The organism is Bartonella sp. AP4SXKL (assembly GCF_042195845.1).
Taxonomy (GTDB): Bacteria; Pseudomonadota; Alphaproteobacteria; order Rhizobiales; family Rhizobiaceae; genus Bartonella.
On the sequence record NZ_JBHIPA010000003.1, the window covers coordinates 1 to 57,671 of the forward strand.

At 36.2% G+C, this 57,671-nt stretch carries 47 protein-coding genes, 5 tRNA genes and 2 pseudogenes (1 of these 54 running past the window's edge); 25 read left to right on the top strand and 29 right to left on the bottom strand.

The window, feature by feature from the left end; translation table 11 throughout:
• Nucleotides 1-727 precede the first annotated feature (727 nt).
• The 3 genes and pseudogenes from ACFIMI_RS02380 to ACFIMI_RS02390 all read left to right on the top strand — a co-directional run.
• Nucleotides 728-1,021: pseudogene (locus ACFIMI_RS02380) on the top strand (hypothetical protein); the annotation flags it as partial.
• Between the two features lie 113 nt (nt 1,022-1,134).
• Nucleotides 1,135-1,410, top strand: a pseudogene (locus ACFIMI_RS02385) (hypothetical protein); the annotation flags it as partial.
• Between the two features lie 378 nt (nt 1,411-1,788).
• Entirely contained in the window at nt 1,789-2,811 is a 1,023-nt protein-coding gene (locus ACFIMI_RS02390; protein ID WP_375692212.1) for a tyrosine-type recombinase/integrase, read from the top strand.
• 353 nt (nt 2,812-3,164) lie between these two features.
• Here the strand turns inward: ACFIMI_RS02390 and ACFIMI_RS02395 are convergent, their stop codons facing one another.
• From ACFIMI_RS02395 to folE, 4 genes are all read right to left on the bottom strand, one after another.
• Nucleotides 3,165-3,671: a hypothetical protein gene (locus ACFIMI_RS02395; protein WP_015856440.1), complete on the bottom strand. Its 507-nt coding sequence runs from the start codon at nt 3,669-3,671 to the stop codon at nt 3,165-3,167.
• Between the two features lie 137 nt (nt 3,672-3,808).
• A complete protein-coding gene (locus ACFIMI_RS02400; protein WP_375613054.1) occupies nt 3,809-4,981 on the bottom strand; it encodes an alpha/beta hydrolase in 1,173 nt (390 codons plus the stop codon).
• 193 nt (nt 4,982-5,174) lie between these two features.
• A tRNA-Leu gene (locus tag ACFIMI_RS02405) sits at nt 5,175-5,259 on the bottom strand.
• Between the two features lie 137 nt (nt 5,260-5,396).
• Complete coding sequence (gene folE, locus ACFIMI_RS02410) at nt 5,397-6,008, bottom strand: GTP cyclohydrolase I FolE (RefSeq protein WP_375613055.1); 612 nt, start codon at nt 6,006-6,008, stop codon at nt 5,397-5,399.
• Between the two features lie 125 nt (nt 6,009-6,133).
• Between folE and ACFIMI_RS02415 the strand changes: the two genes are divergently transcribed.
• From ACFIMI_RS02415 to thrS, 3 genes are all read left to right on the top strand, one after another.
• On the top strand, nt 6,134-6,562 hold the full coding sequence (locus ACFIMI_RS02415) for an iron-sulfur cluster assembly scaffold protein (RefSeq protein ID WP_375611578.1): 429 nt from the start codon (nt 6,134-6,136) through the stop codon (nt 6,560-6,562).
• On the top strand, nt 6,563-6,913 hold the full coding sequence (yidD, locus tag ACFIMI_RS02420; protein ID WP_375607118.1) for a membrane protein insertion efficiency factor YidD: 351 nt from the start codon (nt 6,563-6,565) through the stop codon (nt 6,911-6,913).
• Between the two features lie 111 nt (nt 6,914-7,024).
• Entirely contained in the window at nt 7,025-9,001 is a 1,977-nt protein-coding gene (thrS, locus tag ACFIMI_RS02425; RefSeq protein ID WP_375613056.1) for a threonine--tRNA ligase, read from the top strand.
• A gap of 1,049 nt (nt 9,002-10,050) precedes the next feature.
• Here the strand turns inward: thrS and ACFIMI_RS02430 are convergent.
• The 5 genes from ACFIMI_RS02430 to ACFIMI_RS02450 all read right to left on the bottom strand — a co-directional run bounded on the left by ACFIMI_RS02430 (nt 10,051) and on the right by ACFIMI_RS02450 (nt 13,944).
• Complete coding sequence (locus tag ACFIMI_RS02430; RefSeq protein ID WP_375613057.1) at nt 10,051-10,554, bottom strand: MerR family transcriptional regulator; 504 nt, start codon at nt 10,552-10,554, stop codon at nt 10,051-10,053.
• 196 nt (nt 10,555-10,750) lie between these two features.
• Nucleotides 10,751-11,065 carry an integration host factor subunit alpha gene (locus ACFIMI_RS02435; protein WP_273791377.1) on the bottom strand — a complete coding sequence of 105 codons (315 nt, stop codon included), beginning with the start codon at nt 11,063-11,065 and terminating at the stop codon, nt 10,751-10,753.
• A 77-nt stretch (nt 11,066-11,142) separates the two neighbouring features.
• Nucleotides 11,143-12,117 carry a beta-ketoacyl-ACP synthase III gene (locus tag ACFIMI_RS02440; RefSeq protein WP_375613058.1) on the bottom strand — a complete coding sequence of 325 codons (975 nt, stop codon included), beginning with the start codon at nt 12,115-12,117 and terminating at the stop codon, nt 11,143-11,145.
• 49 nt (nt 12,118-12,166) lie between these two features.
• Complete coding sequence (gene plsX, locus ACFIMI_RS02445) at nt 12,167-13,237, bottom strand: phosphate acyltransferase PlsX (protein WP_375692213.1); 1,071 nt, start codon at nt 13,235-13,237, stop codon at nt 12,167-12,169.
• A gap of 149 nt (nt 13,238-13,386) precedes the next feature.
• Nucleotides 13,387-13,944: a DUF177 domain-containing protein gene (locus ACFIMI_RS02450; RefSeq protein WP_375618504.1), complete on the bottom strand. Its 558-nt coding sequence runs from the start codon at nt 13,942-13,944 to the stop codon at nt 13,387-13,389.
• Nucleotides 13,945-14,165: 221 nt separating this feature from the next.
• Here ACFIMI_RS02450 and ACFIMI_RS02455 point away from each other — a divergent pair, with 221 nt between their 5' ends.
• The gene (locus ACFIMI_RS02455) at nt 14,166-14,645 is read left to right on the top strand and encodes an outer membrane protein assembly factor BamE (protein ID WP_375613146.1); all 480 of its coding nucleotides are present in this window, start codon (nt 14,166-14,168) and stop codon (nt 14,643-14,645) included.
• A gap of 75 nt (nt 14,646-14,720) precedes the next feature.
• Here ACFIMI_RS02455 and nusB read toward each other — a convergent pair whose 3' ends face one another.
• From nusB to glyA, 6 genes are all read right to left on the bottom strand, one after another.
• Nucleotides 14,721-15,191 (bottom strand): transcription antitermination factor NusB, encoded by a 471-nt coding sequence (gene nusB / locus ACFIMI_RS02460; protein WP_015856452.1) that lies wholly within the window; start codon nt 15,189-15,191, stop codon nt 14,721-14,723.
• A 2-nt stretch (nt 15,192-15,193) separates the two neighbouring features.
• Entirely contained in the window at nt 15,194-15,649 is a 456-nt protein-coding gene (locus tag ACFIMI_RS02465) for a 6,7-dimethyl-8-ribityllumazine synthase (protein WP_375611572.1), read from the bottom strand.
• An 81-nt stretch (nt 15,650-15,730) separates the two neighbouring features.
• Nucleotides 15,731-16,348, bottom strand: coding sequence for a riboflavin synthase (locus ACFIMI_RS02470; protein WP_375613061.1), 618 nt, complete (start codon nt 16,346-16,348; stop codon nt 15,731-15,733).
• Nucleotides 16,330-17,460, bottom strand: coding sequence for a bifunctional diaminohydroxyphosphoribosylaminopyrimidine deaminase/5-amino-6-(5-phosphoribosylamino)uracil reductase RibD (ribD, locus tag ACFIMI_RS02475; protein WP_375611590.1), 1,131 nt, complete (start codon nt 17,458-17,460; stop codon nt 16,330-16,332). The genes ACFIMI_RS02470 and ribD overlap by 19 nt, the downstream gene beginning before the upstream one ends.
• A complete protein-coding gene (gene nrdR / locus ACFIMI_RS02480) occupies nt 17,453-17,935 on the bottom strand; it encodes a transcriptional regulator NrdR (protein WP_375611570.1) in 483 nt (160 codons plus the stop codon). Before nrdR ends, ribD begins: the two co-directional genes overlap by 8 nt.
• A gap of 11 nt (nt 17,936-17,946) precedes the next feature.
• The gene (gene glyA, locus ACFIMI_RS02485; protein WP_375611569.1) at nt 17,947-19,260 is read right to left on the bottom strand and encodes a serine hydroxymethyltransferase; all 1,314 of its coding nucleotides are present in this window, start codon (nt 19,258-19,260) and stop codon (nt 17,947-17,949) included.
• Nucleotides 19,261-19,583: 323 nt separating this feature from the next.
• On the opposite strand from glyA, the gene argC reads away from it, so the two are divergent.
• Nucleotides 19,584-20,516, top strand: a complete 933-nt coding sequence (gene argC, locus ACFIMI_RS02490) for an N-acetyl-gamma-glutamyl-phosphate reductase (RefSeq protein ID WP_375692214.1) — start codon at nt 19,584-19,586, stop codon at nt 20,514-20,516.
• A gap of 20 nt (nt 20,517-20,536) precedes the next feature.
• Here argC and ACFIMI_RS02495 read toward each other — a convergent pair whose 3' ends face one another.
• The 4 genes from ACFIMI_RS02495 to hfq all read right to left on the bottom strand — a co-directional run bounded on the left by ACFIMI_RS02495 (nt 20,537) and on the right by hfq (nt 25,367).
• Nucleotides 20,537-21,613 (bottom strand): COX15/CtaA family protein, encoded by a 1,077-nt coding sequence (locus ACFIMI_RS02495; protein ID WP_375692231.1) that lies wholly within the window; start codon nt 21,611-21,613, stop codon nt 20,537-20,539.
• A 146-nt stretch (nt 21,614-21,759) separates the two neighbouring features.
• A complete protein-coding gene (locus tag ACFIMI_RS02500; protein WP_375638201.1) occupies nt 21,760-23,586 on the bottom strand; it encodes a hypothetical protein in 1,827 nt (608 codons plus the stop codon).
• A 144-nt stretch (nt 23,587-23,730) separates the two neighbouring features.
• Nucleotides 23,731-25,074 carry a GTPase HflX gene (gene hflX, locus ACFIMI_RS02505; RefSeq protein ID WP_375688943.1) on the bottom strand — a complete coding sequence of 448 codons (1,344 nt, stop codon included), beginning with the start codon at nt 25,072-25,074 and terminating at the stop codon, nt 23,731-23,733.
• A gap of 53 nt (nt 25,075-25,127) precedes the next feature.
• Nucleotides 25,128-25,367, bottom strand: coding sequence for an RNA chaperone Hfq (gene hfq / locus ACFIMI_RS02510; protein WP_005773461.1), 240 nt, complete (start codon nt 25,365-25,367; stop codon nt 25,128-25,130).
• A gap of 654 nt (nt 25,368-26,021) precedes the next feature.
• On the opposite strand from hfq, the gene ACFIMI_RS02515 reads away from it, so the two are divergent.
• The 8 genes from ACFIMI_RS02515 (at nt 26,022) to mazG (ending at nt 39,724) form a co-directional block, all read left to right on the top strand.
• On the top strand, nt 26,022-30,581 hold the full coding sequence (locus tag ACFIMI_RS02515) for a hypothetical protein (RefSeq protein WP_375629398.1): 4,560 nt from the start codon (nt 26,022-26,024) through the stop codon (nt 30,579-30,581).
• Nucleotides 30,582-31,584: 1,003 nt separating this feature from the next.
• Nucleotides 31,585-33,903, top strand: coding sequence for an NADP-dependent malic enzyme (locus ACFIMI_RS02520; RefSeq protein ID WP_375611563.1), 2,319 nt, complete (start codon nt 31,585-31,587; stop codon nt 33,901-33,903).
• A 189-nt stretch (nt 33,904-34,092) separates the two neighbouring features.
• Nucleotides 34,093-34,377, top strand: coding sequence for an acyl carrier protein (locus ACFIMI_RS02525; protein WP_005773457.1), 285 nt, complete (start codon nt 34,093-34,095; stop codon nt 34,375-34,377).
• Nucleotides 34,378-34,387: 10 nt separating this feature from the next.
• Nucleotides 34,388-35,563 carry a beta-ketoacyl-ACP synthase gene (locus ACFIMI_RS02530; protein ID WP_375613070.1) on the top strand — a complete coding sequence of 392 codons (1,176 nt, stop codon included), beginning with the start codon at nt 34,388-34,390 and terminating at the stop codon, nt 35,561-35,563.
• Nucleotides 35,564-35,578: 15 nt separating this feature from the next.
• Complete coding sequence (locus tag ACFIMI_RS02535) at nt 35,579-36,853, top strand: beta-ketoacyl-ACP synthase (RefSeq protein ID WP_375613071.1); 1,275 nt, start codon at nt 35,579-35,581, stop codon at nt 36,851-36,853.
• Between the two features lie 57 nt (nt 36,854-36,910).
• Complete coding sequence (locus tag ACFIMI_RS02540) at nt 36,911-37,939, top strand: zinc-binding dehydrogenase (RefSeq protein WP_375613072.1); 1,029 nt, start codon at nt 36,911-36,913, stop codon at nt 37,937-37,939.
• Nucleotides 37,940-37,945: 6 nt separating this feature from the next.
• Nucleotides 37,946-38,875, top strand: coding sequence for a lipid A biosynthesis lauroyl acyltransferase (locus ACFIMI_RS02545; protein WP_375692232.1), 930 nt, complete (start codon nt 37,946-37,948; stop codon nt 38,873-38,875).
• Between the two features lie 33 nt (nt 38,876-38,908).
• The gene (mazG, locus tag ACFIMI_RS02550) at nt 38,909-39,724 is read left to right on the top strand and encodes a nucleoside triphosphate pyrophosphohydrolase (protein WP_375692215.1); all 816 of its coding nucleotides are present in this window, start codon (nt 38,909-38,911) and stop codon (nt 39,722-39,724) included.
• A 70-nt stretch (nt 39,725-39,794) separates the two neighbouring features.
• Here mazG and ACFIMI_RS02555 read toward each other — a convergent pair whose 3' ends face one another.
• Nucleotides 39,795-40,160 (bottom strand): iron-sulfur cluster assembly accessory protein, encoded by a 366-nt coding sequence (locus ACFIMI_RS02555; protein WP_375613074.1) that lies wholly within the window; start codon nt 40,158-40,160, stop codon nt 39,795-39,797.
• Between the two features lie 604 nt (nt 40,161-40,764).
• Here ACFIMI_RS02555 and ACFIMI_RS02560 point away from each other — a divergent pair.
• A tRNA-Pro gene (locus ACFIMI_RS02560) sits at nt 40,765-40,841 on the top strand.
• A 251-nt stretch (nt 40,842-41,092) separates the two neighbouring features.
• On the opposite strand, the gene ACFIMI_RS02565 is transcribed toward ACFIMI_RS02560, so the two are convergent.
• The gene (locus ACFIMI_RS02565) at nt 41,093-41,560 is read right to left on the bottom strand and encodes an Hsp20 family protein (protein WP_375613075.1); all 468 of its coding nucleotides are present in this window, start codon (nt 41,558-41,560) and stop codon (nt 41,093-41,095) included.
• A 258-nt stretch (nt 41,561-41,818) separates the two neighbouring features.
• Here ACFIMI_RS02565 and ACFIMI_RS02570 point away from each other — a divergent pair, with 258 nt between their 5' ends.
• The 3 genes from ACFIMI_RS02570 (at nt 41,819) to ACFIMI_RS02580 (ending at nt 44,114) form a co-directional block, all read left to right on the top strand.
• Entirely contained in the window at nt 41,819-42,736 is a 918-nt protein-coding gene (locus ACFIMI_RS02570) for a serine aminopeptidase domain-containing protein (RefSeq protein ID WP_375613076.1), read from the top strand.
• A gap of 843 nt (nt 42,737-43,579) precedes the next feature.
• Complete coding sequence (gene cpdR / locus ACFIMI_RS02575) at nt 43,580-43,942, top strand: cell cycle two-component system response regulator CpdR (RefSeq protein ID WP_375613077.1); 363 nt, start codon at nt 43,580-43,582, stop codon at nt 43,940-43,942.
• Between the two features lie 97 nt (nt 43,943-44,039).
• A tRNA-Val gene (locus tag ACFIMI_RS02580) sits at nt 44,040-44,114 on the top strand.
• A gap of 1,873 nt (nt 44,115-45,987) precedes the next feature.
• On the opposite strand, the gene ACFIMI_RS02585 is transcribed toward ACFIMI_RS02580, so the two are convergent.
• The 5 genes from ACFIMI_RS02585 to ACFIMI_RS02605 all read right to left on the bottom strand — a co-directional run bounded on the left by ACFIMI_RS02585 (nt 45,988) and on the right by ACFIMI_RS02605 (nt 49,183).
• Nucleotides 45,988-46,064, bottom strand: a tRNA-Arg gene (locus tag ACFIMI_RS02585).
• Nucleotides 46,065-46,103: 39 nt separating this feature from the next.
• Nucleotides 46,104-46,409, bottom strand: a complete 306-nt coding sequence (locus ACFIMI_RS02590; protein ID WP_375671875.1) for an ETC complex I subunit — start codon at nt 46,407-46,409, stop codon at nt 46,104-46,106.
• Between the two features lie 89 nt (nt 46,410-46,498).
• Nucleotides 46,499-46,575, bottom strand: a tRNA-Pro gene (locus ACFIMI_RS02595).
• 710 nt (nt 46,576-47,285) lie between these two features.
• The gene (hdaA, locus tag ACFIMI_RS02600; protein ID WP_375692216.1) at nt 47,286-47,975 is read right to left on the bottom strand and encodes a DnaA regulatory inactivator HdaA; all 690 of its coding nucleotides are present in this window, start codon (nt 47,973-47,975) and stop codon (nt 47,286-47,288) included.
• Nucleotides 47,972-49,183 (bottom strand): AI-2E family transporter, encoded by a 1,212-nt coding sequence (locus ACFIMI_RS02605; RefSeq protein WP_375630182.1) that lies wholly within the window; start codon nt 49,181-49,183, stop codon nt 47,972-47,974. The genes hdaA and ACFIMI_RS02605 overlap by 4 nt, the downstream gene beginning before the upstream one ends.
• A gap of 158 nt (nt 49,184-49,341) precedes the next feature.
• On the opposite strand from ACFIMI_RS02605, the gene purM reads away from it, so the two are divergent.
• Both purM and purN read left to right on the top strand, forming a co-directional pair.
• Nucleotides 49,342-50,451 carry a phosphoribosylformylglycinamidine cyclo-ligase gene (gene purM, locus ACFIMI_RS02610; RefSeq protein ID WP_375613081.1) on the top strand — a complete coding sequence of 370 codons (1,110 nt, stop codon included), beginning with the start codon at nt 49,342-49,344 and terminating at the stop codon, nt 50,449-50,451.
• On the top strand, nt 50,448-51,059 hold the full coding sequence (gene purN, locus ACFIMI_RS02615; RefSeq protein WP_375613082.1) for a phosphoribosylglycinamide formyltransferase: 612 nt from the start codon (nt 50,448-50,450) through the stop codon (nt 51,057-51,059). The genes purM and purN overlap by 4 nt, the downstream gene beginning before the upstream one ends.
• Before the next feature lie 281 nt (nt 51,060-51,340).
• On the opposite strand, the gene ACFIMI_RS02620 is transcribed toward purN, so the two are convergent.
• Nucleotides 51,341-53,875, bottom strand: coding sequence for a response regulator (locus ACFIMI_RS02620; protein ID WP_375638208.1), 2,535 nt, complete (start codon nt 53,873-53,875; stop codon nt 51,341-51,343).
• Between the two features lie 218 nt (nt 53,876-54,093).
• On the opposite strand from ACFIMI_RS02620, the gene ACFIMI_RS02625 reads away from it, so the two are divergent.
• On the top strand, nt 54,094-54,570 hold the full coding sequence (locus ACFIMI_RS02625; RefSeq protein ID WP_375611550.1) for a hypothetical protein: 477 nt from the start codon (nt 54,094-54,096) through the stop codon (nt 54,568-54,570).
• A 52-nt stretch (nt 54,571-54,622) separates the two neighbouring features.
• On the opposite strand, the gene dksA is transcribed toward ACFIMI_RS02625, so the two are convergent.
• Both dksA and ACFIMI_RS02635 read right to left on the bottom strand, forming a co-directional pair.
• Entirely contained in the window at nt 54,623-55,039 is a 417-nt protein-coding gene (gene dksA / locus ACFIMI_RS02630; RefSeq protein ID WP_015856486.1) for an RNA polymerase-binding protein DksA, read from the bottom strand.
• A 315-nt stretch (nt 55,040-55,354) separates the two neighbouring features.
• Nucleotides 55,355-55,894 carry a flavin reductase gene (locus ACFIMI_RS02635; protein ID WP_375611549.1) on the bottom strand — a complete coding sequence of 180 codons (540 nt, stop codon included), beginning with the start codon at nt 55,892-55,894 and terminating at the stop codon, nt 55,355-55,357.
• A 146-nt stretch (nt 55,895-56,040) separates the two neighbouring features.
• On the opposite strand from ACFIMI_RS02635, the gene rpe reads away from it, so the two are divergent.
• Nucleotides 56,041-56,727 (top strand): ribulose-phosphate 3-epimerase, encoded by a 687-nt coding sequence (gene rpe, locus ACFIMI_RS02640; protein WP_375613084.1) that lies wholly within the window; start codon nt 56,041-56,043, stop codon nt 56,725-56,727.
• A protein-coding gene (purB, locus tag ACFIMI_RS02645; RefSeq protein ID WP_375613148.1) for an adenylosuccinate lyase crosses the window boundary here: on the top strand, nt 56,727-57,671 show its 5' portion. It continues 363 nt past the right edge of the window; 945 of the gene's 1,308 nt are visible here — the first part of the coding sequence; it begins with the start codon at nt 56,727-56,729; the stop codon falls past the right edge of the window. Before rpe ends, purB begins: the two co-directional genes overlap by 1 nt.

Below are 57,671 nucleotides of genomic sequence, written 5' to 3' on the forward strand. Positions count from 1 at the left end.
ATTTACACCTGTAAACAAGCCAAAGAAAACAACAATGGCACGAAAAATTCTCAAAAGAGAACTTTGGCGTAAAAATATCAATAACAATACAGATTGCCCCCGCTTTGCATTATTCATGAAGCACTCTTTAAAAGAACTTCATGAAACCTCTAACAAGTCCACTCAAAACAGCCACTGCCCTATGACGCTTTTAACAAAAGCACATGCCTCTGTAACCAAAGAAAAGTGACACCCAAAAACTGCTTTATTTTACAAATAACCACTTTATTTTAACTGCTGAAGATCTCTCCCCCACATTTCTATGGAAAAACCTCTAAACAAAACTGTTTAGCCCGTCAATGGTTAATACATTAATATCCCCATAAATATAAAGGATAAATTTGCTCAACCATATCCCCTTGCATTCATAGAGTGAACCTTCAAAAGACGCCTCATCTATAAGTTTTGAAGGTTTTGAGTATTTTGAGAAACCTTCAAAACCTATCTATAAAATGCGTGGTAAAATGTATCAAAACACTCATTCTGATATCTTAAAGCACATAGTGCATTTGTCTTTTTTCCATAAAATAAACAGCAAATTTCACTATTTTTCTGATCTGACCCCGTGTCATGGGCTTTGGATAAACCGCATTTAAAAAACTTTTTGAAAAAAATTTATCCGCTTTTAAATGACTTTACCTCACCTGATACTCGCTATTTATCCTAAATAGATTTAATTGACTTCATTATTAAAGCATTAAAAGATTTTGCTGATATCAAAGCAGGTACCTTAGGCGGCTTTATTGAAAAGGAAGATAACCTCTCTCATGAGGGCAATTGCTGGGACTATGATGAGGCTCTTGTGTTTAAAAATGGTCACGTTTATGAAAATGCAAGGGTTTATGGCAATGCTAGGGTTTATGAAAATGCCAATATTCATGGCATTGCTGTTATTCGTGAAAATGTCGGCGAGTCTACTAAAATAAAAACCTATACTGAACGTCTCTCTCCTTATGGTGAATTAGAGATTGTCTGGGTCTAATCAATAAAGCGGTGTAAATGAAAGTACAGGCGTGGCGGGGGCGCTCCTCTTTCAAATTTTCCTATTCCAAATTTTAGCAAACGTTTATCATATTAGATTGTGAGGGTATCTTTATGTGCAAAAAATACCAATTAACAAATGAAATCAAACAAATTAAAGATAGAATTACTAAGAAAATTACAAACCTTTATCGCATTAAAGCTTTAAAAGACTTTGATGATGTCAAAGTAGGTGATCTGGGAGGCTATATCGAAAAGGAAAGTAACTTATCCCATGATGGCAATTTTTGGGTGTATGATAATGCGTGGGTTTATGGCAATGCCAAGATTTCCTATCATGACAAGGTCTGGGGTAAAGCCTATGGCAATGCAAAATTAAACAGTCAAAGTAAGTGTCGTTCCAAAAAAATGTAAGGTTTATGAAAACGATAATGTTGTCAATATAACTGATAAAACAGAATAAAAATAGATATGGGGGGCGTGCCTTTTTATGGTGTATAAACGCATATAAAATGCATTGCTATAAACATATCATAAAAGAGAGAGTAAAATAAAAGAAAGCCGTGCCAAGTGATATGACGCGGCTTTCAAATAGCGTTTCTTATTGATTAAAATGAATCATCCACAATGGAGTAATGAGTGCATATATACAAAACGTATCATATTGCAAGTGCTCTATGAGAGATATGAAAACTTATCAAAAGGAATGTAAATGGTGCGTATGATCTTTAATCACTCATTTGAATGAGAGAGCCTATAACGCTTGTTATGGCTATCAAACAAATTACTCAACATGGCAAAATTGTATGGTATGTACGTATTGGTCACGGCAAACGCATTAGAATACGCGGTACCTATGGAACGCAAGAGTTTGTTGATAACTACAAAAGCGCACTTGCCGAGTTACAAGGGCTTATACTTCCTAAATCCAAAACCGGTAAACTTGTTGAAGGTTCATTTGCATGGCTGCTTAAACAATACTTTAACAGCTCTAATTGGCATAGCTACTCTAATACTACAAAGAAACAAAAAGAATACATTCTTATGAAGATATGCGACTCCATAGGAAATATTCCATACCAAGCAATTGAAAAGAAACATATTATAGCCGGTGTTGAACGGCGTAAAGAAACACCAGCAATGGCTAGAAACTTTCTGAAAGCCCTTAATGGACTTTTTAATTGGGCAATTGATCAAGGTCTTTTGGAAAATAATCCAACTTTAGGCGTCAAAAAAACTCCTCTTAAAAATAAAAGCGGCTTTGCTGTTTGGACAGAAGAAGATGTTGAGAAATATTATCAAAGATGGTCCCATGGTCCCCATGAACGCGTTTGGATTGATATTCTTCTGTATACGGGCTTACGTCGTGGTGATGCGGTTCGCATTGGCTGGAAAGATGTCAAAGACAATATTATTCATCTCAAAACAGAGAAAAGTAAATTCCAAACAGATGTCTTTCTACCTATTTTACCGGAATTAGCCAAAACGCTTGAAGCTGGTCCTATTGGAGAAGAAACATTCATTTGTGGTAAAGAAGGTAAAAAACTAGTTAAAGAAAGTTTTGGCAACCTTTTTCGTGAGGCTTGTAACGTAGCAGAAATCAAAAAATCAGCACATGGCTTAAAAAAATTAGCAGCAACACGCGCAGCTAATTCTGGTGCAACAGTATCACAACTCAAAGCAATTTTTGGCTGGACAAATGATGCTATGGCATCTCTTTACACAAAGAGCGCAGACCGTAAAAAACTCGCTCTTGAAGCCATAAAAAAGCTTCAAAAAGATGAGGAATAGAGGCAAAAAAACTCAATAGAATCAAGATTCACCTATTCCCTTATATTAGACATAACTATTTTATTTTACTTGCTTTTTATTTGCCTAATGAATACACTAACAACTTTATGACATTGGTAAAATTATCCGGCGGGCTATTATTAAAAGAATCAGAAAGTTTTTTGTAAAATTCTTTCCACAAACATTTTTTTCAATAAAGCCACCTAATTCATCAGCCTTAACTTTAGCAAAGATATAAGGCATGTGTTTCATTTATTAAAGAAAAGAATTTGCTTTAAAAAGGTTATAGCCTTCTATCTAACAGCGTTTTTGCTGTAAAATTCAAATTATCTATCTGCTCAACTAAAGAACTTTTATTGTTTAGCTTTTGTGCTTTTTTCAAAGAGATGTGGGCTTTCAAGAATAAGCTTTTCTCGTGCTTTTTGTAACTGTTTAATGACTTCATCAATCTTTGACGGAGAACAAAAAGATTCTTGGCTATTCAACAAATGCAGCCTCTCCTTTCCCTCATATAAACATTGCATCTGAGATTGAAGTATTCTAACTTCTTGAAAAAAAAGACGTCCTGTTTCCTTAAAACCATTATTAAGTGCAAAAAGTTGATCAGAAATGGATAGCAGAATTTGTTTTAAAAAACGCTCATTTTCTTGGCGTTTACGATATTCTAAAATAAGAGCATGGCTTATCTCATCTAACTGTTTTTTTGTAGAATCAATTTGACGCAATAAATTTGGTTTTTCCCCCATATCACCTTTTCTCACCTTCACAAGCATAGCATGAATGTCTAATAACTTAATTGCGGAATGAGACAAATAATCAACAACTGTAGGCGTATTAACATAGCGTTTCCGTGCAATCATCACAAACTCACCTAATGACTGTTTTTTACATTCATCCCGCTATTTATTTTTCATTTTACAAGACCATTCTAAAGAAAGTGCTAAAAAATATTACCTCCAATACATTATTCGATGGAGCCCCTTCTCTCTTTTCACGATCAACGTGGAATCCGTGGAGAGAGAAAACGTACAGGTGTATAAAGGATAAGATGTGTTGTTTTTTCCAACACACTACTACCATCAGCAAGAAGGGCTTGACTAGGTGACAATTCTGTACCTTGCATAATTGTGGAAGCCAAAGAACCTTCTCGAGAAAGAGCCATCAACGTTGGCGAAGATGCAAAGACATTGTGTGCTCCCCCATCCACATGAGAAAAATCAAGAACAGCTATTCCATTTTTACGCAACATTTCAATATCTGAGCCATCGCCCACACGATGATGTCCACCCGTAAGACGTCCTGAAACCGCAAGAGCTTTATCCGCTCTGGATACTAAAATAGCGGTTGGCTGCGGAAGTTTTTTTATATCATTAAGTTGGCGCTCAAATACATCAACATCAATATCTGGTGCAGCCATTAATAAACTTGTAATACGACGAATAGGCTTATATTTTCCCTGTAACGCTAACGTTCTAAATGCTTCCATTATAACAAAATTGCCCATAGAATGTGCAATAACCGAAATTTGATCAGCATTGGTTTCACTAATAAGTGTTAAAAGCTCTATCAATCCGTCACGGGCAAAATTAGCACTGTCACGATCATAAATATAAAGAGGAACTGATCCGGCCGAAGGCCAAGAATAATGCACAGCGACAACATTTAAAGAATAATCGTGTGTAAACTGTGCTGTACGAAATGTACCATCTGCAAAATTATTATTATACCCATGGATAAAAAGAAAAATTTCTCTTTTTCCTTTTGGCTTTTTTGCTAAAGCAGCATTTAATTGCTGTTTAAACTGTTCTTTATTATCGTATTTTTGCAATGCTACTGCTGCAAAATACTTATCATGCGTAGGTTTATAGGCATTTATTTCAACAACTCCCTTTACATGTTGCTGAGGAATTCCTACGTCAACGCGATTATAATGAACTTTATTTGATCGCTCTGCACCATAAGGTTGAGCGTAATTATTTTGCATCATACGACTTGTTGCAACATACACTGGAACGATGGCTTTTGGAGAAACTGGTTTCCCTTCAACTTCCCTTTCTACGGCAGTCATAGAAGGTGTTGCATGCACCCCATGCCAAAGTACAGCACGTGAATCACTACACGCTGATAATAAAGAAATACAAATAAGAAGTGTTAAATATCTCAGAATCATTATACTTCTCACTGCAACTTCACCCCACCTTATAAAAATATAACATTTCAAATGCATAGATAAAGTAATAAAAAACGAAACATTATTGGCAACACACCAACAAATAACATACAAAAAAGATTTTTCTATAATGCCTATAAATCCCCTCTCTCTAACATAACTTCATCTCATTATGGAGAGACTCACTGCTAACTGGTGCGGTCGAGAAGACTCGAACTTCCACGGGTTGCCCCACAGCGACCTCAACGCTGCGCGTCTACCAATTCCGCCACGACCGCACGTGGAAAGAAAAAATCTTGGTTTTTAGCCTTTAACAAATCATAAAGAAAGGTACAAGCCAATTTTCTTTTTCTCATAATTTATTTTATCCGGATGCTTTATAACTTAATAAAGATTACGAGAAATATGGGCTTTACTATGACCTTTGAACCATCATCATAAAATGTGCTTGTGCCGCTTGATCTTTTTCATAATAACCATGAAAGTTTTTTGTAATTGTTGTAGAGCCCTGTTTTTGGATTCCTCTCATAGCCATACACATGTGCTCAGCCTCAATCAATACTGCTACACCATGAGGCTTCAGATACGTTTTTAACGCGTGAGCCACTTGCGCTGTCATAGCTTCTTGAGTTTGTAAACGACGAGAAAAAATATCTACAACACGTACAATTTTTGAAAGACCAACAATTTTTGCATTAGGAAGATATGCTATATGTGCTTTCCCAATAATTGGGATCATGTGATGCTCACAGTGTGAATAAAAAGGTATATTCTTTACGATTACGGCTTCATTGTATCCTGAAACCTCTTCAAAAACTGTACCTAAGGTTTCTTTAACCGATTGACTATAACCATTAAAAAGCTCGCGATATGCCTTGGCTATACGTTTTGGAGTATCTAAAAGCCCTTCTCTATTTGGATTTTCCCCTATCCATAAGAGTAATGTACGAATCGCTTCTTCCACCTTTTCAATACTCGGACGCTTTTTTTCAGATAAATTTGCGTCTTCTTTAACAACATTACGCATTCAAAAACTCCAAGCTTACTCTATACAAAGCATTTGCTCCATACCTATCTCATTTTGTATAATCTCTATATAAGCGAATTAAAAGTTTAAACAATCACGACTTTCAAAATTTCAGGCAATAGCGCATGATTGATACTATCTATAATGATAAAATACTTAAATATGCTGCACATATAGGCAAAATTGGGCGTCTTAATAATCCTGATGCAACATCAAGAAAACATGCACACCTTTGTGGTTCGACAATCACTGTAGATTTAAAAGTGGAAAATAGTATTATTACCGATTTTGCTCACGAAATACATGCATGTGTGCTAGGGCAAGCTTCAGCTTCACTTTTAGCATCTCATATCATCGGACAAACAACTCAAGATCTTAAAATATTGCGTGAAGTTATCTACCAAATGCTAACGCAAAATGGTCCTTCTCCTCAAGCTCCATTTGAGGATTTTTCTTGCTTACAGCCCATTAAAGACTATAAAGTGCGCCATGCAGCAACACTACTACCCTTTGATGCAACGATAGACTGCATTCAAAAAATTGAAGAAAAATAAATGTTCAAATCACAATCTAGACAAAAAAAGTTGACTCGGAATTACACAGGCACTTGGCAAAAAACACCCGGACGATTATTGGGTATTTTCTTAATACGGTTCTATCAAATAACACTTTCGAGCCTTATAGGCAATCAATGTCGCCATGCCCCGACTTGTTCAGAATATACATATGAAGCGATTGCACGCCATGGGCTTTGGGCTGGTGCATGGATGGGACTCTTTCGTATCATGCGTTGTGGGCCCTTTGGAACAGATGGCTTTGATCCAGTCCCTCCATCGCTTGGAAATTCTTGCTGTTTTTATAAACCTTGGCGTTACTGGAAAATTTCTGACAAACACAACAAATAATCCTTTTCTTTTTTCACATGTATTGATAAAAAATTAGTCTATAAGCTTTTTACTCAATTTTCACGAAACCATCCGCAATCGTTAGCGGAATTGGATTAAAAGGGTGTTTTTATGTCTTGCTCTATTTCTCTTTTTTTTCCCGATGGTTCAAAACGTAATTACCCCGCCGAAATGACAGGCTTGGAATTAGCAGAATCTATTTCTAAATCACTTGCAAAAAAAGCAGTCGCCTATAGTCTTGATAGTATCACGCGAGACTTATCGGATCCATTGGGACAATCTGGTCAAGTAGAGATTATTACCCGAGAAGATTCACGCGCTCTTGAGCTCATAAGGCATGATTGCGCCCATGTCCTTGCTGAAGCAGTGCAAGAGCTCTTTCCTGAAACGCAAGTAACAATAGGTCCTGTCATTGAGAACGGATTCTATTATGATTTTGCACGCCAACAACCTTTCACATTAGATGATCTCACCGTCATTGAAAAGAAAATGCGTGAAATTATCCAACGCAATAAACCTTTTAGAAAAGAAATTTGGTCTCGTGAAAAAGCAAGAAAAGTTTTTTCTGAGAAAAAGGAATTTTATAAAGTTGAACTTATTGATAGCATTCCTGAAAATCAAGATTTAAAAATCTATTATCAAGGGGAGTGGTTTGATCTTTGTCGCGGACCGCACATGCAATCTACAGGGCAAATTGGGAATGCTTTCAAATTAATGAAAGTTGCAGGAGCTTATTGGCGTGGCGATGCCAATAATCCAATGCTCACGAGAATTTATGGAACAGCATTTGCAAATGAAAATGACTTAAAAGCCTACCTCCATATGCTAGAAGAAGCTGAAAAACGTGATCATCGCCGCTTGGGACGTGAAATGGACTTATTTCACTTTCAAGAAGAAGGGCCAGGAATGATTTTTTGGCACAAAAAAGGTTGGAAAATGTTCCAAAATTTGATCAGCTATATGCGTAGACGCCTTGATGATCATCAATATGCTGAAGTTAATGCACCACAAGTTCTCGATAGGTCACTCTGGGAAATATCTGGCCATTGGGGTTGGTATAAGGAGAATATGTTCAAAGTAATTTCAGCAGAAGAAGATTCAGATCATGGGAATGTTTATGCCCTTAAACCAATGAACTGCCCTGGTCATGTGCAAATTTTTAAACATGGTTTAAAATCTTATCGTGATTTGCCTATTAGACTTGCTGAATTTGGACTTGTTCATCGTTATGAGCCTTCAGGCTCTTTACATGGTCTTATGCGTGTGCGTGGTTTTACACAAGATGATGCGCATATTTTTTGTACTGATGAACAATTAGCCGATGAATGTCTCAGTATTAATGATCTTATTTTATCAACTTATGCCGATTTTGGTTTTAAAGAAATTAGTCTTAAGCTTTCAACCCGTCCAGAAAAACGAGTTGGATCTGATGCATTATGGGATCATGCAGAAAGTATCATGGAATCCGTCCTTAAAACGATTGAAACAAAATTTGCAGGACAAATCAAAACAAGCATCCTTCCAGGTGAAGGAGCATTTTATGGTCCAAAATTTGAATATACATTAAAGGATGCTATCGGTCGTGAATGGCAATGTGGAACAACACAAATAGACTTTAATCTCCCTGAACGTTTTGGTGCATTCTATATTGATAAAGATTCAGAAAAACGTCAACCTGTTATGATCCACCGTGCTATTTTTGGATCAATGGAGCGTTTTCTTGGTATATTAATTGAAAATTTTGCTGGACATATGCCACTTTGGCTTGCTCCTGAACAAATTGTTGTTGCAACAATTACATCCGAAGCAAATGAATATGCCCAAAAAATAACAGCAAAACTTAAAGCTGTTGGGCTTTCCGCAACAATAGATCTCCGCAATGAAAAAATTAACTATAAAATACGAGAACATTCTTTACAAAAAGTCCCCGTAATTTTGGTATGTGGCAAACGTGAAGCTGAAACAAACAGCGTAAATATGCGCCGCTTAGGAAGTACAAATCAAACCCTTTTATCTGTAGAAGATGTGATTAAACAACTCTCAAATGAAGCAACACCTCCAGATTTGCAACGTGTAATAAATGCATAATATCACGGAAGATGGTAATACGTTAATTTTTTACTATAAATTTTCAGTTTTTGTACAAAATGAAATAATTTGATATTGTAGTGTGTTTTTGTTTCATGCACAATGACCTGTCACCAGAAAGAATAACGTGCTCTTTCTCTACAAGGTGGATTGGTGAAAAAGTTGAATATAAGCTATGAGCTGTTTAAATGCAAAAATCATAGACAATTGAATATTAATAATAACATTAATCTTTTACCTTTATAATGAAAAAATTCTGCTATTATCATGGATAGATCATTACAATAATTATAGAAACATCAAGCAAGAAAACTGAAAACAAGATTATATTTATTAATAAAAAATATGTAAAATTAGCTGAACAATGATATTTCTTATTCGTAAGATAAGCCCTTATAAAAAGGACAAGATATTGATTTATAATGATAATATATCGTTATTCATATTAAATAAGGTTTCGAATATCATAGGCTTCTCTTATTTTTAATATGTTTATGTTGAATCTATCAAAATCATTTGCTTGCACGAAACAAGCGGAATGAGTGCGTGGATAAAAATTATTAAGAAAGGACTTTTAAAATGCCTACAATGAACCGCCTAAAGTGCTAAGAATTGTTGCAGTCATTGAGAACAGGCTATAATTATAATGATGATGCCGACTTGAACCTTCATAAGTATAAAAATAGCGGTACTCAACGAGTTTACCATTAATCATTCACGAGGCATTATGGTAAAATAAGATTAAGAAGCCTTAAGAAACATCTCTTTAAAACAAGCACATGAATTGGTAAGCTAATGGCATTCTACATCCCGCAATCTACACTGATGAGATATTGCCTTAATTTTTATAAAGCCAAATCAAAAAAAAATGGCAAAACTCAGCGTTTATTCTTTCTCTTCTTCATGTTTTACCAAATGAAAAACTCTTATAAAAAACTCGTTAAATATACACATACGATATATGACTACTCGCTGAACGTATAAAATTCTGGGCACATCCATAAAACATCTAAATATCTACGAAACACATATAAAATAAAAAAATATTATTATCGTGCTCTATCAAGAACACGCTTACATTCAATGAGTTCAAACAGAATCTCTTGTAACAATGCTTTATCAGTTTTATCTTTGTAAAGATTCACAGAACCAACAGATGTTTCTCCCTCATTCCTCATGAAACTCAAAAGCCCAAAAGAAGATTTCTTAGGCTTATTGCTAGCATTTTCAGAAGTTTGTCCTGCATGTTTCTTCTCTATGACCACATTCATAGCATCAAGATCACCATTACCCAATGCAGTCACAAAAGCAACGCCATTTTCTTTCAAAAGGCGTTGCACACCTTTTATTGTATAACCCTGATCATATAGTAACCGCTTGATACCATTGAGCAAATCAACATCGACCGGACGATAATAGCGCCTTCCTCCCCCACGTTTCATTGGTTTAATCTGCCTAAAACGTGTTTCCCAAAATCTTAAGACATGCTGCGGAAGCTCCAATAACTCCGCTACTTCGCTAATTGTGCGAAAAGCATCAGAGCTTTTATCCATTTTGTAACACCTTATTTAAAACAAAATAAATTACTTCACAATGACTCATTCTGTCTCAATTTCTCAACAAGATTAGTCAAAAATAAGACCATCATTGATACCTTACTCACCAGTCTTTTTCTAAAAAATAAAGACCCTTATTTTATACATTTCTTTAACAAATACCAAACATACCATGGCATTTATTTATGAGATATCATTTTTTCTGTTTTGCACGATGCGAATCTAAAATTCTCTGTTTAAGGACATTGGCAGCCTTAAACGTCACAACACGTCGCGGCGGAATCGGTGCTTCAACACCTGTTTTTGGATTGCGTCCAACACGTTCATTTTTACTGCGAACCTGAAAAGTTGCAAAAGAAGATAATTTAACCGCTTCACCTCTTACAAGTGAGTTGCAAATCTCATCCAAAACCAATTCGACTAAAGCTGCTGATTCAGTATGTGACAAGCCCACTCTTTTACAAACTACGCTCGCTAAATCTGCACGCGTTACTGTCTTACTTGTCATTATAACCACCTATTAAAATATTAAAAATTACAAAATGACTTATACGTTTTCTTGAAATATGGTCAAGTAGCCATAATTTACCAACGAATAAGAATTGCTCCCCATGTAAATCCACCTCCCATGGCTTCTAACATGATAAGATCTCCTTCTTTTATTTTTCCATCGCAAACAGCTGTTGTTAAAGCCAACGGAACTGATGCAGCAGACGTATTACCATGTTGATCAACGGTAATCACAACTTTATCTAGTGAAATTCCCAGCTTTTTAGCAGATGCTTCAATAATGCGCTTATTAGCCTGATGAGGTACAAACCAATCTAGTTGTGAAGAATCCATACCTGCAGCTGCAAAACAATCATCAACCACATCCGTTATCATACCAACAGCATATTTAAAAACTTCTCGTCCTTCCATACGCAAATAGCCTGTCGTTTGTGTTGTTGAAGGTCCACCATCAACATATAGCTTATCTATATAAGCACCATTAGAGCGCAATTTCGCAGACAATATACCACGCTCAAAAGCAATACCCCCCTCAGTTTCTAATGCTTCCAAAATAACAGCACCAGCACCATCACCAAACAAAACACATGTCGTACGATCTTCCCAATCTAAAATTCGAGAAAATGTATCGGATCCAATAACTAAAATTCTTTTAGCTCCCCCACACCGTAAATAAGAATCTCCTGTTGTTAAAGCAAAAATAAAACCAGAGCAAACAGCTTGAATATCAAAAGCAAATCCATGGCTCATTCCCAAAGCATGCTGAATTTCAACAGCAGAAGCAGGAAAAGTACGATTCGGGGTGGACGTTGCTAAAATAATACAATCGATGTCTTTTATTGTTAAACCAGCATTTGTAAGTGCTGCTTGCGCAGCCTCAACTCCTAAAGAAACAGTTGTTTCATTTTCACTGGCAATATAACGTTGGCGTATTCCTGTACGCTGAACAATCCATGAATCTGACGTTTCAACAAACTTTGCAATCTCATCATTTGATAAACTTCTTTTCGGCAAAGCACTTCCTACACCACGTATAATTGACCGAATCATTCAGCTCTTACCTTTTCTTCAAATTTTTTATTTCTATTATAAGAGCTTATCATAAGGACTCTCCATTCATCACCGCTTCATCTTCTTGGTCAAAAAGTGTTGCTTTATTTTCATGAAATCGCCGTAAATCAGCCGTTATTTTTTGTAAAAGTCCATTATTAACCATTTTATAACCAACGCGGATAGCAGAAGCAAAGCCATTAGCATTAGCACTGCCATGACTTTTTATAACAACACCATTCAAACCTAAAAGAACTCCTCCATTCACCCTATCAGGATCCATTTTATGTTTCAGTATACGAAAAGCACCCCGTGATAAAAAATAACCAAGAGATGTTAAAAAAGAACTGCGCATTGCAGAGTTTAAAATCTCTCCTATCTGTCGCGCGGTTCCTTCTGCGGTTTTTAAAGCAATATTACCAGAAAACCCCTCTGTCACAACAACATCGACTGTTCCTTTTCCAATGTCATTGCCCTCAACAAATCCTTTATATTCCAATCCTTCTAATTGCACTTCACGCAATATCATTCCTGCTTTTTTTATTTCATAAAGTCCTTTAACCTCTTCCACCCCCACATTTAAAAGCCCAACACTTGGTCTTTCAGTGTGATATAAAGCGCGAAACATACCTGCTCCCATAACCGCCAAATCAACCAACTGACTAGCAGAGGCACCAATTGTTGCTCCAATATCTAAAACAATACTCTCACTGCGCAGTGTTGGCCAGATACCCGCAATACCAGGACGTTCAGCCTCTGCAAGCATTTTCAAACAAAAATAAGACATGGCCATGAGTGCACCCGTATTACCAGCAGAAATGCAAGCATCAGCTTCACCATTTTTTACCGCTTCAATGGCGTACCACATTGATGATTTACCACGTCCATTACGAAGTGCTTGGCTTGGCTTTTCATCCATGCGTGTATAACTTTCTGTAGGGTAAAAGCGCGATACAGAATCCAAACAGGGATATTTTTTTAAAACCGGACGAACAGCCTCCTCTACTCCATAAAATAGAAAATAAATATTTGATAAATATTTTTGTACAATTGCTGCTCCTGCAATAGCTGCTTCTGGACCGTAATCACCGCCCATGACATCCACAGAAATTCTAATCACGCTTGCATATCCCACATCTTTTCATTTACATCTTTAAATACATATTATGATTTTTGGCTCCTGAATACTCACACAGCACATCTTGCGAAAATCGCTCCGCAGAAAATACCGTTTAGCATACAATAGATATTTTTTGTATGTTTCTACAATCACTTCCAATTTTTCAAAACAGAAAATGGAGAGAATTTTCGCTCTGCTTCTTCTAAATTTTCACCCATATTCATCTTTATCCCTTCTTTACGTGGATAATGATTAATAGACAACTCAAAAAACTCTTCCATGATTGCGCCAATATCAATTTTATCATCATAAAACACTTCAGGAGTATCAAGCCCCTCCACATCTAAAAACAATTCCCCTGTATCCTCTGATATTTTTGGCTTCATCAAATTTGAATCTTCAGGAACAAAAACAACCTCAATATTTTCACAAAGGATATTTTCTAATGGTTCTAATGTAACAACACATAACTGTAGTATACGCGCTTGCAACAGACCTTTTATACGCACTCCGCGTTTTTTCCACGGGAAAATATGGAATTTTCCCTCACAAGATTTTACTTCAATTAAATCATGGTTCTGGGCTAAATGTGTACATTCTTTTTTGTTTGCACAAAAATGAACCCTTATACCTTTAGCAGGTAGAGAACGTACAGATATTGGATAAGCCAAAGCAAATGTCATTTGAGGAACATTTTGAACATTCATTGACAACTCCCAAACATAAAAACGCGTAAAGCACTATGTTTTTATTTATCTCAAGTATTTATGCATTTTTTTCTTTTCTAAAGAAATTCTATATGGCATAATTTGCTTTATAACAGGGAAACTCAGTGTAAGCTACGGTAGATTAAGTTAAAATTAGAAAAAACTTGAGGTTGCCTTCTTGTCCTACATCTCAGTATAAAAAGGAGATACCATTGTTTCAAATGCCTCACATAATAGCCTTAATCAAACGTAAATTATTGATTGGTCTATCAATAGCAAGCATAGGAATGCTTGCTGGGTGTAGCCTTCTTGATTCTTCAGGTTCGAGCCAAATTTATAGAGAGGGCTATGTTCTTGATAAAAATGCTCTAAGTTCTATCTCTATTGGCTCAAGTCAAGAGCAAGTTCTTTTAACTTTAGGGACCCCTTCATTAAAAACAAAATATGATAATGAAGTTTTTTATTACATCTCACAGACACGTTATCGTGGGATGCAGTTTATGAAAACAAAGATTATTGATCGCAAAGTTTTAGCCATTTACTTCAGTAAAAATAATCAGGTTACAAAAGTTGCAAATTACGGATTACAAGACGGTCAAGTGTTTGATTTTATTACACAAACAACGCCAACTGTAACGAAAGAACATCCTTTCTTAATTCAAATTATAAAAGGCCCTGCGAATTTGCCACCCCATAACTAAATTATATAGTCTGCATACCGTTTCAATATTATAGGTCTGATAATATCAGATCTATAATAGGGGGATTTGTAACTCTTAGAGGCGAACTTTTTTTGCCATACTGTCAAGAACTGCATTAACAAGTTTTGGCTCATCACCTTCAAAAAACGCCTTTGCTATGTCAACATACTCATTCATGACAACCGCAACGGGAACATCTTTACGGTTGATCAACTCCCATAAACCTGCTCGTAAAATTGCTCGCAATATAGAATCAAGACGTGAAAGAGACCACTCTGCAGAAAGCTGTTGATGAAGCAGCGGATCAAGCTGCTTTTGATCTTTTACAACACCCGTTATAATAGCCAAAAACCATTGAAAATCAGCTTCAAGATATTGGTCTCCATCAATATCTTTTCCCAAACGATAAGCCTCATACTCAGCTGCCGTTTCCATCACCCCCGAACCCACGATATCCATTTGATAGAGTGCTTGAACTGCAGCGAGTCTTGCTGCTCCACGTTTATTGGCTGAACGCGGAAAATGTCTGCTTTTTATATCAGCCATATTTAACGATTATCTCCAAATCTCTTTTTTAGAGCGATCATACATAAAGCAGCTTCAGCCGCAAAACCACCTTTATTTTTGTCATCTAGTTTTGCACGCACCCATGCTTGTTCTTCGTTTTCAACAGTCAAAATACCATTTCCAATAGCCAAGTGCTGATGAACAGTTAAATCCATCAATGCACGACAAGAATCATTAGCAACAATTTCAAAGTGATATGTTTCACCCCGAATAACACAACCAAGAGCAACATAACCATCATACGATATCTTGTTTTGTTCAGCAAAAGCTATTGCACTTGGTATTTCTAATGCTCCAGGAACCGTTACAACATCATAACTTGCTTCAGCTTTTTGCAAAGTATTCACTGCACCTCTCAAAAGTGCATCAGAAATCCCCTCATAAAAACGTGCCTCAACAATCAATACGTGAGGCTTTTTACCTATCTCTTTCATCATAATGGAATTCCACAAAAAACGAATCAAAAAAATCAAAGTTATAAAGCATAAAATTCTGAAAACGATCAATAGAGTGTTGGCTTATTCATCTTCTCTTTTTAAAGCAAAAAGTTTTGCAGCATAACGAGCAAGTTGATCAATTTCCAAATTGACCCGATCTCCAATTTTAGCTTGTCCCCACGTTGTCATTTCAAGTGTATGGCGAATAATAAGAACATCAAAAACACAATCCTCAACACCATTAACAGTCAAAGATGTCCCATTAAGTGCAATAGATCCCTTATTAACAATGAAAGGCATAAATTGTCTTGAAACTTTTAAATAAAAGCGAATTGCATCCCCTTCATTTTTTTGATCAATGATTTCAGCCAAACCATCAATATGACCAGAAACTAAATGTCCTCCCATTTCATCACCCAATCGAAGCGAACGTTCCAAATTAACAAAAGTTCCTTTTATCCATTGTGCAAGATTCGTTAAACGTAATGTTTCTTCCCACGCCTCGACAACAAACCAATTGGAATCTTCTTGCTTTAATCCTCGCTCTACAATTGTCAGACAAATTCCTGAACAAGCAATTGACGCCCCAATTGCTAAGCTTTCTATAGCATAGCGGGTAGAAATCTTTAAACGCATCCCCTGCTTTAAAGGTTGAACATCTTCAACACAACCAATATCCGTTATAATTCCTGTGAACATAATGTCTTACGTCTCCACTTATAAAAACGGTCATTTCCAAACATTCTTGTCTCAATCTCATGAAACTGCGAGAGATAATTTCCAAAATGAGGGGCTTCAATACGATTTTTGCCTAAAACAATGGGGGTATGAAAACATATCAAATGATCAACACAACCAGCATTCAAAAATTTTTCCCCTGTCTTGACGCCCCCTTCCAATAAAACACTATTAATCCCATGTTTATAAAGCATCTGTAAAAGAGCAAAGGGTTCTACACAACCATTGTTCATCTCGACCGAATAAACAGACACACCATATTGCTCCAATGCATTTTTTTTGCTTTTCTTTGAAATATCCACATCACAAATAACCCATGTAGGAATTTTTATGGCTGTTTGGACAACTTTTGCATCAAGGGGGATAGATAAATCTGCATCCAAAATAATACGAATTGGTGAGCGCATCTCCATCCCTGGCAAGCGGCAATTGAGTTGTGGATCATCTGCTAATATAGTACCAATACCAACGAGGATAGCATTATTTTGAGCACGTAGAATATGCGTATGGGCATGAGAAAGTGTTCCACTAATTTTTACGCTGCCCTTCTCTCTTTTTCCAACACCATTATCGGCAGAAATTGCCATTTTAAAAGTGACCGCACAGCGTTGTATCTTCCTTATGCACCAATGCGTCCATAAGGATTCAAAAGCCTCTTCAGCTAAAATGCCCTCAACCACTTCAATACCCGCCGCTCGCAAAAGAGCAATACCATGACCATCAACACGCTTGTCACAATCAGTCAGCGCAATAACAACTCGAGAAACACCTGAATCAATAAGCGCATTCACACACGGAGAAGTTTTTCCATAATGCGCACAAGGTTCTAAAGTAACATAAGCAGTCGCTCCTTGAGCCAAAGAACCTGCCATGTGTAAAGCTTGCACTTCCGCATGAGGACTCCCATGAATAGCTGTTACGCCATAGCCAACAATAAAAGCCCCCACAGCACCATTATCGTTTCGCACAATTAACGTACCAACGGAAGGATTCTCACCTGTAAGACCGACATGACGTTCTGCTAAACGAATAGCTGCAGCCATAAACCGTTCATCTTGCACTTTTTTATTCATCAAAACGAGATTCTGTATCCGCGATACCCTTTGACAATTCATCTATAACATCGTGAAAATCGCTTGCATTACGAAAATCTCGATACACAGAAGCAAAACGAATATAAGCAATATCATCAATTCTTTTCAATGCTTCCATCACAAGATGCCCAATTTTTTCTGAAGAAATCTCTGGTTCTCCCAAACTTTCAAGCTGGCGTACAATGCCAGAAATTGCTCGTTCAATATGATCAGGATCAATATTGCGCTTACGTACAGCCACATCAACTGATCGCATTAACTTATCACGATCGAAGGGTTCACATCGTCCACTTTTTTTAGCAACCAAGAGCTCCCGCAACTGAACACGTTCAAAAGTTGTAAAACGACCACCACAAACAGAACACACACGGCGGCGGCGAATCACTGCCCCCTCTTCTGCTGGACGTGAGTCTTTGACCTGTGTATCCTCATATTGGCAGTAAGGACAGCGCATCCTTTATATCCTTAACGAGTGGTAAGATAAGAGTAAAGAGGAAATTGATTCGTTATATCTTTTACCTTTTTCTCAACAGCCATTTCAACGGCATGATTATCTTCATCACTTTTTGCACTCCGAAGACCATCAAGAACTTCTGAAATCAGATGACCAACTTGAATAAACTCTTTTTCTAAAAAACCACGCGTCGTGGCAGCAGGTGATCCCAAACGAATTCCCGATGTTATAGATGGCGTTTCAGAATCAAAAGGAATGCCATTTTTATTGCAGGTAATATGAGCGCGTCCCAAAGCCAATTCAGCACGTTTACCTGTTAGATTTTTGGAACGTAAATCAACCAACAACAAATGATTATCTGTACCACCAGAAACAATATTAAAACCATTACCCTGTAATGTTTTTGCTAAAGTTTTCGCATTAGCGACAACATTGGCACTGTAACTCTTGAAAGAGGGACGCAAAGCCTCCTCAAACGCAACAGCCTTTGCGGCAATCACATGCATTAAAGGACCACCTTGAAGACCAGGAAAAATTGCAGAATTAATTTTTCTGGATAAAGCCTCATCATTTGTCAATATTAAACCACCCCGGGGACCTCGAAGCGATTTATGTGTTGTTGTTGTTACAATATGCGCATGTGGAACAGGTGAAGGATGCACGCCACCAGCAACAAGACCAGCAATATGAGACATATCAACGAGTAAATGAGCACCGATTTCATCTGCAATTTCACGGAATCTTTCCCAATCCCATAGCCGTGGATAAGATGAGCCCCCTGCTATAATAAGTTTTGGCTTACGTTCTTTTGCAAGCTGCTCAACCTCATCCATATCAATAATCTGATCTTCTTGACGCACACCATAGGAAACAACATCAAACCATTTTCCTGACATATTAACAGGTGAACCATGCGTAAGGTGACCTCCAGCATTTAAATCCAACCCCATAAATGTGTCACCAGGCTGAAGTAAAGCTAAAAAGACAGCTTGATTCATTTGGCTACCAGAATTAGGCTGTACATTCGCAAACGCAGCACCGAAAAGCTGTTTTGCCCTTTCAATAGCTAAATCTTCAACGACATCAACAAATTGACACCCACCATAGTAGCGCTTTCTTGGATAACCTTCTGCATACTTATTGGTTAAAACAGACCCCTGCGCTTCAAGGACCGCTCTTGAAACAATATTCTCTGAAGCAATAAGCTCAATTTCATGTTGTTGACGCTCAAACTCCCCTCTAATTGCGTCAAAAATTGCACCATCAACAGTTTGTAAATTATCATTAAAAAAGCGCTTTTGTGCGTCATTTTCTTGCTGAGTCATAAAACACATTCCTAACATAAAAAAAATAAAGTCAAGGAACGATAACACAGCAAACCATGCAAACCAAACATTTTAAACTACTTACACTCAAAAATAATGAGGCAAATATTTATCTTATTCTTTGTTATAAAAACAGCGAAAAACTTTCCTCTCGAGAATAGTAAAAAATGAGATTACATTTCTTTTTTTACACTCTTATTTGTTTACACCTTTTACAAAAAATATCTATAATCTAAAGAAATTCAATAATTTAATGATTAAAAATAATTTATAATGTGAAAAGCTGAATATAATAGGCAAAGTTAATACGAAGGCAAATAAAAATGCTAACCAAAGTTTTTATTGATGGTGAACATGGCACAACCGGACTACAAATACAAAAACGCTTAGAAAGGCGTACAGATTTAAAACTACTCTCTCTTGCTCATAAAGATCGCCATAATGTTCATCTGCGACAAGACTATCTTAATCAAGCCGATATTGCTATTTTGTGTCTTCCAGATGATGCTGCACGCGAAACGGTTCATTGGCTTCAAAAAAATAAAAACATTAGGATTATTGATAGCTCGACAGCCCACCGTGTTGCACCAGACTGGGTTTACGGTTTTCCTGAAATGACAGCAGGACAAAGAAAGCGCATCCAAGCAGCACATTATATAACCAATCCCGGATGCTATCCTACCGGTGCCATTAGTTTGATTCGCCCACTCCGTGAAGCAGGACTGCTAGACGCCGATTATCCCATCTCGATTAATGCAATCTCCGGCTATACCGGTGGTGGAAAACAGTTGATTTTACAAATGGAAAATCAATCTCAACAAAATATTCAGGACAATTATTTTATCTATGGTCTTAATCTTGAACACAAACATGTGCCAGAAATTAAAATCTATGGACAAATCAATCACCCCCCAGTTTTTATACCAAGTGTGGGTCGTTTTCCCCAAGGAATGATTGTGAATCTTCCTCTGCATCGCCATTTATTCACAAAATCAGCAAACTGTTCTGATTTGCGCGAAATTCTCGCAAACCATTACGATGGACAAAATACCATTTTAGTTGCATCACAAGAAGAAACTGCTTCACTTCAAAGACTTAATCCAGAGTGTTTAGCCAATAAAGATGGTATGAAACTGTTCGTATTTGGAAATGATCGTGAAGGTATTTTTAATCTCAGCGCCATATTCGATAATTTAGGAAAAGGCGCATCAGCTGCAGCTATCCAAAACCTCGATTTAATGCTTTCAAGCGACTAAACCTCCCTACCCACAAACTTTTATTCAACAACGCGATAAGCTCCTTTTGTTGCTCGCCAATGTGCAACAACAAAACACAACACGACTAATGCCATACTTTGATGAATGAGCCCCAAACTTATCGGAACCTCATGTAACAGTGTTAAGATACCCAAGACTGCTTGGATAATAATCATAACACAGATAAGAAATGCACGACGAGAATGAGTTGAATGTGGAGCATTTTTTTGTACATAGAAAGCATGAATAGCCGAGGCAATCAATAAAAAATAAGCAAAAAACCGATGAATAAATTGAACCATTAAGGAATTTTCGAATAAATTGAGCCAAACAGGACGATGCTGCAACAATCCATCAGGAATAATCTGCCCATCCATAAGGGGCCATGTATTATAGACTTTTCCAGCATGAAGCCCTGCAACCAAAGCTCCGAAATAAATCTCTATCAAGACGAAAATAACAAGCCATGCCGCAAAATATTGCACCTTTTTATTTGCTGGTTTTTCTGAATATTCTGCAAGCCCTCGAGATAAATAAGTAACAAAAACAATAACAAAACATGCCGTTATAAGATGAAATGCCAAACGATATTGGCTCACACTTGTTAAATTACTTTGCCCAATCCCTGAAGCAACCATCCACCAACCAATAAAGCCTTGAAAGGCGATAAGAATAGGTACAACAATAAGCGGGAGTAAGATATTTTTTTCAACACGCTTAGTCGCCCAAAACCAAATGAGCCCCAATAAAGCGACAAGACCAACAAGACGCCCAAGAACACGATGCGCCCATTCCCACCAAAAAATAATCTTAAAAGCACTTAAGGTCATATCAGGATTAAGCAGCTTATATTGTGCTATTTGTTGATATTTTAAAAATTCCTCTTGCCATTGATCCTCACCAATCGGTGGAATAACGCCGTGTATTGGCTTCCATTCCGTTATAGATAATCCTGATCCCGTCAAACGAGTAGCGCCACCTACTAAGACAATTGCCAAACAAAGCAATAAAATAGAGTAAAGCCACACCTGTATATGTTTTCTATTTTCCTTTTGCACAGGCGTTAAAATGCTATTGTTTAATCTCTTTACTGCCATCTCTGATTGCCCCACGCTTCTCTCCAACTAAAATGCATTTTAAAATTTAAACATTAACTCTTTGTCTATTTTAGTATGTACTACAACTTTAGCAAAAAACAAGCGTACCACTATAACATGCGATACATATTTCTTTTTTACGAAGCTTATGATGCTACAACGCGATAAACAGTCTTTGGAAAGCTGTCTACCATACGCATCATCCATTCTTGTTTATTAAGAACAGTATTACAAATATAATAGTCTGTTAGCTCTGCAAATTGCTCAAACCCATATTTGGGTTCGCTTGCCATCTCTAGGATGATAAAATCATATTCTTTTTTAAATTCTTGTAATATATGAAAAATATCATTTGAAAAATCTTGTGCTGAAATAGCACTTGTTAACCCCTGAGGAAGAATATCAACCCCCGTATCATAATCACGGTAAATAACATCATGCAACTTGGCATTGCCCGTTAAAATATCACTCAGTCCGCGATGTGGGCCTATGACTTTCTCTATTTGTTGACCAGAAATATCGACCAACAAAATTGTTTTGTTCTCTTTTGTGAGATGAAGTGAAAGCTTTGCCGCTGTCCGTGCAGCTTCTGGTCCAATGATTGAAATAATGGTTGAAGCACGCCATTTCAAAACATCAGATAATCCCTCTATCGTAATAAAAGCTTCAAAATTTTTCATTTCTTGAGAGACTAAAATACTCTCATTTTTCTTAAGATCATTTTCTTTTGATCTCAAATCCTCTTCTGAGATTTGGTCTTTTTTCCTTTTAAAGCACGGATAGAATAACAATATTCCTAGCAAAAGAGTAAGGAAACTGACCAATGCACTCACAAGAATATTTTTTCCATAAAGAGCCATAAAAGAAATTGGTGCTAACGTTGTTGGCGTGACCACGTGGATATTTGTATTTTGTAAGAGAAGAGGATCATCACTCAATCTCCGATATGAATCAATAATTTTTTCTCTTCGTTGAGCAGACTTGCTCATCGCTTCATTTTGGGCATCGACTGCTACTTTTATTTTATTTTCAAACTCGTTAAATATTTCATTCAAAGATTGGGATTGATCTTTTACAAAAAAGTTCATTCTTTTTTTGAGCTGTTTTTCTAATTCCGTTGCAATAACCTCATCTGAATGAACTTGATAAACGATTTGTAAAATTTTATTTTTTAATTGATGAGAAACTGTCTCTAATTCTGCAGTCATCGCTTTAATTTGAGGATGTGTCCACCCTAATTGCACAGCCATATGTGCTCTTTGTGTTTCCAAGAGATCACGTTTAGATTCCAGAGCAGCAATTGCTGAATTGCCTGCAATAAACGATAAAGACAGTAAAGACTGCCCATTTTCACGCATCATGTTAATCGTTGAATTCAAACTTGTTAAATGAATACGCTTTAAAGTTGCTTGCGTTAATTGCATCGAAAGATCATGAAGCTCTGTTTGTTTTACACCACGCTGAATAAAAGAATCAATAGATTTACGAAATTCCTGCACGATATTAAGGATTGCAATATTATCATATTGTTTGTCTTCTAATTTATCATTTAACAAGAATTGTTTCTGTTTTATGATTGCTTGTGAAAATGCGGAAAACCAAGTTTCCAACCCACGTTGAGCTGCTTCAAGTGTCTCGGCTTCAAAAGTAAGATCGATAAAATCACCATGACGCGATAAACGGATATTTTCATGATTTTTTTTCTTATAAGAAGCACTTAAAGAAAAATTCGAATCATTGAAGAACATAGGCTGTGAAAACAAAAAGGCGATAACATTGTCTTTCTTTTTAATTGGTAATGGCTTTCCTACAGAATCAGATAATGAAAATGTTAAAGTTGCTTGGTAACCACGAGGCTGGACAAAATAATACAACCAAATCAAAGATACACATAGCATTTGTAATAGCAAAACAATCAAAATGCTTCGCCATACGGTACGTACGAATAGTCTTTTATTACATGTAAGACTCATCTTTATTTTAACCAGCAAAATACTTCTTCATATTGTTTTATTAAGAGAAAGTAGTAACTATCCTCTTAACTTGCTGTCATATTATTTTGAGATAATAAAAATATAAAATTTAAGAACAAATGTTCAAAAATAGCTTTAAAGAACTTAATTCATATTTTTTTTGAGGCTCTCTAGTTGTTTTTTTGCTTCAGAAGTAACAACCGCTCTAATGGTAATAGACCCATCATCATGCCCTTCTTGCACTATTTCCGCAGAGTTTTCATAAAACCAATCAATAAGCGACATTTCATGAGGTTGTAAAAGATATTCAATGCTTTGCACCTCTCCAAAAATTCGCTTTTCAATGGCTCTTAATAATTGATCGAGTCCATCCCCCTTAAGTGCTGATACCATGAGAGCAGGATTTAATCGCGTCTTTGCGCTTGTTTGTAAAACATTCAATGCTTGCTCATCTAACATATCAATCTTATTCCAAACTTCTATGATATGCTCCATATCATCAATATCGATATCAAGACTTGAAAGCACTTCTAAAACATCTTGGGCATGTGCTCGATGATCAAGATCTGACATATCTCTTATATGAAGAATGAGATCCGCTTCAACCACTTCTTCAAGGGTTGCTCTAAAAGCTGCAATCAAATTCGTTGGCAAGTTAGAAATAAACCCTACAGTATCAGACAAAAGAACAGTTTTTCCATGGGGAAGCACAACTTTGCGCAAAGTCGGGTCAAGCGTTGCAAATAACATATTCTTTGCTAAAACATCTGCACCGCTTAAACGGTTAAAGAGAGTTGACTTTCCTGTATTCGTATATCCTACCAGTGCCACAACAGGATAAGATGTTTTTTTCCTTTTTGCTCTATGAAGTGCACGTGTTTTAATAACCGTTTGCAATTCGCGGCGAATACGAATAATTTTCTCTTGTAAAAGACGCCTATCTGCTTCAATTTGCGTCTCACCAGGTCCACCTAGGAAGCCACGCCCCCCCCGTTGCCTTTCCAAGTGCGTCCAACTCCGCACAAGCCTCCCTTTTTGATAGGACAAACGCGCTAACTCTACTTGCAAAACTCCTTCTTTTGTTCGTGCACGATCCCCAAAAATTTCAAGAATCAAAGCCGTTCTATCGATAACTTTGCAATTCCATAATTTTTCTAAATTACGCTGCTGTACTGGCGTTAAAAAGTGATCTACAATCGCAAGCTCAATAGAATATTCATCTATATAACAGGTTAACGCATCTACTTTACCTTTTCCAAAGAGAGTCGCAGAGCGAGGCGTTGCAATATTAATCGTTTCATAATTAACAACTTCTAACCTTATAGCACGCGCTAACCCCAATGATTCTTTAACACGAGAAGATATAGAACACTCTCTCAAAGAGCTTTCACTTCTATTTTCTTGAAAAATCGGTATCAAAACAAGTGCGCGCACCTGTCCTGTATTCTGCGAAAATACCCCTCCTAATCTCTCATTTTCATTTATCATAGCAATCTAAGTACTTTTAAATGGGATAAGAGGTCTATCTTAAAATGATATGTTTACTCAGGACTTTCACCCTCAAACATCTGTACAGGCTGTCCAGGCATAATCGTAGAAATAGCATGCTTATAAACCAATTGCGCGTGTCCATCTCGGCGCAAAAGAACACAAAAATTATCAAATGAAGTTACAATACCCGTGAGTTTAACGCCATTGACAAGAAAAATTGTAAGGGAAATTTTTTGCTTACGCACCGTATTTAAAAACACATCTTGCAGGTGTTGTGATCGCTCTGCCATTATTCTTACACCTTTATCTAGATTGCATAAAATATTCGTGCATGCATATCGACTGAAAAATATCCAATTGTCAACGTAGAAGCTTAAAAATTCAGCAACAAACAACTGAAATTAGAGAAAAAACAGCTCTTTAAGACAATAATAAAGTACAACTTACGAAAAGCTATATTAAATTAAAAATTTTTCCACGTTTACTTTTTTATGAGCTTACAATTCAAAGGCATACTTTTATACATCCTAAGCTATTACAGACTATATGTGATGATAAATCTGCTTCGTTTAGAAACAATAAAAGTAAGCGGACAACAACATTTATTAACGATTGTCGATATTAAAGAGAGACATTCGCACCTTACTGTATATATAACCGCTATTAAATTGTCCTTATTTCAAAGACTGCCGGCTTATAAAGCTTTCTATAAACACAAGTTGTAAACAGTATTTTTGTTTTAGTTAGATTTAAATAATAAATTGTTTTTACTATATTTTATAACATTTTTAAACAGGGTACAAGAAACCGCGTTAACTTTATCTTGATAAGTTTTTAAAATTTTTCCCTAAGCATATTCCTTTCTAAATAATTAACAGCTAGTATGTAGAAATTATGTGGAAGAGAACGTATCCCTTTTCCGGCTGTAAGAGTACGAGGCGAGTATGGCACGCAGAACAAAATTGCAAACATTTGAAGTTGAAGTTGAAGAAGCCCTCACAAAAGCTATGAACTTTGATTTCGATGACACAGGATTTGAAACGATATCATCCAATAATTCTGAAAATGTTGTTAATGTCGATGATCTGATTCAAAAAATTGCAATGGCAGAAGAAGAATTTTTTGCTGAAAACGGTACGTCAACTTTTGTTTCTAATATTCATGATGAAGCTGTTGTTGATAAATCCGTTGTTGAACAGCTTTTTGCTCCAAAACCTTCACCTGATATTTCAGGTGGAACTGTTCATAATACATTATTGCCTACAAAACTTCTTCCTGCAAATGATGATATAACAACCCCTGTAAATTTTGGACCATTCAAGCAGCGTTCTTCCTCTCGAGTCTACTGGTATACAACAGCGCTTAGTGCTTTATGGGCAACGGGAGGAGCTTTTATTGCGCATAAACTCGCACCTACCGGACTCAGCTCCTTATCCAATATCAGCACTTTTGTTACATCCCCAACAGGACTTGCTGTAGCAGCCGGAACAGCAATTCCTATCCTTATATCTTGGGGCGTTGCTCAATTAACAAAACGTTCAAACGACTTGCATAATATTGCGCTTCTTATGACCAATGCTGCACAGCGCCTTAGTGAACCACAACATCTATCTGAAAAACAAGCTATTGCTATAGGGCAAACCATTCGTGAAGAAGTAGCGGCAATGAACGAAGGTATTGAACGTACCCTCGGACGTGCTGTTGAACTTGAAGCAATCATACAAGGTGAAGTTCACAATCTAGAACAAGCCTATGCTGAGAATGAATCACGCATTCACACATTAATCAAAGAATTGAGTAATGAACGCATAGCCATTTTGAATCACGCAGATCGCGTACAATCAACAATTAAAGGAACCCAAGAACAACTGAGTGATGAATTTGGTTTGGTTACCTCTAACATTGTGACCAATGTTGAAAAGCTTGCACAAACCCTTTCTCAAACTTTACAAAAACAAGGTGAAGACCTTGTTGAAAAACTTTCCTATGCCGGTGATGGCGTAACAAATCAACTTGTTGAAAAATTTAACAAAACAACAACACAAATTCAGCAGAAAAACACGGAATTTTTTCATGAATTAGGAAAAAACTTTGATGGTTTTGCAAAACGATTTGATTATAATGAAAAACAAATAGAAAAAACTTTTAATGAAACAGCTGAAAAAGCAGAAGTACATGTTGCTAAAATTGCAACACATATACAAGCAGTAACAGATCAAACTTTGCACGCTGTTGATGAAAAGTTTAAAGCCTTGGATAAAGCTCTTATTGATCGTAATAATCAATCTCTACAGAATTTTGATGAGAAGATCTTAAAGCTCGACGACCAAGCACATAAACTCTCTTCTAAATTTGATAACGTAACCTCGCAAGCAATTGGAGCCTTTGAACAACGTTTAGCAACTGTTGATCTTTCTCTTAAAGAACATAGTGATTCCATCATTGATTCCTTTATAGAACGCAGTCAGGCTTTAGAGGATAATGCTGAAAAACTTGGTAACTTCTTGGAAGCTCATGTCTTGAAAATAAATGAGAACCTCCAAGAAAAAACAGCAGACATTACCCATGCATTTACAAATGGACGTGAAGCTATTCTTTCTGCAATTGATAAAAGTAAGGAAAGTCTGAGAGAAGAAATTCAATATGTCGACAATGCCATTGTTGATATCATACAAGAACGTTCACAAGATTTTAAAGTACAACTTTCTGATCAACGAGCTCTTATGGCAGACATGCTCGATAACGAGAAAAATAAAATTGCGGATACATTAAGAAATCAAATTGATGTTTTGTCCCAAAATACTTCTCATATTGAAAAAGTTTTGGCTGATAATGTTCAAGTCGTTGATAAACAAGCTGAAAATCATATTACAAACATCATTCAATGCACTGAAAAGTTACAAGATGTCATTGTACAAAGTTGTAATACAACCCAAGATGCTTTAGAAGCACAAGCGAGAAATATTGATATCCGTGCCGATGCTCTGCGCGATTCTTTAGCGATTAATAGTTTTTCTCTCAATGAAGTTCTTGCCGATCAAGCACGCACACTTGAACAACGCATGGAAACAATCCATAATCTCATTGCAAAAAGTGATATACGTGTCGATGTTGCATTGAAACAACAAATAGATTTAGTTGAGAGTGCAATTGTCGCCAATAATAAAAACATTACTGAAACGGTTCAAGATCATATCAAAAACCTTGAAAGCCATGCCGAAATTTTAAAGAATACTCTCTCTCAATCGAGTGGTGTTTTCTTTGAAACCCTTGAAACACGTATGGAATCATTCGATACAGATCTAGAAGATCGTGCACACAAAATTTTTGAACGGACAACAACGCTAGAGGAAACATTATCTGAAAAATTTAGCCAAATCTGTGAAGCCATTGATATGCAAACATCTGTTATTGAGGAACGTTCTGACACATTAAAAACGTCTCTCATGATTAGTAATGAGCAAAGTCAGATAATTCAACAAGCGCTGGAAAGCAGTGTTGACAATATGCGTGTAACCTTAGAAGACTCTGTTAATACAGTGACAGATAACCTGCATAATAAGATTATAAAAGCTTCTGATATTCTTTCTTCTACGAGTGAACAAATTCTTTCATCTGTTACAAATGTTACTGCACAAGCAGAAAATATTCTCTCAGAATCAGGCAATCGCATTGTATCAAATGTCAAAAAAACTGTTTATGATACCAGTGAAAAAGTTCTGTCAGTTCTGTCTGAACAAACAGCGCATACTGTCGAAGCTTTCGCAACAGCCAGCCATAATGCACAAGCATTATTGAATGAAACTATTCACACATCAACAACAGCAATAGAACAAGTTCTTAATGAACGCTGTGATGTTCTTCATCACTCTATGCAAAATCTTAAAAATAATTTAGGATATCAGCTCTCTGATGTAACGAGCCGTCTGGAAGATGCTGGAAATCAAACAACAACACAAATTTCACAACATGTTGGAAAAATAACAGAGCTTACAAATCACTTAAATCAAGCAGCGCAAAATACGACAGAATCAATTGATTCTTTAACACAGCATATCGGTGAACAACTCTCTCTTTCCACACAAGATGCTGAACAAAGAATTTATGCACATAATGAATCTTTAGTGAATAGCTTAACCAAAGCTAACTCTGAAACACTTCAAACAATAACGATTATGAAGGAAGAGCTTGTTAATAATGTCTCATCCATCTTAACACAGTTGAATCAATCAATTTACAATTTTCACGAAAATAGTAATGTTTTATTATCGGCTGTTCAAAATATTGATGGGCAGTTTAATGAGAGTACGAATAATTTTTTCCGCAACACGGACCAAGTAGCAGAGCGTTTGTCAGCTTCAAATCAAGCGCTCAATACTAATGTTGAAATTCTGCAAGGACTTTCAAAGAGTACCTTTGAACAAATTAATCATATAACGAGCAGTTTTGGTGAACATGCAAAGACACTTTCCCAAACTATTCATGTTCTTGAACAGTCTGAAAATTCACTTAGTGCAACACTTGAAGAAAAACATAATACGCTTTCTGTATTAAGCGATGCTCTTGTTTCAAAGTCTCATGAAATTAATCAAATGATTGGGCATTATGAAAAAATCTTCAACTTAGCACTTGAACGCTCTGATAAGAATGCGCGTAACTCCACAAATTCATTCCAACAATCACTTAATAAGCTTGTTAGTGAAGCATCAACGCGTTTTTCAGAAGCAGCAGAAGATATACGTCGCTCCGCTGATGAAGTTCGTTTAGAGCTTTCAAAGATTAATAATGATATCAATGAAAATGTAAAAAAACTTCCAGAAAAAACAAAAGAAACAACGCAAACAATTCGCACAGCTTTGAATGAACAGATTACAGCGTTACAAGATTTAGTCAGTGTTATACAAAATGATCAAAAGAGCGCACAAAAACAGCTAATGTCAGCATTTCCTACATCATCAATGTTTAATCAAAAAAGTGACAGTTCCACTGAGTCTGTTAAAAAGATTGTGCCACCTAAGCCTATTTTGCAACAAGATCAAAGCAAAAAAAGACCAAATAAATGGGTATCAAATCTCTTAGAAAGAGCTTCACGTGAAGAAACATTTTATGATGCTCCCCCTAGTGATGATGTTTTAACATCAGTGCAAACAAAACCATCTCCTGCAAACTGCTCTCTTAATTCATTAGCTTCTGGTATAGTGCAAGCTATTAATCACAATGCCATTGTTGAGCTATGGGATCATTATCAACGTGGACAAAAAAACATCGTAACAGAACGCCTTTATACCTTAAATGGACAAAAAATATTTGAAATGATTAAGAAAAAATATATGAGCGATTTTGGGTTTAAACGTTCAGTGAATCAATATGTTACAGATTTCGAAAAGCTCTTACGTGATATATCGCGCAGTTCTGGCTCTTCCAACTCAGTTCGCAAGTACTTGATATCAGATACCGGAAAAGTTTATACTATGCTTGCTCATGCAAGTGGTCGAATCCAATAACAAATAAGAAAGTGGAAAAAGATATTTTTTCCACTTTCTCTCTCCAGTTGTTTTAATGGCTCATCATAGAATGCTTTTTTTTCAACTGTAGCTTTGTACTTCAAAGGTTGGGATAATTGGCATGCGGTTTTCTTTGATATCCTAAGCAATAACCCTAAAGAAGCGTAATGGCTTATCAAACAACGTATCATTCTAAGAATGATAAAGCATGTTTTCTATTTCCTTATCTTTTTCTTAACTCCTTTATTTTTCATAGTTTCATAAAGGTACAAAATCGGTAATAATTATTTTTATTAATTGTGAAAAAAATTCATGCTTTTGTATTAAAATAGCTCATAGAAACACTTCTATTTATTTTTTTTAATGTTTTTTATCCACATATTACTCTCGTTTGAATTATGTAAGTAAATATTTTTTATTATATTAGATGAGTTTGAGCTAAAAGAATCTTATTGTATTCAAATTTCTCATTCAACATACGAGATGATTCATTATAAATTATAAAGTTTGCATTATTAAGAGTTCAATTGAATAATAAACAAAACAACTCCCATTTTTAAAGTTCCAATTTCCTTTTAAATAGCTGCAAAAATAATTTATAAATTGCAAATTGTTATTTAAAATTTCTTCTACCTCCCTATAGAAATTTAAATAAAGAAGATGAAGTTAATAGAAAACACTCTTCTTTTCTTTCCTTAAGTTGTAAGCATTGCAAAAAAAATAATGGCTTGGTAATGTAATTATTAGTAATATTTTATTCGTTTGTAGACTAATCAATTTTTACGCGTTTTATTAAGGAAAGAAAAAACTAATCGTGCTTCTATCAATGAAATTATTCATGCACACAAACAAAAAGAATCATCAAACTGGTTTTACGATCCAGAAGAGTTTTCTCATACTCATGCATTTTGATATTCAGAGAAATGAGGATCTATTAGTGGACAAAACCTTATCGTAGATGGAACATCTCATATACACATACGCTAACTTGGATATCATAAAAATGTCTAGAGAACGAAATAGTGATTTCAGTTCACCAAAAGCTGAACTTGACAGTGCCGCACTTTTTTATCACCAGTACCCTAAACCTGGAAAATTGGAAATACAAGCAACAAAACCTCTTGATAACCAACGTGATTTAGCTCTTGCTTATTCTCCAGGTGTTGCTGCACCATGTCTTGCAATTCATGAAGATCCTAATCTTGCTGCTCAATATACCTCCCGTTCTAATTTAGTCGCTGTTATATCCAATGGAACTGCTGTTCTTGGTTTAGGAAATATTGGCCCTCTTGCTTCAAAGCCAGTTATGGAAGGTAAAGCCGTTTTATTCAAAAAATTTGCGAATATTGATGTCTTTGATATTGAAATTGATGCATCCGATATAGAACAAATGGTACAAACGGTATCGACTTTAGAACCTACATTTGGTGGTATTAATCTTGAAGACATTAAGGCTCCTGAATGTTTTGACATCGAAGAAAAGCTTCGTGCTAAAATGAAAATTCCAGTTTTTCATGATGACCAACATGGAACTGCCATTATTGTTTCTGCGGCTGTATTAAATGCCTTAAATCTTTCAGGAAAAAAAATTGAAAATGCAAAAATAGTTACCTCAGGTGCAGGTGCTGCTGCCCTCGCTTGCCTTAATCTTTTGGTTCGTCTTGGGGCAAAAGTTGAAAATATTTGGCTTAGTGACTTAGAGGGAGTTGTTTATGAAGGTCGCAAGACCCTTATGGATCGTTGGAAAATCAATTACGCACAAAAAACGGACGCACGAACTTTATCTGATATTATTGATGATGCGGATATTTTTCTAGGCCTATCTGCAGGTGGTGTTTTAAAGCCTGAATATCTTAAAAGAATGGCTCAAAATCCACTCATTTTAGCACTGGCTAATCCAGTACCAGAAATTATGCCTGAAGAAGCACGCTCTATACGACCAGATGCAATGATCTGCACAGGACGCTCTGATTATCCCAATCAAGTTAATAATGTCCTTTGTTTTCCCTATATCTTCCGTGGTGCATTAGACGTAGGTGCTAGTGCAATTAATGAAGAAATGAAAATGGCCGCTGTTCATGCGATTGCTGCCCTTGCACGTGAAGAAACTTCAGATGTTGTAGCACGTGCATACTCAAAAGAACCACCCAATTTTGGACCAGACTATCTAATCCCCTCTCCTTTTGATCCGCGTTTAATACTGCGTATTGCCCCCGCTGTTGCTAAAGCAGCAATGACAACTGGTGTCGCCATTCGTCCCATTGAAGATATGGAGGCCTACTATGATATCCTCAATCGATTTGTCTTTCTTTCTGGTTTAACAATGAAACCTGTTTTTGCTGCAGCAAAAACAGCAAAACGTAAACGCGTCATCTATGCCAATGGTGAAGATGAACGCGTCCTTCGTGCGGCACAAGTTGTCATTGAAGAACAAACAGCAACGCCCCTCCTTATCGGCCGTCCACATGTCGTAGAAGCAAGATTAAAACGCTTTGGTTTAAGAATTCGTCCCGGTATAGATTTTGAATTAACAAACCCTGAAGATGATCCACGTTTTCGTGATTATGTTAATTTATTTTTTCATTATACAGGAAGGCGTGGTGTTACGCCTGAAATGGCAAAAACAGTAGTGAGAACATCAACAACGGCTATTGCTGCCCTTGCCGTTATGCGTGAAGAAGCAGATGCAATGATTTGCGGCTTAGAAGGACGCTTTGAACGTCAACTTGAATTGATTGAACAAATTATCGGTCTTGATCCTCATGTTCACCGTTTTTCTGCTATGAGTTTGCTTATCTCTCAACAACGTACTCTTTTCCTTACAGATACTTACGTCAATGAAAATCCTTCTGCAGAAGAAATCGCTGAAATGACTGTGTTGGCAGCTCAAGAAGTTGAAGCATTTGGAATAACACCAAAAGCAGCCTTATTATCACACTCAAACTTTGGTTCTAAAAACACAGAAAGTGCGCGTAAAATGCGACGTGCAACAGAAATTCTTGCCAAATTACACCCTGATTTAGAAGCAGATGGTGAAATGCATGCTGATGCTGCCCTTTCCAAAGTTTTTCGTGATCGTGTTTTTCCTAATTCTCGTCTTAAAAGTGAAGCTAATTTGCTTGTCTTTCCAACACTTGATTCAGCCAATATCACGCTCAACACTGTTAAAAGCCTCACAAATGCACTCCATGTTGGTCCTATTCTAATCGGGGCAGCACGTCCCGCCCATATCTTAACACCTTCAGTAACTTCCCGGGGAGTTGTTAATATAACAGCCCTTGCTGTCCTTGCTGCCAATAGAAAAAATAGTCTCGTAAAATAAATGCGTAATAAAATTTCAAAGTTTTTTAAATATTGAGATATAGTATTTCATGTACTGTAAACCTCTTTTCTCTATAGATAAAGACAGCTATATTCTGGATTAAGTCTTTTTTTTAAAGAGAAAAAAGGCTAGAAGAACAATATTAAATGTATTTTGAATTTACTAACTCTATAATAAGGAATCCGTACATTGCCTTCCACGTTTGATAAAGTTGCTGATATCATTGCAGAAATCAGTGAAATTGATCGCAATACAATTACACCTGAGAGTCATACAATTGACGATTTAGGAATCGACAGTCTTGATTTTCTTGATATTGTTTTCGCTATTGATAAAGCTTTTGGAATAAAAGTCCCTCTAGAACAATGGACACAAGAAGTCAACGAAGGTACCGTTGCAACAGAAGAATACTTTGTTCTTAAAAACCTTTGTGCAAAAATTGATGATCTCGTTGCCTTAAAACAGGCGGAGTAGTTTTTTCGCCATGCATGATCAATCTGTATTCATCACTGGTATAGGTCTCATAAGCTCTCTGGGGGAAGGAACTGATCAACATTGGAATCTCTTAAATGATCCAATCCGTACACCAAACCTAGATTATACAACTTTTTCACCTTACACGGTTCATAAATTGCCCGAAATTGATTGGAGTTTACAAATTCCTAAAAAAAGTGATCAACGGCAAATGGGAACATGGCAGCGTCTTGGTACCTATGCGGCTGGTCTTGCTCTTGATGATGCCGGCATGAAAAATAATGAACAACTCACTTCAACAATGGATATGATCGTAGCGGCAAGTGGGGGAGAACGTGATATTACTGTTGATACACAGATTCTTTCTAAAGCGCGCGCTGTTGCCGATCATGCTTCTATGTTAAATGTTGCTCTTTCAACTGAACTTCGTCCAACATTATTTTTGGCACAACTTTCAAACCTTTTGGCAGGAAACATTTCAATTGTTCATAAAGTCACTGGATCATCTCGTACATTTATGGGAGAAGAAGGCAGTGGTCTTTCTGCACTTCAAATTGCTGTAGCTCGTATTAAATCAGGTCAAAGTACCCATGCTCTTGTAGGAAGTTCCTATAATGCACAAAGTTATGATATGTTGTTGGCGCATGAGCTTGGTGGTCTTTTAACCCATAATGGATGGAGCCCAGTGTGGGATCGTGGAATCTATCCAGGCGGCGGTGTCATAGCAGGTTCTGGTGGGATCTTCCTAGTTATTGAAAGTGGAGAACATGCCAAAAAACGCAACGCACGTGCTTATGCTGAAATTAGCCAAATTATTACAGACCAAACAGATAGAACCAAAATTCCACTTAGAGATTCAATTGCAACAATGTTAAAAACTGCGGGCGCTAAATCTGCCTTAGCCATTTCAGCAGCCTCAGGAGCTCACGAAGCAACAAAAGCAGAACAAAATGCTCTTGATAATGCTGATCTATCTTACCGTGGCATTACAACATTATTTGGTTATATGCGGGAAGCACAATTTCCTCTAGCTCTAGCTCTTGCAGCACTTTCAATTGAAAAAAAACGCGGTTTTCCAGCGTTAAGTCCTCATGAAAAACCTTTTTCTAAAGAAGTACGTGAAATATTTGTTACAACGATTGGTATAAAAAGAGCTGAAGGTATTGTGCGTCTTACTGCTGTTTGAAGGGGAATTTCTATAGTGAAATATCATGATCATTTTGGGCGTCCACTTGTAGCAATAACTGGTGCAGGCATTGTCACATCACTGGGACAAGGGAAACATGAAAATTGGCAAAAATTAACAAGTGGTGTAAGTGGTATCCACAAAATAACACGTTTTCCCGTTGAGGGATTAAATACATATATTGCTGGAACAATTGATTTTCTTAAAGAAAGTACACTTGGTGCTTCAGCTCTCTCTGAGAAGCTTGCACATCTTTCTGCTGAAGAAGCTTTAGAACAAGCTGCTATTGATAAAAAAAATTTTAATGGACCACTCTTTCTAGCTGCTCCTCCTGTTGAACTTGAATGGAAAGCACGTTTTAGTCTTGATCAAGAGGAAGAATTCAATAATGAGCCTTCTTATGCACATCTTCTTAAAGTCTGTAAGGATAAACTCCATGAGACGCTTTTTGAATCCACACAATTTGGTGCAATTGCAGAAAAACTTCAAAAAACATTTGGCACAAAAGGACTTCCTGTTACACTTTCCACTGCCTGTGCATCTGGTGCAACAGCAATTCAATTAGGTGTTGAGTCTATTAGACGGAGAGAGACAAATAGAGCTCTCATAATTGCGACAGATGGATCAGTTTCAGCAGAATCTCTTATTCGTTTTTCGCTACTATCTGCTCTTTCAACTCAGAATGAGCCTCCAGAAAAAGCAGCAAAACCCTTTAGCCGTGATCGAGATGGTTTTGTTATGGCAGAAGGCTCAGGCGCTCTTGTTCTTGAATCTCTTCAAAGCGCATTAAACCGTAATGCTACAGTTTTAGGAATTTTAGCTGGCTGTGGAGAAACCGCCGATGACTTTCACCGTACACGTTCAAAACCCGATGCATCACCAGCAATTGAATCCGTTCGCAAAGCTTTAGACGATGCAAAAATAACCATCAATGAAATTGACTATATTAATGCCCACGGAACTTCAACACCTGAAAATGAAAAAATGGAATATCTTGCATTATCAACAGTATTCGGTGATCTTTTAGAGCATATTCCTGTCTCTTCTAATAAATCAATGATTGGGCATACATTAACTGCTGCTGGTGCAATAGAAGCGGTTTTTTCGCTTTTAACCATTCAATCGGGAATACTTCCACCAACAATAAATTATGATAACCCTGACCCTACTATCCCCTTAGATGTTGTTCCTCATCATAGCCGTAAGTCCTGTGTCAATGCGGTTTTGTCAAACTCATTTGGATTTGGTGGTCAAAATATGAGTCTTGTTATCACTGCATATAAAGGATAATCCTGTAATAATAAAATTTTATAACGCTAACCAATAATATATTTAAGGGGGATGATAATGCGTGCACTGCAACTCTTCGATGATCGTCGGCTTGAAATCACCAATATTTCCCCGCCATCTTCACCTAGTATAGGTGAAGTAACTGTGCGGATAAAAGCCGTTGCTCTTAATCATATTGATGTATGGGGATGGCGTGGCATGGCTTTTGCGAAAAGAAAAATGCCACTCATCATTGGTGCAGAAGCCTCTGGTGAGGTTATACAAATAGGAGATGGCGTTGAACATCTCCAACTTGGACAGATTGTCTCAATTTATGGTGCACAAACCTGCGGAGTATGCCAAGCTTGTCATGAAGGACGGGATAATCTTTGCAGTAATGTAAAGGGAGTCTATGGTTTTCACCTTGATGGATTTGCGTGTGAGCTTGTCAATTTGCCAGCACGTTTATTAGTTCCATCACCTCCCCAATGTGATGAATTGCAAGCAGCAGTTGCTCCAATTACTTTTGGTACCGTAGAACATATGCTTTTCGATAACGCAAAACTACAAGCAGGAGAAACAATCCTGGTACAGGCTGGTGGCTCAGGTATTGGTTCTGCAGCCATTCAACTTGCAAAACACATGGGCTGTACAGTTATCACAACTGTAGGTTCAGATGAAAAAATTGCAAAAGCGCACTCTCTTGGGGCAGATCATGTGATTAATTATCGTAAAGATCGTTTTGAAGGTGTAGTGCGTAAATTAACCCAAAAAAAAGGTGTTGACGTTGTTTTTGAGCATGTTGGTGTCGATACATGGAACGGTTCTCTGTTATGTATGAAAAAAGGAGCACGCTTAGTGACTTGCGGTTCTACCTCTGGTGTTTCAGCACCAATAAATCTCATGCAATTATTCCAGCAACAGCTTAAAATATTCGGTTCATTTGGCTGCCGTATGGAAAATATGAAAAATGCCATGCAAAAAATGGCACAAAAAGCCGTACACCCTGTCATTGATACAATTGTTGGGCTGGATGAAATTGATACAGCTTTAAAACGAATGGAGAGTCGTGATGTTTTTGGTAAAATTATCCTTAAAATCGATTAAATCATGATGAAGCTTTCTCTTAAAAATCTCATATATCGTATTAAAATTATAGCTAAAAAAATATCCTACTTGTTATGGGCATATCTACTCTTTGGTTCTTTATTTATTCTAAAATGTTTTCCAGCCAAAATGGGAATTTCTTTTTTTGCTTGGTTAGCAAAAAAAATTGGTCCCTTTGTACATCGTCATCAAATCACACTCGCAAACCTTAGGAGTGCATATCCAGAAAAAACAGAGCAAGAACTCCGTGCGATTGCAATAGAAATGTGGGAAAATATAGGACGTTTCCTAGCCGAATATATTTTTCTTGATAAAATTTTTGATTTTGATCCTCATGCAGACGAGCCAGGTTTCATTGAGGTTAAAGGCACTGAAATATTTGAGCGATTAAAAAATGAAAAAAAACCACATATTTTTTTCACCGCACATACTGGAAATTTTGAACTTCTGCCTATTTGTGCACAAAGTTTTGATCTTAATGTTACGGTATTATTTAGACCACCCAATAATCCCTATGTTGCCAAACGAATCCTTAAAGCACGACAAACTTCTATGGGACACCTTGTTCCCTCCAAGGCCGGAGCAGCATGGGCATTAGCAGCCAAATTAGAAGAAGGTGAAAATGTTGGTATGCTCGTTGATCAAAAATTTCGCCGCGGTATCATGGGAACATTTTTTAACAGACCTCTTAAAACAAACCCCTTAATTATAAAACTTGCTCGACAATATGACTGTGATATTTATCCAGCACGTTGTATTCGTTTGCCTAGTGGACGTCATCGTTTAGAGTTATATGAACATGTAGAACTTCCACGTGATGAAAAAAATGATATCGATATAGCTGCTTCTACGCAAAAATTAAATGATATTGTTGAATCTTGGGTCCGTGAATATCCTGGACAATGGATGTGGTTACATAGACGTTGGGACATCTAACATAAGCTCTATTGCTTACAAAGGAAGTGCAAAATGTTAGCCTCAAAAGATATCAAAGATCTCACTGCAATTATCACTGCATTACGAAACTCTGATAATGGTTCTATCTGGCATAAAAAACAAACTTTTGAATCCCTCATACCCTATATGCTCGAAGAAGTTTACGAAGTCATCGATGCCATTGAACGAAAGAATCGAAAGGATCTCTGTGAAGAACTTGGGGATCTTCTTTTACAAGTTGTCTATCATGCTACCATAGCACAAGAAGAAGGCAGCTTTACTTTTGAAGATGTTGTTTATGCAATCACGGAAAAAATGATTCGACGCCATCCTCATGTTTTTGGAAATGCCGAGCAAAAAAAACGAGGATTTATAAAAGAGGAGTGGGAATATATAAAAAAAAGAGAACAGGTTGAACAAAAAAGAATGTGCGAAGAAAAAAACAACAATTCCTCCATAAGCATACTCGCAACAGTAAAACAAATCCAGCCAGCAAACCAAGAGGCACTTGCTTTACAAGAAACAGCAGCTAAAGTAGGTTTTGATTGGCAAAAAAGTGATAAAGTTTTTGAAAAAATAGAAGAAGAACTGGAAGAGCTCAAAGAAGCCATCAAAAATAAACAAAACTCAGAGATAGAAGCAGAGTTTGGAGATCTCTACTTTATACTTCTTAATCTCGCGCGCCACTTAGCGATTGATTCACAAAAAGCATTAAAAAAAACGAATATAAAATTTCGAAATCGTTTCGCCTATATTGAAGAAAAGCTATCCACTCAATCTAAAACACTCACTGACGCATCCTTGAATGAAATGGAAGCACTTTGGAAGCAAGCTAAAAATGAACGATAAAAAATAGTAGATTTCTTCTACCTAAAAGAACAAGCCCCTCTAAAATTACTAAATTATAATTTAGCTCAGCTCAATTTGTTTTATATTGATCCTGCGTAGCAGGACGAAGTTCCACCGATTCGCCACACCCGCATGCTGAAACTTGATTAGGGTTTTTAAAGACAAAACCAGACTGAAGCGTTGTCACTTCATAATCCATCTGCGTCCCTAATAAAAATAATACCGCATCATGTGCTACAAAAACACGGGCACCATTCACTTCAACAACATCCGCATCTATCCCCTTTTCTTTGACAAGAGTAATTGTATACTCCATCCCTGCACAACCACCTTTTTTGATACCAACAAGAATACCCTGTGCATCTTTTGCATCCATAATCGCTTTAACACGATCCACTGCTGCTTGCGTCAAGTTTATTACCGAAAAACGGCTCATCCTTTACTCTTTTCTTAGTTCAATAGACACTTTGAAAGTTTTTCCTCTATAATATTTTATCTGATATTTTAGAAAAAAAACAACAAAACATAAATTAAAGCATTCTGATCTTGTTTATTTGGATAAAAATACATACCCGTAAAATGAGATTTGTGATTATACAATCCAGAACTTACAATTTTTTATCCATATAAAATGAAAATACCTCGTCTATAAAACTCTAAAAAACGAAAACTTTTCAAAACCATACATTCACTCCTCTTCTTTTGAAAATCTTTATCTTTTTAGAAAAGTAACGATTAGGTAAGAAAAAAATATACCTTCAGCACTCATTTGCTCCAATTCATACCTCTACACCAATCTTACCCCCTCCTCACAATCTCAAAAGTAATTAAATGCATACATCTATTAACTATAGAGCTAAAAATTTAATGATCACAAAGAATTTTACAAATTCGTTATTTATCTTGAATTAACAACAAAATATTGATGTCCAAAATTTTTACTTTCAAAAGCTCTAAGTGCAAGAGCATTTTAGATTTTATTCTGTTTATTTTTTCTCTTGCCTTTAAAGAAACAGTCATTTAATCGTTTTACACGAACTCGGAGCGTAGCGCAGCTTGGTAGCGCACTTGACTGGGGGTCAAGGGGTCGTGGGTTCAAATCCCGCCGCTCCGACCATTTTTAAAATGCTATAAATAAGCTTACTTAAAAAGTGAATCATTATGCATTTCAATTGCACACACATGAACTTTTTCTTCAACGTAGAATAATGTGCAATGATATTTTATCATAAATTCGAGATAAGCTTTTTTATTAAAATGCGCTTCGTTCTTAGGAAAACACATACGAAACGCGAGACCTTTTGCCTCGCGTTTTTTATTTTTCAGAAAAATTTATAATTATCCGATCTCATATTTTCTAAATTTTCTTTACACGATAACGTCGCTGTTATCATTTTTTGTAATGGATGGTGACATCTGTACGGTTATCTTTTTGGGTTTTAATTCAGCTGGCATTTCCCTTTTAAGCTGAATATGAAGAAGCCCATCTCCAAGTTCTGCCCCAATAACCTTAACATGATCAGCCAAATGAAAACGCCGTTCAAAAGCACGCGAAGCAATGCCTCGATAAAGGAATTCTCGCTCTTCATCATCATTTTTAGACTTTCTGTCTCCCTTAACGATCAGCTGGTTACAATGCGTTTCAATATCAATTTCATCTTGAGAAAAACCAGCAACCGCCATAGAAATTCTATAAGAATCTTCAGTTAAACGCTCGATATTATAAGGGGGATAAGAAGAAACTTCGTCTGGTTGTGTTCTAGAATCAAACCAGTTAAAAAGATGATCAAAACCTACTGTGGAACGATAAAATGGTGAAAAATCTACTTGACGCATAATATTGCCCTCCTCTAGAGCGACTATAATTTATAATTAATTCACAAAGTTCCCATATGGCAAACTTACTTGTGAACCTGCGGCCCCATCATGGCAACCGCATTATATTATCTAGTAATCGTTTTTCTTTATTTCAACTCTTTGGGACCTAAATTGATAAAAACTATCTAAAAAGCAATATACCCCTTTTTTAATCCTCTTTCTTCATTACATAAATGTCAAAGCACTAAGCGGCAAATACACTGTAAAGGATTTCAATTGGAAACACCTCTTTATCCCATAGACTGGGGTTCCACTTTTCTTAATATCCATCATGATACTCTTAAAATAGCAATAGATCACGAAATTCGTTTTGCTATAACATATCCTGAGGTGGAAAAATCTAAGGGAACAATTGTTATTCTCAAAAGCTACGCAAATACTTTAGAAAAATATTTTTTATTAATAAATGAAATTTCTAAACGCGGTTTTCATACAGCAATATTTGACTGCTTTGATCAAGAAAAAACATCCTTCAAGATAAGAAAACAAAGCCGACATCATTGTTTTGATATAAATAATGATATTAATGACTTATATAAATTTCTTAAAAGTATTGTTTATCCTAATTGTCCGCCGCCTTATTCTATGCTCGCCTATGGCATAGGTGGATTGATAGCACTTAGCGGATTAGATCTCATTAATCATCAGTTTAATAGATTGCTCTGTGTTTCTCCCCTTTTTGCTCCATTCGGCAATAAAACGAATAGTTTTCAACATAAATTAACACAATTTCTTTCTGATATAGGTCTTGGCTTTATACCAGTGAAAGATGGGAAAAAATTAAACAAGACAAAACAAAAAAATATACAATTGGGATACATAGATAAAGTGCCGCTCCCTTCCATTAAGCCCCCAACATCCCAATGGATGGCTTCAGTATTTAATGCGATTGATTCTATGAAGAGAAATGTACTTCATGGAGATTTACGAATCCCAACACTCTTTATTCTTGCCAATCAAAACAATATTGCAAACAACATTGAAGTGCGGCAATTATGCCAACACACACGTCTAACAGAAAGTATTACTATTACAGGCGCTAAACTGGATACAATTATGGTTAACGAAGATTATAAAAAGCAATTTTGGGCTGCATTCGATGCATTTATTCCCGATAATGTATCTGTAAAATAGCACTAAACCTTAATTTCCGCTCCGCCCCATCAAAAAAGAATTTTTCTACGAGCATTGGATCTACAAAAACTTTTAAATATAATAGATTTTTCTTTCCAACCACTCATATGATTCGTTTTCTAGCCTCTACAGACAAGCCATGACCTAAATATTCACCATGCATTCTAATAAAAAAACTAATATACAAAGTATATCATTACATTAAACAATATTATTTTACATCATAAAAAATAACTTAATAAAAAAACTATTTATATAAATAAAAATAATAAATTTATCTTAATATAACATGATACATATTTACAAATAAAGCATCAAAATACTATTTTTGATCTGTTATTAAGTGATAATTTAATATTATATCTAGGAAAACAATAATTTTCATCTATTTAAGGAAAAAACTGGAAATAAAGCGCATTTATAATATTTATTACAAATCTCTATAAAAACAAATAACTATAAAATTTCTATTTCTTAGGAGAACTTTTTAAAAACAATAAATTAACATAATATTCTTTTAATTTCTCGATATAGGAAGTCCCTACAATAACGGTTTTCATAAGTTTTTTAATGGAATTCTGATAATAATCAGTAACTTTAAAAGAAAAGATAGTAATGAATCATCTTAGTAGTTTTAGAGAACCCCTTCTTTTTTCAAAATCACATATATTTCGAATTTAACCAACTCACAACGAATATGCTGTATTTTGAATCAGAATGTAAGAATTAACCATTTTGCCATTCATTTCAATTATGAGCATTTTACCATCTTTTTTATAAATACTCTATATTGTATAATTGATGCGGCAAAACTCTGACAAATGGAGCCATTGGAATATAATCATGAAACGAATCCTGCTCGCAGAAGATGATAACGATATGCGTCGCTTTCTCGTAAAAGCCCTAGAACGTGCAGGCTACGAAGTCGCCGATTTCGATAATGGTATTAGCGCATATGAACGTTTACAAGAAGAGCCATTTTCCCTTCTCCTGACTGATATTGTCATGCCAGAGATGGACGGAATCGAACTCGCACGACGTGCTACTGAGATTGACCCTGATTTACGAGTAATGTTCATTACGGGTTTTGCAGCGGTAGCACTCAATTCAAATAGTGATACCCCTCCTGATGCAAAGGTTCTCTCTAAGCCATTTCACTTACGTGAACTCGTCAATGAGGTTGAAAAAATCCTTATTGCTGCTTAAAAAGTATTTTTTAAAGTTATTTGCATCTGTTGAAAGAGAAAATGAAATTAGGCATTGACGTTTGGCATTCTATATGGTGTATGCAACATCAATGAATGGGCGTGTAGCTCAGCGGGAGAGCACTACGTTGACATCGTAGGGGTCACAGGTTCAATCCCTGTCACGCCCACCATTCAACTTTATAGTATAAATAAATTATCGAATTATCGTATTCTTCCAAGGTACGGGATGCGTAAATAAAGATTCGGAAATAAGATTTTGCAACATGCCTCTACAAAGGGCATACTTTACGGAGTGTTTCTAATATTTTTTACGTTCTGATAGCGCCTCTTAGGGGAAGCCATCTAAAAGTATCACAAACGTAATAACAGCCTCATTTTGCAACAGATTAGAAGTTTGATTTTAAAATTCTTTCCACAAGCATAGGCTTCCGTTCTAAAAAATATTGTTTGTTTCCTGATCTATCCCCTGTTTTTCTTAATTCTTTCATGTCTATTGGTATACAACTTGTTGTCCAAACAGTTAGATATAACCACAGTCACTTCGATAGATATAAAACACTTAACCTTAGAGCTGTATTTTGAGTTTACCAATTACAGATTATAATAAAATATTAAAAAGAGTAAAAAACACGATAAAAGCAAATTTTTTCATTCTAAAAATACATTTGATTTATAATCATGTTTTATTGTTTGCCATGTTGAATGAGAAATCCGAATATCGCAATGTTTTCTCATTTCAAACCTATTTATATTGAATTAAACAAAGCCGTCTCTCTTACACGTCATAAGAGGAATTAGTATTAAGTAAAAATTGTATAAAAAAGCACAAAAATGCCGATAACTACCTCAAGTGCTAAGATCTATCGCAACATCGGGGGCTGACAAATAGGCAAAGTGTATGATAATGTCAGCTTATTTCTTCATAAGTGTAAAGATGATGGAGCTCAATGGATTTATCATTGTACCATTCACGAGCGCCAGCGTGAAGTGAGCTCTAAGAGATATCTCTTAAAACAAAGCCTGTAAAATGGCATTCTCCTCACACTGTATTCCTATTGAAATAATGATCACCTTGAACCGTGTGAGTTTAGATCTTCAAAGCTCATCTGCATAACATTTTAATGTGATTGTTATCCAATATTAAAATACTTCTAACATGATGTACAAACTATAAAGAAATAAGAAAAAACATTTGAAAATGTAAATATGAAATCTAAAAATTTAACTCTAAGATACAATCTATCTTCATTCATATAAATACACAGTATACATTCTTAAACCTATAAGACTAAGAAAACCTAAACATTGATGAAACCTATAACCCTACCTGAGAAACAGTGACAATCATGTTAAATCAAATTGTCCGCAAGTGTCTCTCATTGAAAAAAACAATATCTTATCTGGACGGCACATATAACATCTTTTTATACGAAAAAACTATAAAGAAGTAATTCGTTATGAATCACAGCTTCCAAGACAAGAAGATATTTTCCACCTCTTGTGCCATCTGTAAATTCTCATCATAAACAGATATCGTTTTTATTCTTCAATGTTTCATAAACTGTTCTAAATCGAATCCATCATGCCTTGTATCTAATCAAAATCGATCTTACCAAAGATCATGCTAAAAAACGTAATAATATTATTCATAAAAAATAAAAAAATCACAATAGATGTTTTTTGGCAATTTCACCAGCACTAGCAGCAATGCTTAAATCTAATCTAAGAAATAAAATATTCATTTTCAGAAAGATGAAAAGAAGCTCATAAAAAAGAGTTTTTGTAATCTGTTTCCTAAAGCATGTGATATAGTAGCAACACGCGGCAAGAATATGCAATGCTAAAGTTTCAGCAATCAAAAGCAATTTTTACTGAAAAAAGAGAAAACAGCATCATTTTATACTAAAACAGTCAACAGAAAACGTGTAGCAGCAAAATAAACCAAAAAACATCAAAAAGGTTCGGGATTATACAGAAAAATAAGCTAATAGAATAAAAGGAAAACTCTCTAACTTTTTATAGCCTATAAATATCATTTAAACATGGTGATCCCGACAGGATTCGAACCTGTGACCCACGGCTTAGAAGGCCGTTGCTCTATCCAGCTGAGCTACGGGACCCAACTGATTATTTTCTCAATTCAAAATAGCATCTTCAATTCAATGTGTCCAAGAATGCTGCCGATCACTGCGAAAATTATCAGAATAAGAAATAGCACGTCGAATCGATGTATGTTTCTTTTCTACACGGTAAGAGATAGCATTCTTACGTGCAAAAGCAATCGCTTCTTCCTTCCTATTAAATCGAATCTTTACCTGATTATTCATATCAGACGTTGCCGTGTAGCCCATAAGAGGTTCAAGCATTTTTGCTTTCATTGGCTCATACTCTAGAATCCAAAAAACTGTATTCCCCTTACCTGACTGCATAGCTGTCTTAGCAGGACTATAAATACGTGCGATCATGCCTTTTTCCTTCAGATTACACAACGCTTGGATGATAGTTTCTCACCACAAGTACCCAATTGGGTCATTCTCACACACTCAATCAAATATGGTCGGAGCGATAGGATTCGAACCTACGACCCCCTGATCCCAAATCAGGTGCGCTACCAGGCTGCGCTACGCTCCGCCATTTACATTTACTTGATGCACATTTCCTAAAATTTTCACAACAGAAGTGCAAGAGAAAAACACACTTTTTTTTAATTTTGTTGCATTTCTTTACAAAAAAGCACATTTTTTAATTTTTCCCCCTACTCAATAACAAATTTATTGACAAATAGTAGAAAATAACTTCCGTAAGAAAATCCAATCTATATTAAAAAATAACGAATTTCTCTATAAGGATTTCATAATTTTTATCCTGTTTTAAGCAAGCTCTCATTGTATCAAAACACATTCCACAGATACAATTTTAGAAAAAATGACTTAAATATCATAGAAAAACTTTCCCAAAGAGAACATAAGCCAAAAAATTCAGCTGTATTAAGCTTTTTTCCCCTCTTTTTCTATCTTCCCAAAGACTCTTTTATTAAAAATTCTAGAATCTTCTACAATCCAAACCCATAAACAACAAACATTTTTTCAAAGCACAAAGGTTTTATTATAAATAAAATAAAGCGCTCTTTTTAGAAAAATTTTCAAATGCGAAGATGGTAAGAATTCAACATCATACAATAAAATCTCAAAGCTATTTAAAATAAAAACACGATAAGAGTAAAAAACACTATTTTTTACTCTTATATAGATATCCAAAAAGAAGAAAATTTAAATGACTTGTCTTCCACATATTGAAACGATAATAGAAGGACAGAATAATTAAGCCATGATAAGGAGTATTTACGGATTTCTTCTATTTAAAACTTCAGCAATAACAGAACGTGTTATTTTTCTTTTTCTTTGTAATGCCAACTGATCAACAGAATCAACAACACGCTTCAATGAAAATAAAGAACGTTCACAACGGCTTACAAGATAATAAACCGTATCTGGATGTACAATAAGTTGCCTATCGGAAAAAAGCTTAAATGCAACAGCTGTTAACAATGCATCATCAGGCTGATTAATTTCAACGAACATCACCGAATTAAGACGACTTTTTAGATCATTTAACATTAAATTCCAAGCGGAAGGAAGTGTTTGTGCCGTCATCAATAAAGTAGCCTGTCGTGCATCAAGATTTGCTTGCTTAATACTGTTAATTAAATGAAAAAGTTCTGTCTCATTGATTTCACCTGTATCAATATCCTCTATTAAAAATGATCTGCCTAAAGAAGCCATAGTAACAGCCTGATCAAGTTCATTGTGCTGAATCCTGAAAGCATCTGCTTTTTGGAGCCATATATTAGAAAAATGCGTTTTTCCAGATCCTTCTTTACCAACCAAAACTGCAATAGGTAAGCTCCAATTGGGCCAGTGATCAATAAGCTGAAAAGCCATACGATTGCTTTCCGTTACCACTAAATCCTCAAATTGAAAAATCGGATCATAAGGAAAATTTAAAGATAATTGCGTTTCACGCCCATTCATTTTAGCGGCTCCGAATTTCCGCTTCGCGAATACATCTGAGAACTCAGATAAGTATGAAGAGCAAAACGAACTAAAACGCCAACAGCCGCTGCCGCAGGAACAGCAACAAGCATACCAGTAAAACCAAAGAGTGAAGAAAAAGCAAAAAGTGAAAACATCAACCATACGGGATGTAATCCCACTGATGAACCTACAAGCTTGGGTTGAAGAATATAACCTTCAATAAATTGACCAATTAAAAAAAGTGCCATCACAACAATGATTCCCCCCCAATTATTGGGATAAAACTGGACCCATGCAATACCAACAGAAAGGACCAAACCACTCATTGTGCCGATATAAGGAACAAAGCTAATAAGACCAATAAACATACCAATCAAAAGACTAAAATTGAGTCCTGCAATCGTTAAACCAATAGCATAATAGCCTCCCAATATGAGACAAACTGTTCCTTGTCCACGAACAAAGCCTGCAATAGCTCTATCCATTTCATGAAAAATACTACGAACGGTTTCCAGATGATCCCGCGGTATTAACGAATCGATTGCTGTTACCATACGTGGCCAATCTAATAACATATAAAATGCCACCACAGGTGCCACAACAAATAGGCTAACGATATTAACGATTGATTTTCCTGACTTTAAAAGTGAATTCAAAAGAGACGTGATAAAATCCGAACCTTCTCCCAAAAATCCTTTAATATTATTCCGTAATTCATTTGGATCACTTCCAAAATAGCGCCTTAACCAATCAAAATCATGCTCAACAAAAAAGGTTTGAATACGATTAATGTAAACAGGTAAACCATCACTCATAAATTGCTGTATTTGCCAACTAATAACAGGAATCAAAATAATTAAAGCAGCAACAAAGGTAATAACAATAAATAGGGTGATAAGGACAGTCCCAAACACACGACGAATACCAAATTTTTCAAGTAATTGAACAATGGGATTGAGAAAATAAGCCAACACAATCCCTGCCACAAAAGGAAGCAAAATTGATCCAAAAACAAACATAAAAAGAATGAAAAAAATCAGCGTACCAAGCCAAAAAAAGATTTGTCTTTTCATATTATTCGGCAAAGGTAATTGAGTATACGCTGGCACATAAGTCTTATAACGATCACGAGATGTATTCTCACTCACTTTCTTTCTCATAAGCTGCCAAGAGGACTGTCCGTGATTATCTGATATCTTGCTCATAAAATATCCTAAAAAATTCTTCACAAAAAATTATAAACAACTTCAAAATAAGGTACAAGAAAAGTTGCTTATTTTCTTATCAATATCTCTTGCAGAGAGAACTCTATCATGGCATTGCATAATATCAAAACCTGATTTTCCATTAAAGGAAGGCTCCAATGAGCAATCAAGATCTTACAAATAATAAATCCAAGGCTGGGGATAAATCCAAAGCTGGTCTTACCTACGCAAAAGCCGGTGTAAACATCGATATGGGTAATGCCATGGTAGAAAAAATTAAACCCTTTATACGCGCAACAAAACGAGCCGGAACAGATGCAGAAATTGGCGGTTTTGGTGGACTTTTTGATTTAAAAGCAGCAGGCTTTACGGATCCTATCCTAGTAGCAGCCAATGATGGTGTGGGAACAAAATTAAAAATTGCCATTGAAGTAGGTCACCATAACACTGTAGGTATTGATCTTGTAGCTATGTGTGTCAATGATTTACTCGTACAAGGGGCTGAACCTCTCTTTTTTCTGGATTATTTTGCAACTGGAAAGCTTGACCCTGAACAAGGAGCTGCGATTGTTTCCGGTATTGCAGAAGGATGTAAACAAGCCGGTGCTGCCCTTATTGGAGGAGAAACTGCAGAAATGCCAGGAATGTATGCAGAGGGAGATTATGATCTAGCTGGTTTTGCTGTTGGAGCATGCGAACGTAGCAAGCTACTCCCTTCAAAAGATTTGACAGAAGGTGATATTATATTAGGTCTAAGCGCCTCTGGAATTCATTCCAATGGCTTTTCGCTTGTTCGACGAATCATCCAGCAAAATTATCTCAAATGGAATGACCCTGCCCCTTTTTCCCCCGAAAGCAGCCTTGGTATAGCACTTCTTACACCAACACGCATTTATGTAAAATCGCTTCTTCCCATCATGCGAAAATATGAAGGGATTAAAGCTCTTGCTCATATTACGGGTGGAGGTTTTCCTGAAAATATTCCACGTGTCCTTCCATCCTCTCTCTGCGCTGAAATTAATCTTTCTAGCATCAATGTTCCAGCAGTATTTTCATGGATTGCCAAACAAGGTAAAATAGAAGAAACAGAAATGTTAAGAACATTTAATTGTGGTATTGGCATGATCATTATCGTAGCACAGCATGCAGCTGAAACAATTACACAAGCTCTTGAAAGAAAAGGAGAGACTGTAACTCCCCTTGGCATTTTAACAAAATGCCAAGATCAAAATAAAGGAATACTTTATAAAGGGGTACTGCATTTATGAAAAAACAAATCGTCGTTTTCATTTCTGGTAATGGATCCAATATGGTCGCCCTTGCTCAAGCTAGCCAACAAACGGCATATCCTGCTGAAATCGTCGCGGTTATTTGCGATAATCCGCGTGCCAACGGTATTGAAAAAGCGCAAAACCATAACTTACCTATTCATATTGTTGATCGTAAAATTTACAAAACAAAAGAAGAGCATGAAGAAAATATTTTTACAATTTTAAATCAATATAAACCGGATTTTCTCTGCTTTGCAGGGTATATGCGCCTTATCTCACCACGTTTTGTAAAACTTTATGAAGGACGAATTCTAAATATTCATCCTTCTCTTTTGCCTTCATTTAAAGGCTTAAACACACATGAAAAAGCTTTACAAGCAGGTGTAAAAATCACGGGTTGCACTGTTCACCTTGTTACAGAAGACATGGATGCAGGAAAAATCCTTGCCCAAGCAGCCGTTCCAGTCTATCCCCATGATACTGCTGAGTGCTTAGCACAAAGAGTTCTTAAAGCAGAGCATAAACTCTATCCCGAAGCCTTAAAAGCATTTATTGAAGGGAAGAGCAAAATGGTCGATACGCAACAACAGCTTTTATCTTTTTGAGTGTATCAACAATCTATTAATCAGCATATTTCAATGCTTTACACATAGTTTTTGCTCAGTATCTACAATTGAAAATCTCTATGAAATATTGACATAATAGAGTCCATCTCTTCATAAATTTTTGCACAAAATATGTAATTTTTTGAATTTTAGTTCATTTTTAAAATTTTTCTTCTTTATTCAATTCTATGACATTATCATAAGCTCTATTTATCAAAATACTCTCGTATTTCGCCTAAAAAATCTTAAAATACGCAATTTTCTATTGCATAAATTTTTGTTTATGACGAAAGTGTTTCTTTAACTGTTACAGCTAACTGTTTGAGTGTAAAAGGCTTAGATAAAAAACCAAAAACAGCATCTTGTGGAAGATTTTTAGCAAAGGCATCTTTTGCATATCCAGAAACGAAAAGAAATTTGATATCAGGATAGTTTTTACGGACTTCCTTCAATAAAGTTGGCCCATCCATTTCTGGCATCACCACATCGGAAACAATAATATCAACTTCTCCTTTTTGTTCCTCAAGAATAGAGAGTGCTTCCACCCCACTTGCTGCCTCTAAAACCGTATATCCTCTCATTTGAAGAGCTCTTACCCCCCCCATTCTGACCGCATCTTCATCTTCAACTAATAAAACAGTCGCAGATCCTGTTAAGTCTATATTTTTATCTTTCTCTTCATCTTTTTCAATCTTTTGAGAAATTTCTCCTTTTATATTGGGGATATAACGGGGAAGAAAAATATGAAATGTTGCTCCTTCACCTTCTTTACTTTCACAATAAATATACCCACCGCTCTGCTTGATAATTCCATAAACCATTGATAAACCAAGTCCTGTTCCTTTTCCAACTTCTTTTGTTGTAAAAAATGGCTCAAACATTTTTTCTTGTATAGCAGCAGATATACCAGCCCCTGTATCTGAAATAGTCAATTGCACATACTCGCCAATTGCTAATCCAAGATGATTAAATTCAGCACTTTGTTGCTTTGTAATATTATTTGTCGCAATCGTAACAATACCTCCATCTAACATGGCATCACGCGCATTAATAACCAAATTCATAATAACACGCTGAAAAGATGCTTGATCAACTTCAACGCTCCACAAATCTCTTCCATGGATAATTTTTAACTGAATATTATTCCCCAAAAGTGGTAAAATAAGATTGCGAATGTCTGATAAAAACTCTGTAAAATCAACTTCTTCAGGTCGAAGTGTTTGCTTTCTAGAAAAAGCTAATAATTGTTGTACAAGAGCCGCTGCACGATTAGCATTATTTTTAATATTGATAAGATCAGCATGAGCAGGATCAGAACTACGATGGGTATTTAAAAGAAGATCACATGACATTAAAATTGCTGTTAAAACATTATTAAAATCATGAGCAATACCGCCTGCCAATTGTCCAACAGCTTGCATCTTCTGACTTTGCATCATTTTATCTTCAAGCGTTTTTTGTTCTGTTGTTTCAATGACAGAGAGAATGACCAAATCTTGCAATGCATCACCATGATATGGTGGTACAGACATAACATGGAGACGTAAATGGCGTTCTTCATTTTTTTCTAAAACAGTTTCTAGAGAAACAAAATAATTTTTATTTGTCGCAATTTTCTGAAAGGCACGCTCTAACTGCACACAATCACGACGAGAAATAACATCATAAAAATTGATCGTTTTATCCATGCATCCCGTGAGTGATGAAAAAGCATTATTCATATGAACCAATTGCCCTGCATGATCCACCACGGCTATTGCAAAAGGACTTGCATCAAAATATTCTCCTAATATGCTGGGTAATTTTAATTGATCATCCTCTTCTTTTTGTATTTGTTGTGGAATGATCACAACACGATAAATGGCTTCCTCTTCTAAGAGAGAAGAAACAGATATAAGACAATGGAATATTTTCTCACAAGTCGTGTGTGAATTTAAACATAACGAAAACCTATAAGGTAAAAAGTAACCTGAACTTTGATATCTGTTGGTTTGTAAACAGATATCACTCCATGAGCTCTTAGCGCCAACGCTATCAAATAACGAATCAAAATTATATTGACCAATTGAGAAATTCGCTAAATCAATTGAAAACCATTCGGCAAAAGTCGCATTGGCATAAAGAATAGTTCCTTGTCTATTAACGGATACAAAACCAATAGAAGCTTGATCCAAGTGATTGATAGCCTCTTGAAGGTTCGAGAAAAAAACTTCTCGCGTTTGTTGTAAGTGCGAAATATCAGTAATACGCCAAAATAAAAGCTTTTTTTTCTGTTTTGTGATAGGTTGAACGGAAATATTATACCAAACAGATTTTTTTGGTGTAGAATCGGTAAAAATTGGTTGTTCTACTCTCAATTCCTCTTGCGCTGCAAGATTATTACAGGCTGCAACCTTTAAGCGGTACGAGAGTGCACCAGCTCCTGGAAGATCCGCAATAACCCTATAACAAGACACTTCAGGCTTATAGGTCAGAATTTTTCGATAGTTTTGATTAGAATAATAAACAAAACCAGAAAGATCAGAGATTACAATTGCATCATCGCTCCTATTAAAGATGCTAAAATCAAAATCTTCATGCGACCACACATGATATCTTAAAATTCCCATTCCACACAAAACGAGTGTTGCAACACCGATCATTGCTAGAATCAAAAAAGATATTGATATCGCCTGTTGCAAATAGTTTTGTGGATAAAAAAAACCTAAAATACCCACAATGAAAAGAAAACCTAATACAAAAACAACACCAAAAATCACAACTCTCCGATGAAACGAAGACGCTGATCTTTCATTATTCTCAAAATCTTTATCCATCTCTCTTTGCCTTAGCTTATAGCTATTTCTTATGTCACAAAACTTCCTTTATATTCGTTGTTATGTTGTTATAAAGTATATACTATGATATTATCTAAGATAAGCTCGCTTAATATTCAAAAGTTTATTTCTTACATTATAAGTGAACCTTTTGAGGGTATGTTTATAAATTTATCTCAATAAAAAATAATATTTCCATCCAAAATGGGAGAAAATCTATGTATATCTGGTTATCAGAGCAGATAGGTGTATCTGCTGCAAACATAACGATAAGCTTTTTGCTTTTTATAATAACAATCGCAGCTATTACCGTAATTATCGTGTTTTTACGTCGCTTAAGTACAGGAAGATACAGCATTAATAGAAAAAAAAGTCTATCACGATTAGCATTATGTGAAGTAATTTCTATAGATCGAGCACGCCGCCTTGTTTTAGTCCGTTGCGATAATAAAGAACATTTGCTCCTTATTGGCGGATTAACAGATGTGGTTGTAGAATCCGATATTACTGGTACATCAAAAATACAAAAAAGAGAAACACACACACATCTAAATTCCGCCCCTCCAGAAAGAAACGATGTATCGGATAAAAGTCCCTCTCCTTTTACGAATCAAGCGGTAAAAGATTCAGCCATCACCGCCGAAATTGAGGGGCGGCAAGAACCATCTTTATTCATTCCTACCCCTCAAAAATAAAAATATACAATTTCATCACCACGAATTTCGTTTGTTTATCATCTCAATAACCTTAATCATCGCGATAAACTCTTTCACGTCGTTCGTGACGTTCTTGCGCTTCCAATGACAAAACGGCTATCGGCCGAGCCTCAAGACGCTTGATACTAATGGGTTCGCCGGTTTCTTCACAAAAACCGTATGTTCCATTATCAATGCGCTCTAAAGCAGCATCTATTTTTGAAATAAGTTTCCTCTGACGATCACGAGCACGTAATTCGATTGTACGATCAGTTTCACAAGAAGCCCGATCAGTCAAATCGGGCTGACCAACATTCTCTTCCTGCAAATTTTCCAAAGTCTCACGAGCTTCTTTTAATATATCATTCTTCCAAGAAACCAATTTAGCACGAAAATACGCCTTTTGCCGCTCATTCATAAAAGGCTCATCTTCACTAGGGCGATATTGACCATCAATCTCTTCGCTCATGCAATAAAAAACCTCCACATATGCTATGTGCGGTCTATATATTGTGCAATACCCATCAACACAAGAGTAAAATGTTTTTTCATAACAATCGACGAATATATCTAAATGCACTGTTTAGGTTTGATCGCTTTTTTATGTAGATTGAATTCTTGATCAAATCTCATCCAGAATCATTTTTTTCGCTTATTGAAAAACTTTAAAAAGAAGGAAATCTAATATCAGATATCAGAGCCATCCCTCCCCTACTCTCTACATTGTTTAAAATCTAAATGAAGCAACAATAAATCATTTCATCAATGCAAAAAAATAAAATCTTTATAAAGGCAAAGTGTGATATTCACGTTTCAAATACATCAAAGCATCTTTTTCTTTATTACAGTTGATTGCAACAACCTCACCAATCAAAACACAATGGGTTGCGTGTTCGTGCCAACAAATCAAACGACAATCAAACGACGCTAGAGCGTCTGAAAGACTAGGCGCCCCCGTTTGCAAAGCTCCCCATTGAGCAACATCAAAACGCTCATTTTGTGTAGAATTGCAACGCCTCGAAAAAACATCCGCTAATGAGCGATGTTTTCCTGCCAAGCTATTAACACAAAAATTTCCATTCTCCATAAACACCTGATTCTTTAAATTATGGCGCATGAGACAAACAAGAAGGGTTGGAGGATCATCAGATAAAGAACAACACGCCGAAACAGTCACCCCACGTCTTCCCTTAATACCATTTGTTGTCACAATATGCACAGCTCCTGCAAAAAGACTCATGGCATCTCGATATTCTTGAGAAGAAACCGCAATAGTATGTTTATGTTGAAGTTCAGGCATCAAATATGTTTTATGATTCGACATATCTTTCACTTATAAAGCTTTAAAATTTCAAGCAATCTTTCCATAAAAAGACCTATAATACATATTTTTTCTTTTCCGTCATAACACAAAAAATATTTGTGTATACACAGCGATATGATAAAAACTGCCAATCTAAGGAGATTTTAATGCCTCATTTTCATCTCATTTCGCCTTCTCTCTTGGCTTCTGATTTTTCTAAACTTGGACAAGAAATGTTAGATGTTGTTGATGCTGGTGCAGATTGGCTTCATCTTGATATTATGGATGGGCACTTTGTTCCTAACATCACCTTTGGTCCTGAAATCGTCAAAGCTCTACGCCCATTAACAAAAGCAATATTTGATGTCCACCTGATGATCGCACCAGTAGACCCTTATTTAGAAGCTTTTGCAAAAGCAGGTTCAGATATTATAACTATTCATGCTGAAGCAGGTCCACATCTTCATCGTTCATTACAAACAATCAAAAAAATGGGGAAAAAAGCAGGAATCGCACTCAATCCAAGCACCCCTGAACATGTACTTGAATATTTGCTTGATCAATTAGATCTCATTCTCATCATGACGGTCAATCCCGGTTTTGGTGGACAAAGTTTTATTCCAGAAATAAAAAATAAAATTAAGCGCGTTAAAAACATGATTGCAAACCGCCCTATTGATCTTGAAGTTGATGGTGGTATCACCGTTGATACAATTGGGATAGCTGCAAAAGCTGGTGCAAATGTATTTGTCGCAGGCTCTGCAATTTATAAAGATGGAAATAAAGAGCTTTACAAAACACGTATTAGTGCATTGCGCCAAGCCGCAATCCTCTCACAACAAGGAAAAAAATGATGATCGCACGTTATTCCCGCCCTGCAATGGTAACAATTTGGTCTCCCGAAACAAAATATCGTATTTGGTTTGAAATTGAAGCCCATGCCTGTGATGCCCTTGCTCACTTAGGGATTATTCCGAAAGAAGCCGCCAAAGTCATTTGGGAAAAAGGGGCAGCAGCTAAATTTGATGTCAATCGCATTGATGAAATTGAAGCAATTACCAAACATGATGTTATCGCATTTCTAACCCACCTAGCTGAATTCATTGGACCAGAGGCACGTTTTATCCACCAAGGCATGACATCATCTGATGTTCTCGATACAACGCTGAACATTCAATTGATGCGTGCGAGTGATATTTTGCTAGAGGATATAGATCAACTTCTTGAAGCATTAAAAAGACGTGCTTTTGAGCATAAAGAGACAATCACCATTGGGCGGAGTCATGGCATTCATGCTGAACCGACAACATTTGGAATCAAGTTTGCTCTTGCATACGCTGAATTTTCCCGTTGTCGCAAACGTCTTCTTGCTGCACGAGAAGAAATTTCTACTTGCGCGATTTCAGGAGCTGTAGGAACTTTTGCTAATATCGATCCACGCGTTGAAGAACATGTAGCAAAAGCCTTGAAGATGCGTACTGAACCGGTTTCCACCCAAGTAATACCAAGAGATCGTCATGCTATGTTTTTTGCAACACTTGGTGTTATTGCTTCCTCTATTGAAAGGCTAGCAATAGAAATACGCCACTTACAACGAACAGAAGTTCTTGAAGCAGAGGAACATTTCTCACCTGGGCAAAAAGGTTCATCGGCAATGCCTCATAAACGTAATCCAGTTTTAACAGAAAATTTAACTGGATTAGCCCGTATGGTACGTGCATTTGCACTCCCAGCCATGGAAAATGTAGCTCTTTGGCATGAACGTGATATTTCCCATTCATCTGTTGAGCGTTATATT

Excerpts from the sequence above, each read along its gene's own strand:
- ACFIMI_RS02390 (WP_375692212.1), top strand. The coding sequence starts at position 1,789 with ATGGCTATCAAACAAATTACTCAACATGGCAAAATTGTATGGTATGTA.
- ACFIMI_RS02395 (WP_015856440.1), bottom strand. The coding sequence starts at position 3,671 with ATGATTGCACGGAAACGCTATGTTAATACGCCTACAGTTGTTGATTAT.
- ACFIMI_RS02400 (WP_375613054.1), bottom strand. The coding sequence starts at position 4,981 with ATGATTCTGAGATATTTAACACTTCTTATTTGTATTTCTTTATTATCA.
- folE (WP_375613055.1), bottom strand. The coding sequence starts at position 6,008 with ATGCGTAATGTTGTTAAAGAAGACGCAAATTTATCTGAAAAAAAGCGT.
- ACFIMI_RS02415 (WP_375611578.1), top strand. The coding sequence starts at position 6,134 with ATGATTGATACTATCTATAATGATAAAATACTTAAATATGCTGCACAT.
- yidD (WP_375607118.1), top strand. The coding sequence starts at position 6,563 with ATGTTCAAATCACAATCTAGACAAAAAAAGTTGACTCGGAATTACACA.
- thrS (WP_375613056.1), top strand. The coding sequence starts at position 7,025 with ATGTCTTGCTCTATTTCTCTTTTTTTTCCCGATGGTTCAAAACGTAAT.
- ACFIMI_RS02430 (WP_375613057.1), bottom strand. The coding sequence starts at position 10,554 with ATGGATAAAAGCTCTGATGCTTTTCGCACAATTAGCGAAGTAGCGGAG.
- ACFIMI_RS02435 (WP_273791377.1), bottom strand. The coding sequence starts at position 11,065 with ATGACAAGTAAGACAGTAACGCGTGCAGATTTAGCGAGCGTAGTTTGT.
- ACFIMI_RS02440 (WP_375613058.1), bottom strand. The coding sequence starts at position 12,117 with ATGATTCGGTCAATTATACGTGGTGTAGGAAGTGCTTTGCCGAAAAGA.
- ACFIMI_RS02450 (WP_375618504.1), bottom strand. The coding sequence starts at position 13,944 with ATGAATGTTCAAAATGTTCCTCAAATGACATTTGCTTTGGCTTATCCA.
- ACFIMI_RS02455 (WP_375613146.1), top strand. The coding sequence starts at position 14,166 with ATGCCTCACATAATAGCCTTAATCAAACGTAAATTATTGATTGGTCTA.
- nusB (WP_015856452.1), bottom strand. The coding sequence starts at position 15,191 with ATGGCTGATATAAAAAGCAGACATTTTCCGCGTTCAGCCAATAAACGT.
- ACFIMI_RS02465 (WP_375611572.1), bottom strand. The coding sequence starts at position 15,649 with ATGATGAAAGAGATAGGTAAAAAGCCTCACGTATTGATTGTTGAGGCA.
- ACFIMI_RS02470 (WP_375613061.1), bottom strand. The coding sequence starts at position 16,348 with ATGTTCACAGGAATTATAACGGATATTGGTTGTGTTGAAGATGTTCAA.
- ribD (WP_375611590.1), bottom strand. The coding sequence starts at position 17,460 with ATGAATAAAAAAGTGCAAGATGAACGGTTTATGGCTGCAGCTATTCGT.
- nrdR (WP_375611570.1), bottom strand. The coding sequence starts at position 17,935 with ATGCGCTGTCCTTACTGCCAATATGAGGATACACAGGTCAAAGACTCA.
- glyA (WP_375611569.1), bottom strand. The coding sequence starts at position 19,260 with ATGACTCAGCAAGAAAATGACGCACAAAAGCGCTTTTTTAATGATAAT.
- argC (WP_375692214.1), top strand. The coding sequence starts at position 19,584 with ATGCTAACCAAAGTTTTTATTGATGGTGAACATGGCACAACCGGACTA.
- ACFIMI_RS02495 (WP_375692231.1), bottom strand. The coding sequence starts at position 21,613 with ATGGCAGTAAAGAGATTAAACAATAGCATTTTAACGCCTGTGCAAAAG.
- ACFIMI_RS02500 (WP_375638201.1), bottom strand. The coding sequence starts at position 23,586 with ATGAGTCTTACATGTAATAAAAGACTATTCGTACGTACCGTATGGCGA.
- hflX (WP_375688943.1), bottom strand. The coding sequence starts at position 25,074 with ATGATAAATGAAAATGAGAGATTAGGAGGGGTATTTTCGCAGAATACA.
- hfq (WP_005773461.1), bottom strand. The coding sequence starts at position 25,367 with ATGGCAGAGCGATCACAACACCTGCAAGATGTGTTTTTAAATACGGTG.
- ACFIMI_RS02515 (WP_375629398.1), top strand. The coding sequence starts at position 26,022 with ATGGCACGCAGAACAAAATTGCAAACATTTGAAGTTGAAGTTGAAGAA.
- ACFIMI_RS02520 (WP_375611563.1), top strand. The coding sequence starts at position 31,585 with ATGTCTAGAGAACGAAATAGTGATTTCAGTTCACCAAAAGCTGAACTT.
- ACFIMI_RS02530 (WP_375613070.1), top strand. The coding sequence starts at position 34,388 with ATGCATGATCAATCTGTATTCATCACTGGTATAGGTCTCATAAGCTCT.
- ACFIMI_RS02540 (WP_375613072.1), top strand. The coding sequence starts at position 36,911 with ATGCGTGCACTGCAACTCTTCGATGATCGTCGGCTTGAAATCACCAAT.
- ACFIMI_RS02545 (WP_375692232.1), top strand. The coding sequence starts at position 37,946 with ATGAAGCTTTCTCTTAAAAATCTCATATATCGTATTAAAATTATAGCT.
- mazG (WP_375692215.1), top strand. The coding sequence starts at position 38,909 with ATGTTAGCCTCAAAAGATATCAAAGATCTCACTGCAATTATCACTGCA.
- ACFIMI_RS02555 (WP_375613074.1), bottom strand. The coding sequence starts at position 40,160 with ATGAGCCGTTTTTCGGTAATAAACTTGACGCAAGCAGCAGTGGATCGT.
- ACFIMI_RS02565 (WP_375613075.1), bottom strand. The coding sequence starts at position 41,560 with ATGCGTCAAGTAGATTTTTCACCATTTTATCGTTCCACAGTAGGTTTT.
- cpdR (WP_375613077.1), top strand. The coding sequence starts at position 43,580 with ATGAAACGAATCCTGCTCGCAGAAGATGATAACGATATGCGTCGCTTT.
- ACFIMI_RS02590 (WP_375671875.1), bottom strand. The coding sequence starts at position 46,409 with ATGATCGCACGTATTTATAGTCCTGCTAAGACAGCTATGCAGTCAGGT.
- hdaA (WP_375692216.1), bottom strand. The coding sequence starts at position 47,975 with ATGAATGGGCGTGAAACGCAATTATCTTTAAATTTTCCTTATGATCCG.
- ACFIMI_RS02605 (WP_375630182.1), bottom strand. The coding sequence starts at position 49,183 with ATGAGCAAGATATCAGATAATCACGGACAGTCCTCTTGGCAGCTTATG.
- purM (WP_375613081.1), top strand. The coding sequence starts at position 49,342 with ATGAGCAATCAAGATCTTACAAATAATAAATCCAAGGCTGGGGATAAA.
- purN (WP_375613082.1), top strand. The coding sequence starts at position 50,448 with ATGAAAAAACAAATCGTCGTTTTCATTTCTGGTAATGGATCCAATATG.
- ACFIMI_RS02620 (WP_375638208.1), bottom strand. The coding sequence starts at position 53,875 with ATGGATAAAGATTTTGAGAATAATGAAAGATCAGCGTCTTCGTTTCAT.
- ACFIMI_RS02625 (WP_375611550.1), top strand. The coding sequence starts at position 54,094 with ATGTATATCTGGTTATCAGAGCAGATAGGTGTATCTGCTGCAAACATA.
- dksA (WP_015856486.1), bottom strand. The coding sequence starts at position 55,039 with ATGAGCGAAGAGATTGATGGTCAATATCGCCCTAGTGAAGATGAGCCT.
- ACFIMI_RS02635 (WP_375611549.1), bottom strand. The coding sequence starts at position 55,894 with ATGTCGAATCATAAAACATATTTGATGCCTGAACTTCAACATAAACAT.
- rpe (WP_375613084.1), top strand. The coding sequence starts at position 56,041 with ATGCCTCATTTTCATCTCATTTCGCCTTCTCTCTTGGCTTCTGATTTT.